We start from the raw sequence: 56,996 nt of genomic DNA, 5'->3' as shown, positions 1-56,996 counted from the left end.
ACGCGTACTGTATGGCGGGTTTCGTCCCATGATGGATCATCAAGAGAATGAATGAGTTGCGGACGATCTTCTTCGGTAACTCTAAAGACAAAATCCCTCAGTCCTGCAGGCTTTGCACCATCACGGAATCCCCAGATTGTCTCCAGTCCTGCTGACCAACGGGTTTTCCCGGTAGCCGAGGATGTTTCATACCATCCCGTTGCCGTACACTCCTCCATATGCCGCAACCGGTCCTGTAGCTCAGAGACAAGGGCCTTTTGTGCGGAAAGATCCATTTGCGCCTTTTTCTCTGCTTCTGTGCTGCGCAATAAGACCTGAAAGAGCTTGGCTCCCTCCTCGTGTACAACCGATATAGAACAGTTTGCTGGCACAACGCGCCCATCACGATTACGCAGATGGATCTCGAAACGGCGCGTACCACCCCACTCAACCTCTTCGTCATGCTCCAGATGTCTCAAGGCATGCAGGAAGCGCTCTGCCCACTCTCCCGAAAGAAGGGAAATGGCTGAACGCCCAACAACTTCCGGCGCACTCCAACCGAAGAGAACCTCGGCACCCCCCTCGTAACGAAGAATCCTGGCCTCAGAGTCCAAGGTCAGAACAGCTTCCGGTATATGTTTAAGAAAATTGTCAATACGGATATGCAAACTATTGATTTTAGAGGATGTATCCTTGATACGCTGTTCAAGAATTGCACGCAGGTCAAGAAGGTGTCGCAGCTCCAGTTTTCGACTGCGACGGCTTCGTCTCATGTCACGCGCCGAAAGAGCACCACACACCAGAGCACTTCCCCCCAGCGACAAAGCCAGAAGCGAGGTATCGCGGCCACCGCTCCATCCGGAAACCAAATCATTGACAAGGGAGAGAATAACGCTGGCTCCACACAGGATAACCAAGGCCGGACGAAGCCTCTCCCCTCCCCGACCCAGACCGACCTCCAGAATACCGATGGCAAAGCCAGCAAGGCAGAAGACACTGACAATGGTGTGCAAGATCAGAAGGTGATTATAGGGAAGGAAAAAAGCAGACAGAAAAATTGCCAACACAAGGGCAAAAACAAAAGGAACGATACGATACAAAACGCGGCTGACCACCTGATCGCGGACCAGAAGAAGAAAAAATGCCGGCGCCATGGGCAATAAAGCCAAAGTAAGCCGATCCATAGCCTCCAAGTGGATAAGCAGATGAGGAAAAAACAGGCTGATGTCAGCGAGGTTGATTCCCTGCACCGCAGCAAGAACTGCAAGACCACCAGCATAATGAGAACGACCATAGCGCCCGGATGGTCCAGCCAGCCACAAGGCGAAGCCGAGGCCAAGGCAAAGTCCGGGCACAACAAGTGAAAACAAGGAAAGATCAACGATATACGGGCGCCCCATTGGTACCCTGAATGCCAAAGCAGGAGCAGAATGCACAAGCAGAAGCCCGCCGATGGAACCACAGATCACAAAAAGCAGACGCCTTTTGCTCATGGATGCTTTCCCTCCCGGACAGGCAGCGTAAAACAGCGGTTACGGCAGGCTACAACAAAGTATAGCTGTGCGCGAGCCTGACTATCGGTACCTATCCCTGCCCCCGGCCACTAATTGCTTCCGGGTCAGCCAGAATACCTCCCCGAAACTGCTTTCGGTCTCAACCCACAAGAAGTCAAGATCGGGATACTCCGCCTCAAGAATCTCCCGTCCGGTACCGAACTCGCACAGGATACCGCCTTTTTCAGTCAGATAGTGCGGGCTTTCACGCAAAATCCGGCGAACAAGATCGAGCCCATCTTCACCGGATGCCAAAGCCACAGAGGGCTCGTGCCGAAATTCTGGCGGCAGGGTCTCCATAGAGGAAGCATCAACATACGGCGGGTTCGTCAGTATTACGTCGTATCTTCGTCCTTTTAAGGGAGAGAAGAGATCGCCTTCAAACAGACGAATACGCTCCTCGAAAGCATAGTCTTTTACATTACGCCGGGCGACAGACAAGGCATCAGGAGACAGATCCACCGCATCAATGTCTGCTTCAGGAAAAACATGGGCAGCAAGAATTGCCAGGCAGCCTGAGCCGGTACACAAATCAAGAACATGGACTGGTTCAGTCGGATCATCAACCAAGGCCAGCCCTTCCCCGGAAAAAATGCCCGAAAACAGGATTTCACCAATGTAGGAGCGCGGAACAATCACACGTTCATCAACATAAAAGGGAAAACCCTGAATATAAGCGCGATTAAGAAGATAGGACGCCGGCTTTCTGGTCTTTACCCGGGCCTCTATCAAACCGGCAAGGCGGGTTCTTTCTGGTGTGGCCAGCCTGGCATCAAGATAAGGTTCAAGCTGGTCAACAGGCAGCCGCAGGGCCTCCAGAACCATAAAAACAGCCTCGTCCCACGCTGAAGTGGTTCCGTGGCCATAGCTGAGGTCTGCAGTATTGAACTGGCTGACAGCATGGCGGATAAAATCACGGACTGTCCTGAAATCAGCAACGGCGGTCACGGTGTCGATGCCAGTCATACGATAAAAACTCCCACAAACCCTGAAAATCCAGACAAGAGCACTCTATCTACCAAGGGCGGCAAAGCGATACAATGCGTCCCCGAGCAGTTTACGTCTCTTGCCATATGACAGAAAACAGGATATGGCACAAAAAGACGTATGCACCCGCTCTGGATCAAGAATGATACTCTCTCCCCTTGTCATGTCCGAAATACCCACTGCCCTGGGTGCATTCTTGGCTTCTCTGGAAGGTACCGGCACGGCACAGGCTGCTGTTGAGCGTATTGGCTTTACCTTGGCGTATGTGGATTCCGGGGACAACATCACACTTTCACAATGCCCCGAACAACGTCAGGAAGCCATTGAGCTTGCCCAGTCCTTTGGAATGTCTGTCTCATCACAACCGCCTGAAGATGGCTTTACATGGGATGGACAGGTCCTGAGCGGAAGCATGGAGCCATCTGTTATCATTCACGATGTTGCCCACTGGCAGGTTTGCGCACCTGAACGCCGCCACATTCCTGACTTTGGACTTGGTGCAGGGCCTGAAACAGGGCTTAAAAAGCAGGCAGATCAGTGGATGAGTGTTCATGGCATACAACGTGAAATGGAAGAAGCCATGGCTTCATTACTCGGCATTCTGTGGGAAGTTGAACTGGGACACCCAGCGATCCTGGCGTTCCTGGAACAGAATTGGCTGGAAGGCGGCGCCTCTCTTCACAATCGCCAGCACTTTCTGAAAGTATTCAACCATCTACAGCATTATGGCTTGCTGGATACGACGGGACGTCCGACCAGGATCGTGCGGACAGCACCGGATACAGAGTTTCTCGACATTTTTATTACTCCAAACGTATCGTAAGCAAAGCAGTTTCAGAACGCTCTGACCGACCAACAGAAACAGAACCACAGCAACCCTTGCGGAAAATGGCATTTTCCAGTCATCGTGTGTAAGCGGTACCTAGACATCATGTCGGGTATTGCTGTTTTGCCAGTTGGGCAGGCGGGGCAAACCATGTCATTCGCAACGGTTTTCGGTGCCATTCTGGGGTTTGGGTTGTTTGTCGGTGCTATTCTGCTCAGCACCGATAACTTCATGCTGTTTATCGATGTTCCCAGTTTGATCATGGTGGTGGGTGGCACATTCTCCGCGACCTTTGTGTCGTATGAGCCACGCTATGTCATACAGTCCATGCTGAGCCTGCAATCCATTCTCTTCACAAACAAGGTGGGGCAAGGCATCTTGACCCACGAGGTTGGACGGATTATCCGCTGGGGCTACATCATTCAGAAGAACGGATTGGCCGGACTGGAATCAGATTCCGGAAAGGTACGAAAATCCGACCGCTTCCTGGGCTTTGGCATTGATCTTGTAGTTGCCGGTTATACAGGGCCAGAACTCCGCGAGATTCTTGCGGCTACGGTTGAAAGTACATTCCAGAGAAATACGGTACAGGCTGATATCCTGCGCAATATGGGCGGTATTGCCCCCGCTTTCGGCATGATCGGAACCTTGGTCGGGTTGATCATCATGCTGGACTCCATGGGGGGTGATCCATCCTCCATCGGTCCGGGTATGGCCGTTGCACTGGTCACAACGCTATACGGTGTCATGTTTGCACGTATGATCTTGTTACCTGCGGCTTCAAAGGTGCAACAACGTGAAGAAATCATACGCTTCCGGAACTACCTTCTTGCAGAGGGGCTTGCCCTTCTGGCAGAACGCAAAAGCCCGCGCTACATTCAGGACAAGATGAACGCCTTCCTGGATCCAGCAGCACACTTCAGCATAGATCGGTCACGCTCCAACGCCTGAGCCAGCACGCCAGAAGGAAGACGACCATCATGATGGGCAATGGCAACAACCAATTTTCCCGTCCCTCACCACCCGCAGACGATGAAAGCTGGATTGCAACTTTTGCCGATATGGCGACCTTGTTGCTGGCTTTCTTTATTCTGCTGGCTGCCATTTCGAAAATCGATGCTGTTGCCTTCGAGCAGGTCAGCGCCGGGATGGCCAAAGGGGTCGGAAAACGGGAAATAAAAACCCCGACCGAGGACCTGAAGCAACAAGTGCAGAAATCTGTCACCTCTCTTAAAATGCAGGATGTTGTTGCCATTTCGACAGACAGTCAGGGCATTGTCATGGAAATGGGATCCGGGTCGTTCTTTGCCCCGGACAGTGCCGAGCTGGATGAGTCTGCACGGGAAATATTAGCCAAAATCGCTGCAACAATTGGCGCAGAACAATTTAAAAGCTTTCAGATTGAAGTTCAGGGGCATACCGATGACAGCCCAACTGAAACCCCTCAGTACCCATCAAACTGGGAACTGTCCGGTGCCCGTGCCGGAACTGTAGTGCGGTATTTCGAGGAAGCCGGGATTCCCCGGGCACGTATGAAAACAGTGGGAATGGCTGATACGGCGCCCAAGGTTGCAAACCGGGGACCCTACGGCGATGTCCTTCCCCAAAACCAAGCCATAAACCGGCGTGTTGTGGTCCGGGTCTATCCACGGTGATGTCCTGATGATCAGGATAAAATAAGTTCCATTGTATCACGCGCAACCAAGGTCCCGCTCCAGAGCCGTTTGGCCCGCTCCTCAATCTGGGACATGATCAGGTCATCGTGGTCTGGGTCATGATGGAAAAGCGCCATATTTCTGGCACCTGCTTTCTGGCACAGGCGCACGCCTTCCTCCCATGTGGAATGGCCCCAACCGACCTTGGCAGGAAACTCCTCATCTGTGTAAGTTGAATCATAGATAACAAGGTCTGCCCCTTCGATCAGAGACAAGATTACGGAATCAGGCTCACCCGGCTTATGCTCCGTATCCGTCACATAACAAATCGACAGGCCATCAGCTTCTACACGGTATCCTACGGCACCATCTGGGTGATTCAAAGGTGCAGTACGCACCAGAACGCTGTCGGAGAATGCCAGTGGATTACCTGCGTCATAATCTACAAACTCGAGACGAGCCTTGAGAGCCGAAAGGGGGACTGGAAACAAGGGGCTTGCCATTTGGGTCGAAAGAACCTGTTTAATCCCCCCATAATCGTGCAAATGGCCTGCATAAATGCGCATGGAGAAATCGGCACGAAACAAAGGTGCAAAAAATGGAAAGCCGCTGATATGGTCCCAGTGCGTATGAGACAACAGCATGTTGGACTGCGAAATACCCCTGCGGAGCATATCATTGCCCAGACCACGCATGCCTGTTCCCGCATCAAGAATCAGGTGTTGATCGTTGGCCGTGATTTCTACACAGCTGGTATTCCCGCCATAGATCACATGAGAGGGGGAAGAGCACGGAATGCTACCCCGAACGCCCCAGAATTTAACGCGCAGGCTCATGACAGACCTGACCTGACAAAAACAGGCATTCCGGGCACGATCCCAAAAGCCGAGGCTATAGATCCGTTGCGTACAGCAAGCTCCACCAACCCGTTAGAATTGATATACCAGAACGGCACCCCGCTTTCCCCCATCCCGAATGTGCGTTGTCTGCGCAACAGATATCCGCCAACCTCTAAAGTATCTTGATTATCTATCTCCCCACCACGCATACCTGTCATGGCATTACCATAATGGTCAATATAAACCACCTTCTGCCATACGGCTTGCCCCATGCCTGCAGAACACCGAATTATGTCATCAGAACCAACAATAGTGGCGACAAGCGGTGCTCTACATGTGGGACCGGGGGTATATCCGCAGGCCAAGGCCGCCGCCGCGGGAGCAAAAATATCCCGGGCATGAAACGTCGCACTTGCCGTTTCAGGAAACCAATCAAGACTCCAAATCTGTGCTTGCGGATCATCGTCAACAATCCGGCTAAGCAACCCATTATCCGGCCCTACGTACCAGAAACCACGTGAAGACATGACCAATGCCTAGCGACTGGTGCCAACTCCAGGATCGACAACACACAGGAAAACTGCCCCCTTTGGAAAAGGGGATTCACAATAAGACGGTATCAAAGCTGCGGCAAGAACCGGTTCAAAAACAGGAAGATCATGAAACAGATCAATGACAGGAACAGACGGCGCCCTTTGAGCCAGAACAGCCTTGACTTGACCAATATAAGGTCCACTCACCCCAAAATCAGTCAATAATACCAGCACAGCCACCCCCATGGCACGCGCGGATCACCATGATCAGGCAAATTCGGGAATACCGAGAAAAGCGCGAACATCCTCCAACTCAGCAAGCACAGACTCAAGCTCCCGCCTTTGCTCACCGGTCAACCCCTGTGAGATAGATACCTCGTCCTGAGAATCAATATCCTGTCCTGATGTAGGTGTCACACGGCATTCAAGGGCATTCTGTTTCGTACATAGCAATTTCTGCACGCCGCGAATTGTATAGCCTTGATCATAAAGACATGAGCGAATATCCACCAGCAAAGCAATGTCTTCAGGACGATAGTAACGCCGTCCACCACCACGCTTCAAAGGCTTGATCTGGGAAAACTGTGTTTCCCAGAAACGCAGAACGTGCTGGGGGACACCAAGATCCTCCGATGCTTCACCAATAGTACGGAATGCATTCTCGGATTTTACGGGTTGTTTTTCTTTTCTAGACTGCACTGTTCTTACATCCTGAACTCGCCTGCACCGACACAGACGCTACAGGCTAAAACACTGGTGTATCCCTACATGACTATACAGATAAGGCACAAAGAAAACATAGCGCCACAAACTCTTTCTGGCGCCAGAACGGAAAAACAAAGAAACAGGGAGCCCGTATTAACGAGCTTTTCCTGCTTTCTTGGCCAAGCCATCATTAATCTGGTCCTTCAGCAACTGCGAAGGCCGGAAAGTCAGAACCCTGCGCGGGAGGATAGGAACTTCCTGCCCGGTCTTGGGATTCCGGCCAATCCTCTGCCCTTTCTGCCGCACAGAAAAGGTGCCGAACGAAGAGATCTTGACAATCTCCCCCTTGGCAAGAGCTTGGGAAATCTCGGCAAGGACCATTTCCAGCAAGTCTGCAGACTCGTTACGGGAAAGTCCCACCTCCTGATAGACAGACTCACTGAGATGGGCCCGTGTAATGGTGCGTTCCGACATGGAGACCTCGCTAAACCAATACCGCACATGACGGTATATGCACCGGGTAACAGCGTCAATATCAAAGACTTGAAGATGTCCAGAACAAGAGACATCCCGCACATATTGTCAACCGCTGGGCTTTACATCCTGACCAGAGCTGAACCCCACGTAAAACCGCCCCCCATAGCCTCCATCAAAACAAGATGACCCGGACGAATACGGCCATCACGCACAGCCACATCCAAGGCCAAGGGAATAGACGCTGCCGATGTATTGGCATGCTGATCAACCGTTACAACGACTTTCTCGGCAGAGACACCAAGCTTACGAGCTGTTGAGTCCAAGATCCGCTGATTAGCCTGATGCGGCACAAGCCAGTCAATAGCTGCAATGTCAAGCTGAACAGAATCCAAAGCTTCCTGCACAACAGAAGACAAATTATTGACGGCATGCCGGAAAACATCTCGCCCCGCCATTCGCAGGGATCCCACTGTTTTTGTAGAAGACGGACCACCATCTACATACAAAAGGTCATGATGCGTTCCATCTGCATGCAGGTGGGTGGTGAGAATGCCACGATCCTTGCAATCCCCCTGTCCTTGCTCAGCTTTCAGGACAACCGCACCTGCACCGTCACCAAATAAAACACAAGTGCCACGATCAGACCAATCCAGAATACGAGAAAAGGTTTCTGCACCAATAACAAGCGCCGTTTTAACCTGACCTGCTTTTATAAAATTATCCGCAACGGCAAGGGCATAAACAAAGCCTGAACATACCGCCTGGACATCAAATGCCGGACCACCGGCACACCCCAAACGGGCCTGAACACGCGTTGCAGTTGAAGGAAAAGTCTTGTCTGGAGTCGCCGTCGCCAGAATAACAAGATCAACGTCAGAACAATGAACGCCGGCAGAATGCAGCGCCCTTTCTGCTGCCGCAAAGGCCAGATCCGACGTCAGCTGATCATCAGCTGCGATATGACGCTGCCGAATACCTGTTCTCTCAACAATCCACTCATCAGATGTATCAACGACTGACGCCATCTCGGCGTTGGTCATAACACGCTCGGGAAGAAATGATCCCGTACCACACACAACAGATCGCCAAACCATCACGTTTCCATAATCTTCCCGGAACTGCTGTCCGGCGTGGCAACAAATGTAGCATCGATGCCTTTATCAACTGCATCCGGGCTTACAGCAGCAATATCAGACTGGACATCCTGACAACCCAGCTTGATCTTGTCATTCAAGTTATCTGACACAAGATCAATCGCTACGCCAATCGCATTGGCAAAGCCAACATGATCTGCACCCCCGTGGCTTTTGACGCAAATACCGTTCAAGCCAAGGAACAAGGCCCCGTTATACCGCCGTGGATCCGTTCTCTTCCGAACATGCGCAAGGGCACCACGCGCAAGCAAATAGCCCAAGCGTGACAACAAACTGGATCGGAAAGCTTCTTTCAGGAAAGATCCATACAGCTTTGCCGTCCCTTCTGCGGTCTTCAGGGCAACATTGCCGGTAAACCCATCAGTCACGACGACATCAACGGTGCCCGCACCAATATCATCACCCTCCACAAAACCTTTGAATGCCATGAAATCACCGGGAAAACCCCTCAAAATAGTGGCAGCTTCACGAAGGCTTTCAGTCCCCTTTTGATCTTCCGAACCAATGTTGAGAAGCCCGACCGAAGGTTGCCTAACGTGAATCAAGGTACGGGCAAAAACACTGCCCATCACAGCAAACTGGACCAAATTACGGGCACAGCATTCTGCATTGGCACCAAGATCCAGCATAACGCTTTCGCCACGGCACGTGGGGATCAAGGTCGCTATTGCCGGACGATCGATGCCAGGCAATGTTCGCAAAATGAGCTTGGCCATTGCCATCAGGGCACCGGTATTGCCGGCAGAGACAACGCCAGCGGCTTCACCGTCTTTTACGGCTTTTATGGCTAACCACATGCTTGAATTGCGACCCTGCCGAACAGCAAGAGACGGCTTGTCTCCACTGGCAACAGCATCGGGCGTATGACGGACAGAGCAAAAAGGACGAATATCGTTAGAAAGAAGAGGATCGATTTTTGCGGAATCGCCAAAAACCAAGAAATGAACATGGGGGTAACGCAGGCGCGCTACCTTAATACCCTCGAGAACCATATGGGGGGCCTGGTCGCCCCCCATAGCATCAAGCGCGAGAATGAGCCGACTGCTCAAAACATCACCTCAAACCCTGGTTTCAGCCCACAGATAAACGGCTCAAGCCGCTTCGGAAGCAACAACCTCGCGGCCATCATAATGACCACAGCTTCCACAGACATGATGAGGACGCCTCATCTCGCCGCAGTTAGAGCATTCATTATGGGCACCCGCAGAGACAGAATCGTGAGAACGACGCATGTTGCGACGGGACTTGGAAGTTTTTTTCTTGGGAACGGCCATTTTTCGCTACTTTCAATCCTGTTCGGGCCTGCATGGAAGCCAGCCTTAATATACAAAAAGCACAAAAACCGCAAGCATCATACCACAGGAAAACGCATCCTTAATCCTTGCGGAGTTTACCAAGGGCCGAGAAAGGACTTTCTCTCTCGGGCTCATTCACGCTGACCCCCGGCGGAACAGCCAACAAGGCTCCCTCGGAGCGAGCAAACGGGTTGATTGACAATCCCAAGTACTCGGCCGAGATCTCCCCCAGATCGACCATCCCATTGACAATTGGTTCGGGTGGATCTTCGCCCTCGGGATCAAAAGCTATTTCGGTAGAGTCTGCCCCATCCGGAGAGAAGGCATAGGAAAGACTGAAACGTTCGGTAAGAGAAGTTGCAAACTTCTGCAGGGAGACGCCACAAACCTGTATAATGTCTGCCGAAAATTCACCTTCAGCCCGTATAACGTCGCCAGAGGCAACGGCCTTGAGATGGATCCTCGCCTCAAACGATGAAAGCGTGACCAGTCCAAACCGGGCGGCCAATGCCTGACATTCCTCTGCCGAGGCAGACAGCACAAACCAGCGCCCCCCGGCAGGCAGGCGCTCAACATTGACTGGTCGCGAAAACTCAGGTTCCACACAAAGCTCTGGTACACTTGCCATCAGGCATCAATCCTTGCTCGTTCATCGGTAGATGGCGTCCACCATACCAGTCTGTTGCCCATAACATCATCAAAAGGCTGCTTGGTCATATGCTCAACGATCTGCAGGACACAGACGGCCATGCTCCTGACCTGTTCTGCTGCGGGGCCTGGCGCTGGAGCCGAACGGTATAGATTCCGCGACAGGGCTGCCTCAAGCGTCTGGATATCGCCAGATTCAACAGGGGGCTCATAAGCCGCAACACGACCATAATAAGCTTTTGCCATCCCTTTGATATGTTTGCCAACGCTCAGATCTCCAACGCCCATTTCGCGTAAATTACGGTCCATATCGCGAAACATGGCATCAAATATTTCTTGGGCAAAGGCAGATGATTCTTGGGTTTTCTCAGCTCTGACCCGATGAATCAACAAAAAAACATAAAGCGCTATCATATCAAAGCGGCCGTCCACTGTATCAGGGACACCGCAACATTCAAAAAAGAACGGGGCACGCGCCTGAGACACAGCGGAAACGTACAGGTCTTCGGCAGCACGGCGCCGACGCCGCTGGGACAGGAAAGCTGAAAACATGGTTACGCTCTCTTTTAAAAGCCGGATCAAAGCAGATGCATCTGGTGTAACGTGGCCGCCCCAAGTGGACAATGCCTGAAATATAAAGCACCGTGCATCAGCAACGGGTAGGCTGGACCTGATCCAGGTTTCAGTCTATGTATGGGGCTTGGCGCAGCAGTGTGCAGCCGACCAATGAACGGATACCCATACCTGACGGATATGCCAATGCCAAGGATCGATCATTCATCACTCTCTGCGTTATTGCGTCGCAGCACAGTCACGGCCTTGGCGCTTGTCCTGCCTGCCGTCACGTTGCTCTCTGCCTGTTCTCCGGATATCAAGGCTCACGGCGCGTTGCCAACAGCTGCCCAGATGGAAGATATACAGGAGGGGCGAAGCTCAAAAGCTGATGTTGCTGCCGCGCTGGGCTCTCCTTCGACCACCTCACTCTTCGATGGAGAGGAAACGTGGTACTACATCGGCTCCAAGCAGGAGCAGTTTGCTTTTTACCCGAACGAGGAGCTGGAGCGCTCGGTTATCGCCATACGCTTCGACCGTTCAGAGACAATCCAGAGCATTCAGCGCAATGGCCTGAAAGATGGTACCGATGTGACCTTGGTCGCCCGCGAGACACCAACTGCAGGGAATAAAATGAACATTTTTGAGCAACTTCTTGGCAACATCGGGAAGTTTAACAAAGATTCTACAAGTACATTTGACGGGAAATCAAATATACCCGGCCAATAACAGACAGATAATCCTGGCATAAAAGAAAAGGAGGGAGACGTCTTATAGTCTCCCTCCTTTTGTGATTTATCCCGCAACAATCGCTAGCAACAGTATCGCAACGATATTGGTAATCTTGATCATGGGATTTATTGCGGGGCCGGCTGTATCCTTGTATGGGTCACCGACAGTATCACCGGTAACTGCAGCCTTGTGAGCATCGGAGCCCTTCCCTCCATGATGCCCCTCTTCGATAAACTTTTTCGCATTATCCCATGCGCCACCACCCGACGTCATGGATATTGCCACAAACAACCCCGTCACAATCGTTCCCAGCAACATAGCCCCCAAAGCTGTAAATGCTGGCACAGGCCCACCTATAGCCCAAACCAGGGCGGTAAGAAGAATCGGCGCCAGAACCGGCAGCAGGGAAGGAAAGATCATTTCGCGGATAGCCGCCTTGGTTAACATGTCAACACATGTTCCATACTCTGGCTTGGATGTACCCGCCATAATACCGGGCATCTCGCGGAATTGGCGTCGCACCTCGACCACAACAGCTCCAGCAGCGCGTCCCACAGCCTGCATACCAAGAGCTGCAAACAGGTACGGCAGAAGACCACCAATAAAAAGCCCCACCACCACATAAGGGTCGTGCAGCACAAAGGCAATCTCCATATCAGGAAAGTAATACTGGAGATCTTCAGTATACGCGGCAAAAAGCACCAAGGCCGCCAAACCAGCAGAGCCAATAGCATAGCCCTTTGTCACGGCTTTCGTTGTATTTCCAACGGCATCCAAGGCATCTGTGACCTTGCGTACATCCGGCGCAAGGTTAGCCATTTCAGCAATACCACCCGCGTTGTCTGTTACCGGGCCATAAGCATCCAGGGCAACAACCATACCCGCCAAAGCCAGCATCGTTGTTGCTGCAATCGCAATACCGTACAACCCAGCTGCGATATAGGAAACGATAATACCAACGCAAATGCACAAGACAGGCAAGGCTGTCGCTTCCATGGAAACAGCCAGCCCTTGGATGACATTGGTACCATGCCCAGTAACAGATGCATCAGCGACAGAATGGACCGGACGGTGATTGGTTCCCGTATAGTACTCTGTAACCCAAACGATAAGACCTGTTACCGCCAGACCCGTCAGGGCACAGATCACGAGAGGCCCGGGTGCGACCCCTGCAAGCCCAACCCCTTGGCCAAAAGTAGCATCATCGAAAAGCCAGAAGGTAATGGCGACAATCAATATACCCGAGAAAACAGCGGAACCGATGAAGCCCTTGTAAAGGGCATTCATGATATTACCGTCCGCCCCCAGTCGCACCAGATAGGTTGCAAGAACTGACCCTATAATGCACACAGCACCAATCAGCAGCGGATAGAGCATCATGAGTGGTGCCAAGCTTTCGGGAAAGAAGATAGCCCCAAGGAGCATGGTTGCGACCATCGTTACAACGTAAGTTTCAAACAAGTCGGCCGCCATACCGGCACAATCCCCGACATTGTCGCCAACATTATCGGCAATCACAGCCGGATTGCGGGGGTCATCTTCGGGAATGCCAGCCTCGACCTTTCCAACCAGATCAGCACCAACATCAGCTCCCTTTGTAAAAATGCCACCACCAAGCCGGGCGAAGATGGAAATCAAGGAAGCGCCAAAGCTAAGCGCAACCAAGGCTTCCAGCACATTGCGCCGGGGAATATCCATCGTATTCAGGAAGAAGTAATAACCGGCAACTCCGATAAGCCCAAGCCCGACGACCAAGAAACCAGTCACAGCTCCCGAGCGGAAAGCCACGGACAAGGCAGCTTTCATGCCACCACTGCGCGCCGCTTCAGCCGTACGAACATTGGCCCTGACAGAAACATTCATACCGATGAAGCCGGCAATACCGGACAGAACCGCACCAATCACAAAGCCAACAGCAACTGCCAGTCCGAGACGCCATCCCAAGAACAAGCATATTACAGCACCAACAATAGCAATAGTTGTATACTGACGCCGAAGATAGGCCGACGCACCTTCTTGAACGGCATCTGCAATGCGCCTCATATCTTCCGTCCCCACCCCGGTGGCAAGAACAGAGCGCGTAACAAGAATGCCGTACAATATGGCAAGAGATCCACAGGCAAAGATAAAGACATAAGAGGCTGTCATCATTTACCCTCCAGTCCGAAGACGACGGGTGAGCGTGACAGAAGCATGTCCAGACCGCAACAATTGGTTGCTACCCAAGGAAAAGTAAAAGGAAAGAACAAAGCCCTCTATTCCATACCTCAAGGACAGAAGTATGGAGTTAGCGATCAAAAACGGAGATCACCATCACCTCGCGCACAGCACCAGGCCCGGCAATACGATCCGTTATTCCCTGAAGGCGCTGTTTGAGGGCACGAACATCCAAAGTAACACGCGCATGAATTTGCTCGGGAACAACAACATAAAGCATCTGCAAATATGCCGCCTGTAATTTGGACATATGCCGGTTCACAACCTCCTCCTGCCCAGGCTCGACATCCAGACGCAGGGTAATAGTAAAATTCTTCTGAACCTCACGATCACGCACAACCGGCACAACAAAGGGCGGAAGATCAACGAAAACAGGATCAACCTGAGGATGCGCCACAGGTGCTGGAGTCTCTGGTTCCTCGACACGCGCCTCCATCGGGGTGATCATCCCGGTAAAATCGGGAATAACGCCGAATCGGACCAAGCCGACAGCTCCAAGAGCAATAATAACAACCAGAGCAACCACCAACAGCATGAGGCGGAGCATCGACCCTGTCCCCATTTTCATATTGCCGAGATGCCTGACGATACCATCAGAAGTGCTTGAAACCAGTTTTTTTAGGTTGCCATGTCCCCCCGGAAATCCCCGCTACATGGCAACCATTGCCTTCTGTAAAACGACCAATAACACTGAGGGGAACCCCACCCACCTCTGATGGAAGATCAAAGGAAGGGTCAACAGCCATAAGAAGCTCATAATCATCACCGCCAGCCATGACAGCCTCATAGAGCGATGAATTGCTCGTCACACAACAGCGTACTGGCCCAGAAAGAGGGACGTCGGCCAACGCAATGTCAGCCCGCAGACCAGAAAGCTGACACATGTGACCAAGATCCTGAACAAGACCGTCCGATATATCCATCGCCGCCCGTATACCGCCAGACAGAGCAGCCGGCACAGAAAGTCTTGGACGGGGTATACGATACCGATCGACAAGAAAATCTTTCCCTGCCTGATCACAAGACAGCCCCACCACCCCCTGAGCTGACATCAAGCCAAGTGCACCATCGCCGATGGTTCCCGTAACCACGACCAGATCTCCCGGCATGGCAAACCCACGACGCAATGCTGTCCCGGAATCAACGGTACCCATGGCGGTAATAGTAAAACTGGCTGGTCCCGGCGTAGCAACAGTATCCCCTCCCAGTAAGGGGATGCCAAAAAAGGCTACATCGTCTGCCAGACCACGGGCAAAGTCCACCAGCCAATGATCAGGAGTCTCCACTGGAAAGGCACAGGTCAGCAGGAAGCCATAGGGATCTGCCCCCATGGCCGCCAAATCAGATAAATTCACCCTAAGCACTTTGCGTGCAATGGAGCCAGAAGGGTCATCAGGCAAGAAATGAACCCCGGACACCAAGGCATCTACCGTGACAACCAACTCTCGCCCGGCTGGTATATCAATGACAGCAGCATCATCCAGAAGGCCATAGGCTCCGGGACAAGAACGGGCCAAAGGCGCAAACAAATCTGCAATAATCTGGAATTCAGACCGTGCCGTCATTATTGCCGTCAGAACGCGGTTTGTGCACGGCGTTCATCTCCTCGGGACGCAACTGGCGAGCCAACTTGTCCATCATGGCATTGACCATCCCAGGTTCAGATCCATCAAAGAATGAGCGTGCAATATCGACATACTCCGAGATACAGGCCCTCGCAGGCATATCCGGACGGTCAGAAAGCTCGTAAATACCGCAGCGCAGTACAGCACGAAGAAGCGGCTGCAAGCGTGCAGGATCCCAGCTGGCTCCCAAAGAACCATCTATAATGGCATCAAGGCGAGTGGCCGATGCATGAACTCCACGAACCAGAACGGCAAAGATCTCCGCATGTAACTCTATCAAGGGCACAACGTCTTCGGTTTCCAGATCCAGATCTTCTTTAATCACTTCACCACCAATGGCACCGGTCATGAAGTCACTAATGACGGCATCCACGGAGGCGGATGTCAGAATCATCTGATAAGTTGCCTGAATAGCTGCCAGACGGGCTGCACTACGACGAAGAGCGGTATCAGAATTCTTGTGTTTTGTCATGTTTGGTACGAGCTCTCAGAGCCCTATTTCCTTTTTTATCTGCATCATGGACAGGCACGCTGCTGCCGCCTGCCCACCTATATTTTTCTGGTCAAACCGGGCGCGCTCCACGGCTTGTTCCCGGGTGCCACAGGTCAGGATACCGTTTCCAACAGCCAAGGAGTATTCAAGGATCAAGTCTTGAATTCCACGCATTGCCTCTCTGCAAACATGCTCATAGTGGTCGGTCTCACCACGTATGGCGCACCCAAGGACAACGTATCCCGCATAGCGTTCCTCTATGGCACGCAGCTCCATAGCACGGATCGCAAAACGAATGACAGCAGGAAGTTCAAGAATACCGGGGGCAATAATTCGCTTGTATCCTATGCCATGCTCGGTCAGTTCCTGAATGGCCCCCTTCACCAAGTGATCTGTAATATCGTCATAGAAACGCGCTTCAACAATCAAAACGCGTGGCGCTGCAGAAACCATGGCTTTAGTCCCCCATATCTTCATCGATTGGCCGCCACCCACTGACGCGAAGGCCGTACCCATCCAGTCCGATAATATTCTTTTCCGAGTTGGACAACAGGATCATATCCTTCACACCCAGGTCCAGAAGGATCTGCGCCCCGACACCATAATCGACAAGCCTGCCACGATCATTGCCGCCCCTTATTCTCTCCCTGAGATGATCGGTCAATGTCGAGCGGTTTGGCTCTCGCAGCAACACAACAACACCACGATCGTAACGGCCAATCATATCCATTGCAGCCTGCAGCTGCCCTGCCTTGCCGCCGTGGACATCACCCAGTACATCATCCAGAACATGCAGAGCATGCATCCGGACAAGCACCGGCCCTGGAAGGGACAGATCACCTTTTGCAAGCACAATATGTTCAGCGTAGTTCAAAGTATTTGTGTAGACAGACATCGTCCAGTCCCCTCCCCACTTCGAGGTAAACGGGCTTTCAAGGACTTTCTCCACCAGCTTTTCTGTACGACGGCGCCAAGCAATAAGATTAGCAATGGTCGAAATCTTCAGCCCGTGCCTCTGGGAAAATGCCACCAGATCCGGCATCCGGGCCATGCTGCCATCATGGTTCATGATCTCGCAGATAACCCCCGCAGGGTTCAATCCAGCCAAACGGGCAATATCCACCGCAGCTTCAGTATGCCCGGCACGAACGAGAACCCCGCCATCACGGGCCATCAAAGGGAAAACATGCCCGGGGGTCGCAAGATCATTCCTGGTCTTCCCGGGATCAATGGCCACTGCAATCGTCCGGGCCCGGTCCGATGCCGAGATACCGGTCGTAACACCTTCGCGCGCTTCAATTGATACGGTAAAAGCTGTTCCCAAACGTGACTGGTTGTGGCTGTCCATCATCGGCAACTGCAACGTATTACAACGGTCAGCCGTCAGGGCCAGGCAAATAAGGCCACGACCGTGCGTTGCCATAAAGTTCACAGCTTCCGGCGTTGCAAACTGCGCCGGAATAACCAGATCACCCTCGTTCTCACGATCCTCATCGTCAACCAAGATAAACATACGCCCATTGCGGGCTTCTTCGATAATCTCTTGGGCGGGAGACAAACACTCAGAAAAATCAGAAGACACAGACAAAGCTCCGGATCTGGGAAACAGTGCGGTCAGGCCAAGCCAGAACCCGTCAATCTGTCAACATAACGCGCAAGAAGATCAATTTCAAAATTATGCCTGGTACCTATACCGGCCCTTCCCAGCGCTGTCACCTTTCTGGTGTGGGGAATGACCGAAACCTCGAAATCTGCATCAGACACAGCATTGACGGTCAGTGAAACCCCATCCACGGTCACGGATCCCTTGACCGCAACAAAGCGAGACAGCTGCGGTTCAAACTGAAAAACTATCCGGACCGCATCATGGTCGGGGAGCAGGCTGGTCACCGTTGCAACTCCATCAACATGGCCCGAAACAATATGCCCCCCGAATTCATCCCCCATACGCATGGCCCTCTCCAGATTGACCGGCGTCCCGGGAGTCCATTCACCCAAAGTCGTGACGGCCAATGTTTCGGGAGACACATCAGCAGCAAACCATCCGTCACCCTTGTCAACAACAGTCAGGCAACAGCCATTACAGGCAATAGAGGCACCAAAAGGAATATCCCCGGTCGGATAGGACGTCGAAAAAAAGAACCGGGTCCCCTGGTTCCTTTCAATATGCTTGACCGCCCCCAAGTCTGTGACAATGCCGGTGAACATTCAGGCTAACTCCTTGCCAACACGTCGGTCCGCAGAAGCATTCTCAGCCTCCAAGACCGTAACAGTATCACTGCCACAGGGATAAGAATATTTGTACAGAAACCTATTTACTCCTGAAAGGCGGGATAGCGCCAATGCACCAACGCCGTCGATACCATCGGCACCAATAACTATTGGGGCATGAAACCAGACAACACGGTCAATCAGACCAGCCTTCAGAAATGAAGCGGCTACAGCCCCCCCACCTTCCAGAAAAACACGTGTAAAACCACGTGATCCCAGCTCGTTGGCAACATGAAAAGGCTCAAGATAATCCAGACAAAGAACCTCAGCCCCACGATGCCGGAGGGAGGCAACACGCATCGAGTCAGAAGATGACGATGTTATAACCAGAACCGGCGCTTCCCGCGATGAAGATAGAAGCTGCGCGTGATCGGGCAACCGCAGGCGCCCATCAAGCACAATGCGCACAACCGGGCGCCGGTCAAAACCAGGAAGACGGCAGCGCAAATCAGGATCATCAGCCAAAACTGTACCTGAACCAACCAAGACCGCATCATGCTCTGCCCGCATACAATGGACAAGATGCCTTGCCTGCTCTCCCGTGATCCAGCGGCTTTCACCGGAAGCTGTCGCTATTTTCCCATCCATACTGGTTGCCAGCTTCAACGTAAAAAGCGGGCGACTACGCTTTATACGAGAGAAGAATCCCTGGTTCAGATCAATTGCGGCATCAGAGAGAAGGCCAGTCAACACCCCTACCCCGCCCATGCGGAGCATATCGAGGCCGCGACCACTCACACGCGGATCCGGATCAGAGGATGCCACAACACACCGGGCAATTCCGGCTTCAATCAGAGCCGTGGCACAAGGAGGAGTCTGTCCAAAGTGACTACAAGGCTCCAAGGTCACGTAAGCTGTAGAACCGCGTGCCCGGTCTCCTGCCTGCAAAAGGGCAACGGTTTCAGCATGAGGCCTGCCGCCGGGTTTCGTCCACCCCCGCCCCACAACAACACCCTGAGGCGAAACAAGAACGCAGCCAACAGCAGGATTGGGCCACGTATTACCCAACCCCCTCCTTGCCAAGCCAAGAGCCAGCTCCATAAAGCCAAGATCGGCGTCAGAGAAATCCCCGTATACGGTGCCTGCATCCACAATCAGTGTTCCGCTGTTGGCTCGGCACCACCAAGGGTTTCAACGAATTCCTCAAAATCACGGGCTTCGCGGAAATCCTTGTAAACAGAAGCGTAACGCACATAGGCGACAGGATCCAATGCTTGAAGAGCTTCCATAACCATTTCACCAATTGTGGCCGAAGGAATCTCCGTATCGCCTGAACTTTCAAGCCGCCGCTGAATGCCATTGACGACACGCTCCAAACGCTCTTCGTCAACACGGCGTTTACGACAAGCAATGTGGATAGACCGGGACAGCTTGTCCCGGTCAAAGGAAACGCGCTGTCCGTTATTCTTGATAACAATCAAATCACGCAGCTGCACTCTCTCGAAGGTCGTAAACCGGGACGAGCATGCCAAACAGAAACGACGACGACGAATGGCTGAATTATCCTCTGTCGGTCGCGAATCTTTAACCTGCGTATCATCATTGCCACAAAACGGACAGCGCATAGTAATCCCCTGCGATACTTCACATTCTCGCCGGAGCTTACAACATTTTATCCCCATGAGGATAGATGGGGAACTGGCGGCACAACGCGCCGACTTCGGCCCGCACAGCCGCTTCGACCACGCCATTGTCCTCTCGGCTGGCAGACAATCCATCCAGGACCCGAATAATCAGACGACCAACAGTCCGGAATTCCTGTTCACCAAAACCGCGTGTAGTTCCAGCTGGCGTACCCAAGCGAATACCGGATGTTACCGTCGGCTTCTCCGGATCAAATGGAATGCCGTTCTTATTACAGGTAATGCCGGCGCGCTCCAGAGAAGCTTCCGTGATATTACCCGTCAAACCCTTGGGACGCAGGTCCACAAGCATCAAATGCGTATCGGTGCCACCCGTTACAATATCAAGCCCTCCCTTGACGAGTTCATCGGCAAGGGCACGGGCATTGGTGACAATCTGGGCCGCATAGTCACGGAACTCCGGACGCAACGCCTCTCCAAAAGCAACGGCCTTGGCTGCAATAATATGCATCAGCGGCCCACCCTGAAGACCAGGGAACACGGCTGTATTGATTTTTTTTGCCAACTCCGGATTGGTGGTCATGATCATACCACCACGCGGGCCTCGCAAGGTCTTGTGCGTTGTGGTCGTGACGATGTCAGCAAACGGTACAGGGCTGGGATGAACACCACCAGCTACCAACCCTGCAAAGTGAGCCATATCCACGAGAAGCAAAGCCCCAACCTTGTCGGCAATAGCCCGGAAACGGGCAAAGTCAATATGACGCGGAATAGCAGAACCACCCGCGATAATTAACTTTGGTTTATGTTCCGTTGCCAAACGGTCCACCTGGTCATAGTCGACGCCAGAGTCTTCGCGCCGCACGCCGTACTGGATGGCATTGAACCACTTGCCGGACTGGGCCGGAGGAGCACCATGAGTAAGATGACCGCCAGCAGCCAAGCTCATACCCAGTATGGTATCGCCAGGCTGAAGAAGGGCCTGGAACACAGCACCGTTTGCCTGGGCTCCGGAATGTGGTTGGACGTTGACAAACTCAACACCAAAAAGATTCTTGGCCCGTTCTATTGCCAAGGATTCCGCAACGTCCACGCACTCACAGCCACCGTAGTACCGTTTCCCTGGATATCCTTCCGCATACTTGTTCGTCAGCACCGATCCTGCGGCCTGCAGCACAGCCCTGGAAACAATATTCTCTGACGCAATCAGCTCTATCTGATCCTGCTGGCGACGCAACTCTGCGGATAATGAAGCCATTACCTCGGGATCGGCCGCAGAGATATCCTGCGTAAAGTAGGCGGGAGAAACGGCGTAGGTCATCAACAAGCATCCTCTGTGACAGGGCATTATGCACCCGGGCCAAAAAAAAACTGATAGAACAGCAGGCGTCAGCTTATCTTCTCAATACGAGCACAATGGCGCCCACCCTCAAATGCGGTACTCATAAATACACTCAAACAATCAATTGCTGTCTCCACGCCGGTTGTGCGCCCCCCCAGCACAATGACATTGGCATCGTTGTGCTGGCGCGCCAACCGTGCGCCAAGGGCATCATGCACAAGTGCAGCGCGAACGTGACGATAACGATTGGCCGCCATGGAAATACCAATACCGGACCCACACAGCAAAATCCCAACATCAGCAGCACCTGCCGCCAAGGATTCCGCCATTTTCCCAGCGTAATCAGGGTAGTCTACAGAATCAGGGCTGTTCGTTCCAAGATCGAGAAGAGCACAGCCCGCCGAAACCAAGTGTCCAACCAAGGCTTTCTTGAGATCAAGCGCTGCATGATCATTGGCAATAGCCACAGATTTTGGCGTCATTTACAGAACTGCCGCAATAAGAAGAACGGATGGTAATCTTATATACACGTTTGTTTACCTGCGCCATTCAAAAGAGGCAGAGACAATACATTCACGGTTTCTTTGAGCGATTCAGGACCCAAAGCAGCCGGCGCAGGGCTGCCTTTTGCATAAAGGTCGTCGGCAAGGCAGCCGGACAAATAACCTTTACTTCCGTATTTGTGGGCACATGTATCGCAGAAACTTGTGCTGAATTCCCAAGAATTCTTATTTCAAACAGCACCTCATCTGATGATGGCGCAGCCATGCATGCCTTCCCCACAACAAGCTCTACACGATACAACCTGCCAAACCGCACGCAAGTGGTGTGGTTTGCTGCACTCATATATTTTGGCATTAGGGACTATTCCAAGCCCACATCGCGACTATACAGCACGTCGAGTGGTTGTCAGCGACTTTGTGTATGGCGTCCCCACGGGGATTCGAACCCCGGTCGCCGCCGTGAAAGGGCGGTGTCCTAGGCCTCTAGACGATGGGGACGCAGGCTCAGGAAGGCGCACGTTGTAATTCTTGTTTCCCAACCCCGTCAAGATCTTTTTCTTCAAAAGAATATACTCTCTCAACAGAACACAAGCTCCCCTTCCTCTGCGGGCCTGAAATAGGCATCGACCTCAGCAGGAGAAATGCTGTCGATATTTTTCGGTACCCAGACAGGGTTCCTGTCCTTGTCAATCAGAGCTGCCCGTACACCTTCAAGGAAATCATGTCCCAACGCCATTCTTGGCGCCAACCTATATTCCAAGGACATCGCCATATCAAAATCCAGCTCTGCACCGCTCTGCATCTGGTTAAACGTAACAAGAAGTGACAGCGGGGATTTCCTGAGCAACTCTTCACGTTGCTGACACGCCCACCGCGTTCCCTCTGCCGCCAGATCCTTAAGGATCATCGCCACGGAGCACCCAGAAAAACACCGCCGTATTTCATCTTGCAAAGCTTGCAATGGCGCCGGCCCCGCGTCTTCAGAAAACTGGTTCAGAACGCCATCTATTGTGTCAAGGACGCGTGATGCATCGCAGCCTTCAAGAGCACAGGCCAACGCATCAAGAAAATCATCCCGACGATTGCTGGGCATGAAATGCGTAGCGGCACCGGTAAATACCGTGTCAGCCGCTGCCATCCTGGCACCTGTCAAAGCCAGATATAAACCGGTACGACCCGGCATACGCGGCAGGAAGAAAGTTCCCCCGACATCGGGAAAGAGGCCAATTCCGGTCTCGGGCATGGCAAAAACAGTACGCTCCGTTGCAATGCGACGCGTTCCATGTACAGACAAACCAACACCGCCCCCCATGGTGATGCCATCCATAAAAGCCAGAAACGGTTTTGGATAAACCTTTATCAAGCGGTTCAGGCGATATTCAGAAGAAAAAAACTGCCGCAGCGCTATGACATCGCCACATCGACCCGCATCAGCCATGGCACGGATATCACCACCGGCACAAAAAGCACGATTCCCTGCCCCCTCGATCAAAACAGCCTTGATTGCATCATCGTGCATCCACGCCTGGAGCTGCTGCGTAAGAAGAATAACCTGCTCCAGAGACAGGGCATTCAACGCCTCCGGCCTGTTCAACAAAACCAGACCCAAGCCATTTCGGGCAGAAAATACAACCTCATCAGAGACTGCATGAATCTCGGAGATACACACCATAACCCCCCCTCGAACCCACAAAGAACACGAACAATCTGAATTCCTGGAGAGCATACACTACAGCAAGACTAACCGCCTCAGGAGTACATAATGCCTATCCCCCAACACCACCGCAGTATACTCATTCACTCAAAGGCACTCCCCCAAGGAATGGGACACATAAAACGTTCACGCTTCTTTATTTCTGATATTGGCGAACATGACTGTCCTGGGCCATTATTGCGGCGCTCACTCTGCATCACCAAAGGTCTCCCCCCGTCATGACTGCTGCCTCTTTGTCCGGATCCTTCCCTCGCCTGCGCATGCGCCGCAACCGTCAACACGAATGGTCCCGGCGCCTGATGGCTGAGAAGAGCGTAACAGTCAATGACCTGATATGGCCTGTTTTTATTGTTGAAGGCAAGGAAAGGCAGGAACCCGTTGCATCAATGCCTGGCGTCTTTCGCTATAGCACCGACTGCTTGGTTGACGTATCACGCGAGGCTTACTCTCTTGGCATTCCAGCACTTGCTCTTTTTCCATGTATTGAAGACCCGTTGAAGAACAGTACGGCAACCGAAGCCCATAATCCCGATAACCTAGTCAACCGCACCATCCGTACACTGAAGGCCGCATGCCCCGAACTAGGGATTATATGCGATGTCGCTTTGGATCCCTATACAGATACAGGGCACGATGGCTTGGTCCATAATGGGCATGTTATCAATGATGAAACTGTTGCTGTCCTGGTACAACAAGCCCTGCAACAGGCTAAATCAGGGGCTGATGCTGTCGCGCCTTCTGACATGATGGATGGCCGGGTGGGCGCTGTGCGCGATGCCTTGGATTCGGCTGGATTCAGCAACGTACAAATCATCGCCTATGCGGCCAAATATGCTTCAGCGTTCTATGGCCCTTTCAGAGATGCAATAGGTTCTGCCCAGTCCCTCAAAAGTGGAAATAAGAAAAGCTACCAGATGGACCCATCCAACAGTGACGAAGCCATGCGGGAGGTTGCCTTGGACATTCAGGAAGGGGCCGACGCCATCATTATAAAACCGGGGATGCCTTATCTTGATATCCTGTCCAAAGTAAAAAATTCTTTCAAGATACCAACTTGGGCCTATCAGGTCAGTGGGGAATACGCCATGCTACAGGCTGCGTCCCAGAACGGGTGGCTGGACCGTGACCGCGCGATGATGGAAAGTTTGCTGTGCTTCAAGAGGGCCGGAGCCGATGCCATCATGACCTACTACGCCCTTGAAGCAGCCAGAAAAATCGTCAAGGCCCGTTAAACTCAGGCACCGACGACTGTATCCAGAACATCTTCTTCCTGACTTGCCGTAGCGCTGCGACTGCTGTCCGTAAGGCGCAAGCCGGCACCACGGGCCTTGTCAGACACATCAAGGGCTGCCCCACCACAGTCCGACGACATACGACGACAATGCCCCTCCAAGAACGCCCCGGGCTCTATAGCCAAGCTTTCATGGGTTACATCACCAACCATGCGCGAGGTCGAAGCCAGAAAAACATTCCGGGCATGGATTTGCCCCATCAGCTGGCCATGCAGACGTACCGTTTCGGCCCTTACATGGCCCGACACCGTCCCGCTGACCCCAATTGTCAACGTTTGGCAGTCGATATCACCTTCAACAGCCCCATCAATTTGCATCTCACCCGTTCCGACAAAATTGCCCGTTACAGACAGATCGCCGGCAACAATAGAAGGTACTGAGGCGGAACCTTTTGAACGGTGATCGCCGCGAGTCTTGCTATCCTTTGAAAACATGTGCACCCGCCCTGATAAACTTCTGGGGATTGCGCGGAACATCGTTGACAAGAACTTCATAGTGCAAATGAGCACCAGTTGAACGACCGCTGTTCCCCAACAGCCCGACAACAACAGACCGGTCAACCCGGTCGCCCTTTTTCACAACGATCTTCGACAAATGGCCGTAACGTGTTTTCAAGCCGTTACCATGCTCGACCTCGACCATGCGACCATAGCGCCCGCGCCAACCGGCAAACGCAACCGTGCCTTGGCCTGTTGCATAAACCGAAGACCTCCAAGGAGCGCGAATATCGAGCCCTTGATGCACAGCCTTGACACCATTGATCGGATCCGAGCGAACACCGAATGGACTACTAAGGCTCCACTTGACTTTGACCGGGAATCCCAGGGGCAAGGTATCGACAAGGCCCTGATACGCATTCCAGCGCTCGACATGCGTGTTCAACGAGACCAGAGAATTCTTCAGCTCCTGAGTATCTGTATCAGCCGGATCGAATGGCACAAATGGACCGCCCTGCCCACTATTGTTACGGGGCAATGACATCAGCTTGTTGATATCAATACCTGTACCCGCCATGGCCTCATGCAGCTCCTCGGCACGATCCCCTGCAATGCCCGAGAACCGACGAAGTAAAGCAACTTGGTTCTCGGCCATTTCGGCCATACGATATTCAAGATCATCAACCCGGCCACGGAGAACTTCACTCTCAGAGACGGCATCGTCTCGTTCACGTTCTGTCTGGCGGAGCTGAATCTCCACATCTTCCAGCGAGAAAACAGAAGATGGCACATGATCTGGCAACGAAGCCAGACTCTGTTCTACAGCACCCAACGCTTCACGGAGCGAGTCATATTCCCGACGGACATCATCCAGCTCCCGTCCCTTCTTGCCTGCTGACTTGGTAGTTTCGCCCGCAAGCTGAACAGCACGGCCATGGCTCCGGTCAAGACCAGCGGCCACATCCATAAGCCTCCGTCTCTGGTCAGCAATTTCGTCGAGCAAGGCATGATGGGCAGCCTTGGAATACTGTATCTCCTGGTGACGCTGTTCCAGCTCGTCACTATAGACGCGCACACCCCACGTCGCGTAAACAGACCACCCCAAAGCAGTGACCGATAGAAGGACAGAGGCCGCTTGGAATGCTGTCGTCAGCCGGAATGAACGCAGCGATCGCCCTTCTTGGCACAAGACAAGGCGCCGCTCGGGAAACACGCGCTCCACCGCCCGCAACAGTTTTGCCTGCTTGTACTTTCTTGGGTCGTAGAGCGACATGGTCTTCCTGAGCAAGATGGGTCTGGCATAGAAACTCTACGCATACTGTCGAAAAAATTCAGCAGATGGTACCTTCACCTCATAACCACCACGAAAAGAACCTTTTCCACATAATGAAAGCTACATTTGGTTGCCGCCATAACGCAAGAAAAACAGTTACATTATCTCTGTCTTTACCTGATACGGCAAAAATATGGACCTGCATCTCTCCATGAAACAAGAGCCCACAACCGAAGAACAGCACCAAGCACGCAAACCTTCCTGCCTTGTCTTGATAATTGCTACGTGGTTTGGCAGCGGCTTGTCACCTGTCATGCCGGGAACAGCGGGATCAATGGCCGCGCTCCCCTTTGCCGCAATCATCATGTGGCCATGCGGACCAGAGATTGGTCGCTGGTTACTGTTTGGCGCGGCATCAGGGCTTTTTCTTGCTGGCTGGTACTACAGCAATATTTATATGCGTGCAGCGTCGCAACATGATCCAAAAGAGGTTGTTGTTGACGAGGTTGTGGGGCAATGGCTTGTCCTGTGCGCTGTACCAGCAACCCCAATCAATTGGCTTCTGTCTTTTATCCTCTTCCGGATTACGGATATTGTGAAACCCTTCCCTATTTCTTACATCGACAAACATGTCAAAGGAGGCTTGGGTGTCATGCTGGATGACATTGCAGCATCTCTATATGCCATCATCGTCGCACTGCTCTGCCTGAACTACGAGATCATCATAAAGTGAAAAGGGTATAATGCATGTTCTCAGATCAAATGATAGCCGAGGCAGAACGTACACTGGATATGTGTCGTGATAAAGATGTACGATTGGTTACGGCTGAATCCTGCACTGGTGGGCTGATTGCAGCGTGTCTCACCGCTATTCCGGGCAGCTCTGATATTCTTGAGGCGGGGTTTGTGGCCTATGCCAATGTAGCAAAAGAAACAATGCTGGGAGTGCCTCCTTCATTGATCAGGATCAAGGGAGCCGTCAGCGAAGATGTTGCCCTGGCAATGGCACGAGGCGCACTCCGGGCTTCATCCGCAGATCTGGCTGTTGCCGTAACGGGTATCGCTGGCCCTGGCGGCGGAAGCCCGGACAAACCTGTCGGGCTGGTCCACATTGCTGTCGCAACAAGCTTGGGGGGCATAGCGCATAGCGCAGACATCATCAAGGGAACACGCCACGAAGTCAGGGAAGAAACAGTTCTTCGCGCACTCAGGCTTATAAGAACAACTATAAGCCAATAGGCTATAGTTTATTAAAATTCATTTCATCAATGGCAGAATGAATAAATCTATTGTGAGGAAAGAAAAAGCCAAGAAAACGTATAAAAACCATGCTACAGCCCTGAGATAGAAAATCTATCGCTGAGAGTTTTCTGATCCATAAAGAATTTCAGCGCGTGCCTCAAACGCGGAAACCATCTTCGCAACAGCCTCACCAAAAAGAAAACCTATGATCTTTTGCAGGAGGGAAGAGCGAAACTCAAAATCGACATAAAAATCGATCCAAGTTCCATGGTCATCTGGATCTTCGACAAAAATCCAATGCGTGTTCATATGCTTGAAGGGTCCTTCCGAATAGGAAACATCTACACGATCGGGAGATGTCAGCTCAACCTTGGACGTGAACCGCTCCTTCACCATCTTGAAGCCAATAACCAAGTCCGCCCAGAACACATCTCCTTCCCGCCTGTTAATTCTGGCAGCAAGGCACCAAGGCAAGAACTCAGGGTACTTCTCGACATCCGCAACCAAGGCAAAAAGCTGCTCTTTTGTATACGGCAGCTTTCTCTTTTCAGCATGTGTCGGCATATCTCAGCAACTGTCTTTCACAGAACGAGGTGACAACGCCGCTGCCCGGAGTTGCTCATCCCTGGCACGCCGCAGGGCATAAAAGTCACGATCTGCATGATACGAAGAGCGCGTGAGCGGAGAAGAAGCAACCAGCAAAAAGCCTTTTGCACGTCCCATACGGGCGTAATCCTCAAACTCGTCCGGGGGAACAAAGCGTTCCACCTTCGCATGGCGGGGTGTCGGCTGAAGATACTGGCCAATGGTCATAAAATCAACATCAGCGGCACGCAGATCATCCATGAGGTTCAGAACCTCCTGTCGATCCTCACCAAGACCAACCATAATGCCTGATTTTGTGAAAATAGACGGATCAAGCTCCTTGACACGGGACAGAAGCTGCAAAGACCCAAAGTAACGCGCACCGGGCCTTATAGCATTATACAGCCGTGGCACTGTTTCAAGGTTGTGGTTGAAAACATCCGGCTTGGCCTCGACAACAACTTCCAAGGCACCCTGCTTGTGACGAAAGTCGGGCGTCAACACTTCAATTGTGGAAAAGGGAGCCGTATCACGAATAGCCCGGATAACCTTGGCAAAATGGGCAGCACCCCCGTCTTCCAGATCATCACGGTCAACCGAGGTAATCACAACATGGTTCAGACCCATGCTTGCAACAGCATCCGCAACATTCTGCGGCTCGTTGGGATCAAGCCGGTTTGGCTTGCCCGTTTTTACATTACAGAAACGGCATGCACGCGTGCAGATTTCGCCCATGATCATCATGGTCGCGTGCTTCTTCTTCCAACACTCCCCTATATTGGGGCACGCTGCTTCCTCACACACCGTAACCAAAGACTTGGATCGCATAAGCGCACGGGTTTCTTCAAACTCCTGTGACGTTGGAGCTTTGACACGAATCCAGTCCGGCTTGCGCAAAGGTGCTGCTTCCTTGTCGTGAAAAGATTCCATTGTGCTCATGCGATCCTCGTTTGTTCACGGATTACCGTGAATACAGCACCAAGCTATCAGAAGTGAATAGCCCGACCCCATGCATCCAGGACAGATTCATGCATCATCTCGGAAAGGGTCGGATGCGGGAATACAGTATGCATCAGATCTGCTTCTGTGGTTTCCAGCGTTTTGGCAATACCAAAGCCTTGGATCATCTCTGTCACCTCGGCCCCGATCATGTGAGCACCCAACAACTCGCCCGTTTTGGCGTCAAACACCGTTTTGACAAGCCCTTCCGGCTCTCCCATGGCGATCGCCTTGCCGTTACCAACAAATGGGAACCGACCAACCTTGACCTCGTGACCGGCTTCTTTTGCCTTGGCTTCGGTAAGGCCCACAGAAGCGACCTGAGGATGGCAATACGTACATCCAGGTATCGTGGAGCGATTGATGGGATGAACATCCTTCACGCCTGCAATCTTCTCGACACACACGATGCCTTCATGGCTGGCCTTGTGCGCAAGCCACGGACCAAAAGTGATATCGCCAATAGCATAAACGCCGGCCTCACCTGTCCGACACCATTCATCAACTTGGACGATGCCACGTTCAACCTTTACAGCCGTCCCCTCCAGCCCAATATTTTCGATATTGGCCTGAATACCGACGGCAAGAATCACGCGGTCCACCACAAGATCCTGGCTCTTGCCATCTTTCTCGACAGTCACAACAGCATTCGTTGCCGAGGTCTTGATGCCCTTTACCGAGGCCTTGGTCATGATCTTCATGCCCTGTTTCTCAAGGGACTTCTGCAGAAGCCCTGATATTTCAGCGTCTTCAGCCGGAACGATTCGGTCCATCACCTCGACAACAGTAACATCAGCACCAAACGCATTAAAGAAACTGGCGAATTCAATGCCTATAGCACCAGACCCAACTACCAGAAGAGACTTGGGCATTGTATCAGGGACCAAGGCATTCTTGTAGGTCCACACAATCTTGCCATCGGGCTCGATGCCCGGCAACGTACGCGCTCTGGCCCCTGTTGCCAGGATAATGTGGGGGGCAAACAAGCTGGCGATAACCTTGCCGTTGTTTTCGACAGAAACCTTGCCTTTTCCGGCAAGGCGGCCGAAACCATCAAAAACTTGGACCTTGTTTTTCTTGAGCAAATGTTTGACGCCAGAGGAAAGCTGGGAAGCAACCCCTCTCGACCGCTTCACAATGGCCTGCAGATCAAACGTAGCCCCTTGCACCGCAAGGCCGTATTCCTTGGCGTGCCGGAAAGTACGATAAACATCAGCAGAGCGCAAAAGTGCTTTGGTAGGGATACAGCCCCAGTTCAGGCAAATACCACCCAGATGTTCACGCTCGACAACAGCTGTTTTAAGGCCCAGCTGGGCGGCCCTGATGGCCGCCACATAACCGCCGGGACCACCCCCGACAACCACAACGTCAAAGGACGTATCGGACATTACATTTCTCCGTTTCGGTCAGATCAGGGCAATCACAGCATAAGCTGGACAGGGTCTTCCAAGAGCGGCTTCAAGGCCGCGAGGAACTGGGCCCCAACTGCTCCATCAACAGACCGGTGATCAACAGAAAGGGTCACGGTCATCATCGTTCGCACGGCAACAGCCCCGTCACGAACAACAACGCGCTCTTCACCCGCGCCAACAGCCAAGATGCAGCTTTGTGGCGGGTTTATAATGGCAGAGAATGACTTGATGCCATACATCCCCAAATTGGAAATGCTGAATCCGCCACCTTGGAATTCTTCAGGGCGCAGCTTGCCATCCCTTGCCTTCTTCGCAAGAGCCTTCATCTCCGTAGAGATTGTTGCCAGCCCCTTACGGTCTGCATTGCGGATAACCGGTGTAATAAGACCGCCCTCTGTCGCCACCGCAACGGAGATATCAATCTCATCAAACCGCAAAATGGCTTCATCCGTCCACATGGCATTGGCAGCCGGCACTTTCTGGAGGGCCAGTGCACATGCCTTGATGACAAAATCATTGACAGACAGCTTGTGCCCCGCATCGGGAACATTGTTAAGCTGTTTGCGCAGGGCCATCAGGGCATCCAGCTCCACATCAACGGTCAGATAGAAATGAGGAACTGTCTGCTTGGCTTCCGACAGACGTCGGGCAATGGTCTTGCGGATCCCGGTATTGGGTTCAGCTGTATAAGCCTGCCATGGCATGGGCTGCAACTGCGGAGACGAAGATGCTTTGGGGGCCGGAGCAACCGGAGCAGAAGAAGCAGGAGCCACGCGCGCTGTCACGCCGGATGCCAAGACTTCCTGAATATCATGGCGCACAATGCGACCACGTGGACCGCTTCCTTTGAGCACGGAAAGGTCCAGCCCGGCTTCTTTTGCCAAACGACGCGCCAAGGGACTAGCGAATACACGCGTAGCCCCACCGGATGCAGAAGCCGACCGAGACACCGAAACCGAAGAGGCCGGAGAAGATGACACAGCGGCAGGAGCTGCAGTCTTTGCTTCAACCTTAGGCGAAGAAGCCGTCATCAGCGCATCAAGAGCGGCATGATCGTCACCTTCTTCCAGCAAAAGAGCGATCGGCTCATTCACCGCAACGCCCTGCGTGCCCGCAGGAATCAAGACACGCGCCAGAATACCCTCGTCGACAGCCTCAAATTCCATGGTTGCCTTGTCCGTTTCGATCTCGGCAATCACATCACCAGCTGAAATTGCATCACCTTCTTTTTTCAGCCACTTGGCCAGCGTGCCTTCCGTCATGGTCGGAGACAGGGCCGGCATCAGAATCTTTTGAGCCATAACAATATTCCCCTCACCGAATCAGGACTTGTAGCAAACAGACTTGGCCACATCGACAATCTGGGCAACATCTGGCAACGCCAGCTTTTCCAGATTTGCCGCATATGGCATCGGCACATCGGCGCCGGTCACACGGCGAACAGGGGCATCCAGCCAGTCAAACGCCAGCTCGGTCACAACAGCCGAAATTTCCGATCCTATGCCTGCGACAGGCCATCCCTCTTCGACAGATACAATTCGATTGGTTTTCTTGACCGATTCCAGGATCGTAGCAACATCAAGAGGACGGATAGACCTCAGATTGATCACTTCCGCCGAAATTCCCTGCGCAGCAAGAACATCGGCAGCTTCCAGCGCGACACCAACCATTCTGGAATAGGCTGTCAGCGTGACGTCTGTACCAACCCGCTCGACTTTGGCCTTCCCGATCGGAATGACGAAATCAGGATCATCGGGAACATCAAAAGACTGCCCGTAAAGAATCTCGTTCTCCAGGAACACAACGGGGTTCGGATCACGAATGGCAGCCTTGAGAAGGCCCTTTGCATCAGCAGCAGACCAAGGCGCTACTACTTTCAATCCCGGCACATGGGCATACCAGGATGCGTAGCATTGGGAGTGCTGGGCACCAACGCGAGCCGCAGCACCGTTAGGACCGCGAAACACAATGGGGCAACCAAGCTGCCCGCCGGCCATGTACAGGGTCTTCGCTGCAGAATTGATGATGTGGTCAATCGCCTGCATGGAGAAGTTGAACGTCATGAACTCGACAATTGGACGCAAGCCTTTGAAAGCTGCACCCGTTGCAAGCCCGGCAAAGCCCATCTCCGTAATCGGCGTATCAATAACCCGGCGGGGACCAAATTCATCCAGAAGCCCCTGGGATACCTTGTATGCACCCTGATACTGGGCAACTTCCTCACCCATCAGAAATACATTGTCATCACGACGCATTTCTTCGGCCATAGCATCGCGCAGGGCCTCACGAACCGTCTGGCGAATAAATCGTCCGGAAGTCTTTTCGCTTGCCATTGGCGGGGAATAAGCCGTGGTTGTCGGCACAGCCGGCTCAAACACTTCGCCATCGCTGGACGAACCAGCCATCTGAACAGGACGGGGCGCAGATGCAGCCTGAGACGGTGAAGAAGCCTCTGCCACACGGGGGGTAATCTGTGGCGCCTGGCTTACCTGAACCGTATCGGCGCTTTCGCCTTCCTCAAGCAAAAGAGCAATCGGTGTATTCACCGCCACACCTTCTGTTCCCTCAGGAATGAGGATCTTGCCCAGAGTTCCCTCGTCAGCAGATTCAAACTCCATGGTTGCCTTGTCCGTTTCGATCTCGGCAATCACATCGCCGGACGCAACAACATCCCCTTCCTTCTTGAGCCACTTTGCCAGCTTTCCCTCTGTCATTGTCGGCGACAGGGCGGGCATCAGAACGGTAATCGACATAATAGAACTTCCTCCGCTCGCTCAGGCGCCAACCAGAATATCGGTATACAATTCCGAAGGATCCGGCTCGGGGCTGCTTTGCGAGAACTCCGCCGCCTCGGTAACGATCTGCTTGACCTCCCGGTCAAGTTCTTTCAGGCCCGCCTCATCAATGGCACCCATTTCAAGAAGCTGAACCTTGAGCAAGTCAATCGGGTCACGCTCGGTGCGCATCTTGGTCACTTCGTCTTTGCTCCGGTATTTTCCCGGATCCGACATGGAGTGACCACGGTAACGATACGTCTTGGCTTCAAGGATATAAGGCCCCTTGCCCGAGCGTGCATGGCCCGCAGCACGCAGGGCAGCATCGCGTACAGCAAGGACATCCATACCATCAACAGCCTCACCCGGTATGCCATAGGCATAACCACGCTGGAACAACTCGGTCGAGGCAGAGGCACGTTCAACACTGGTGCCCATACCATACTTGTTGTTCTCGATGACATAGACTACCGGCAGCTTCCACAAAGCAGCCATATTGAAGCTTTCATATACCTGACCTTGGTTGACAGCCCCATCGCCCATGTAGGCAAAGTTAACGCCATTGTCGCCCTTGTACTGGTGAGCAAAAGCAAGACCTGTCCCGATTGGGATCTGTGCCCCAACGATACCGTGACCGCCGTAAAACCCCTTTTCTTCGGAGAACATATGCATGGAGCCGCCCTTGCCACGGGAATATCCCCCTTCACGGCCGGTCAGCTCTGCCATTACTCCACGCGCATCCATGCCACACGCCAACATATGACCATGATCACGATAACTGGTTACAACCGTATCAACTCCTTCAAGCGCTGCGGCCTGCATGCCAACAACAACGGCCTCTTGGCCGATGTAAAGATGACAGAAACCACCGATCAGACCCATGCCATACAGCTGGCCGGCTTTCTCTTCAAAGCGGCGTATCAAAAGCATGTCGCGATAGTAGGTCTTCAACTGAGCAAGGTCCGGCGCATCGGAGCGCAGTTTACGGCGAGATGTGGATGCCATGATCCCTCCGGATTTGGGGGCAAACGAGACGCGGTCCCGACAAAAAGCACGACGAGCCGTGGCTCTGCACCGGCTGCCGGGAACCTCTGTTTATTTCCGGCAAAGGTATCCAAAGATCACGCAGTTGCAAGCACGAATCTACAACCAACCCTCTGTTTTGCAACGCACAACGAGATTTAAACCATTTACCAGTTAATCATTTGTATAGAATGTATATCGCAACTGATCATCAAGGAATGAAGGAATTTTATATCGCGTTATGATTCTAAAACGAATTTATTGTCCGATAAAAATACCCTTATAATAACAATATGCTAGATAGGCCAGCACAGAAGGGGCCAATCCCTCCCGGAAAATTGTAATAAAGCTCCCCTATCAATTGGCTTCAAGTGCCTATCCGGACATAAAAAAGCCGGGGAGCATCATACTCCCCAGCCAGAAAAGCAGGACTTCAAAGAAAGGACGAATCCTCAGGCGCTGCCCAATTCCTCGGAACGAGGCCTCTCGGAATAAATGACCAAGGGCTTGGCTCTCAACTCAGCAGCTTCTTTGTTGACCACGACCTCCTCAATACCTTCATTGCCCGGAAGATCAAACATCGTATCAAGCAGGATACCTTCCATGATCGAACGCAAGCCACGCGCCCCGGTCTTCCGAGCGATTGCCTTCTGCGCAATCGTGGAAAGAGCATCTTCCTGGAAGGTCAAGTGAGCATTTTCCATCTCAAAAAGCTTCTGGTACTGCTTGACCAATGCATTCTTTGGCTCTGTCAGAATCTGAATCAAAGCAGCCTCGTCCAGATCGTCCAGCGTAGCAATGACCGGCAAACGCCCGACAAACTCTGGTATAAGGCCGTACTTCAGCAAATCTTCTGGCTCAATCTCACGCAACAGCTCGCCGGTTTTTCTTTGCTCGGGATCACGGACATCCGCACCGAAACCAATCGATGTTCCCTTGCCCCTCTGGCTGATAATACGATCCAGACCGGCAAAAGCGCCACCGCAGATAAAGAGTATGTTCGTTGTATCAACCTGCAAAAATTCTTGCTGAGGGTGCTTGCGACCACCTTGGGGAGGTACCGATGCAACAGTACCTTCCATAATCTTCAGCAAGGCTTGCTGAACACCCTCACCGGAAACATCACGGGTTATCGAGGGATTATCAGACTTTCGACTGATCTTGTCGATTTCATCAATATAAACAATGCCCCTCTGCGCACGCTCGACATTATAGTCAGCAGCTTGCAACAGCTTGAGGATAATGTTTTCCACATCCTCCCCAACATATCCGGCTTCCGTCAGCGTCGTGGCATCGGCCATGGTAAAGGGAACATCAAGAATACGAGCCAGCGTCTGAGCCAGAAGGGTCTTGCCACAACCAGTCGGGCCAATCAGCAAAATATTGGACTTGGCAATCTCGATATCATTGCCTTTCCCAACAACTGACAGTCTCTTGTAGTGATTGTGCACAGCGACGGACAGAACGCGTTTCGCATGCGCCTGCCCTATAACATAATCATCCAAAACCTTCATGATGTCACGCGGCGAAGGAACGCCATCACGGGTCTTCACCATGTGAGTTTTATGCTCTTCACGGATAATATCCATGCAAAGCTCAATACACTCATCGCAAATGAAAACGGTTGGACCGGCAATAAGCTTGCGTACTTCGTGCTGGCTTTTCCCGCAGAACGAGCAGTACAAGGTATTTTTTGAATCGCCGCCCGGGGACTTGCTCATTGTATCTCCACTCCATGCGGCAAGAAGCGCCGGATCGGGAAACGACCCTGATCTCACCGCGAAGACTATACTCGGCCAACAGGCCCTTGCTCCAAGCTCTTATGTTAGCCGTTACAGCAAGGCACGCACAATCTCAAAATGCCTGCTACCGGAAAAACCAACGGCTTGGGAACGACCACACCCCTCACCCGGAAAACGGACAAGGAACCCTTATTGTTCCGATATAATATGTATACCGGAACAATAAGGGACACTCAAAACCAATCTGCAACAAACGCCTCAGTCACCAGGTTTTGATCCTGTATCAACAGATTTTGGGCGCTCCTGTACGACCTCATCAATCAGCCCAAATTCCTTGGCTTCCTCCGCTGGCATAAACTTGTCGCGCTCCATCGCCTGCTCAATTTCCTCAATTGGCTTACCGGTATGCTTTGCATACATGGAATTCAGGCGAGAACGAAGACTCAGGATCTCCCTGGCATGAATTTCTATATCAGTGGCCTGCCCCTGAAATCCGCCCGATGGCTGATGGATCATGATCCTTGAATTTGGCAGGGAGAACCGCTTGCCCTTTGCACCAGACGTCAACAACAGTGACCCCATGGAAGCAGCCTGACCGATACACAGCGTGGCTACATCACAGCGGATATACTGCATGGTGTCGTACATGGCCAGACCGGACGTCACCACACCACCAGGTGAGTTGATATAAAAGGCAATATCCTTGGAGGGATTCTCAGACTCAAGAAACAAAAGCTGCGCACAAACCAGACTGGACACAACATCATTGACCGGCCCGGTCAGGAAGATAATGCGTTCTTTCAGCAAACGGGAATAAATATCATAGCTGCGCTCTCCACGGTTGGTCTGCTCGACAACCATCGGCACCAGCGTGTTCATATAAACGTCAAAAGGATCCCGCTCGCGCATCATTCTACTCTTCCTTGCTCATTACACGGAAACACCTGCCGGTGGCCACTGTAGGCTACTGACTGGGCAATGAAAAGTCCTGTTATACGGCAGAGGGCAGCAGACAACCAATTAAAAAGGCGCCCAGTCCAGACAGGGCGCCTTCTCTTGGTATAACAAAAGCAGGGCTACTTACTCAGCAGCAGCGCCAGATTTCTTGGATACCTTCTTTCTTGCAGCTTTCTTTGGGGCCGCAGAAGCTTCTCCGGTCTCCATCAGCCCAGCAGGCGACATTTTCTGGTCCGTGCACGTAACCTTTCCAAGGATAAGGTCAACAACTTTATCCTCATAAATAGGCGCCCTCAACTGATCCAGTGCCTGCTTATTACTCTGGAAGTACTGGAAAACAGCACGCTCCTGACCGGGATAGCGCATGGCCTCACGCATCACGGCATGGTTAAGGTCTTCCTGGGTAACTTGAACCTCGCCACGACGCCCGGTATCGGCCAGCAAAAGCCCCAAGCGCACGCGACGCTCGGCTATTGCGGTATATTCAGCACGCAGATCATTTTCAGACTTGCCCTTGTCTTCCTCTTCCAAGGCATCGTTCTTCATCGCAGCCTCAATTTCGGGCCAGATCCCTGAAAATTCAGCGTCGATCATGCCTTGAGGGACCGGGAAGCTGACCATCTCGGACAGCTTGTCCAGAAGCTCACGCTTCATGCGTCCGCGCACCAAATTGTCATAATCCGACTGGATCTGCTCACGCACAGCGGTACGCAAAGCCGCCATGTCATCGAATCCAGCAGACTTCGCGAACGCATCATCAAGCTCGGGCACCTTGGCTTGCTTGAGAGCCTTCACATTGACCTCAAACGCAGCCTCTTTACCGGCAAGATCCTTGGCATGGTAGGACTCGGGGAAGGTTACGGTCACCGTAACGCTGTCACCGGGCTTGGCACCGACAAGCTGATCCTCAAAGCCGGGGATGAAAGATCCCGATCCAAGCTCCAGGTCATAAGACTCACCCTTGCCGCCGGGGAACTCTTCGCCATCGATACGTCCAACGAAATCAATCTCAAGGATATCGCCAGTTTTAGCCTTACGCGCTTCCTCGACAACCTCATTCACCTTGCGGCTTTGCGCAATACGGGCCAAGGCTTCCTCAACCTCGGCATCCTCGAATTCCACAACAGGCTTGACCAGCTGAACGGCCGCAAAGTCTGTCTCACCGATTTCAGGGAGAGCCTCGAATTCCATGGTGAATTCAAGATCCTTGCCCTCATCGAAGGACACAACCTCAATCTTGGGCTGCGCTGCCGGTGTCAGCTTCTTTTGCTCCAAGGTCGAACGCACACCGCCCTGGACGGCATCTTCCAGAACTTCACCCATGATAGAGGCCGCATAGCGCTTGCGAACAATGGACATCGGCACTTTCCCCGGACGAAAGCCGGCGATAGAAACCCGGGTCGCAACCTCCTTGAGACGGCTTTCAACCTTGTTGCCAATGTCTCCGGCCGGAACGACAATCTTGAAAGCATGCTTCAGACCGTCAGCATTCGTTTGAGTAACCTGCATGGAATATCCCGAAGTTCTTGGGTACCGAACGGACCGCGACAATCTTGGCCCTGCTTCCCCTTATGACAAACCGAAAACCCTTTTTTACCCGGGTCCTGTCCTTGCCCGGATATACAGGCACAGTGACAATCCTCGCGGATAATGTGGTGCGGGCGGAGGGACTTGAACCCCCACGACACAAGGCCACCGGAACCTAAATCCGGCGCGTATACCAATTTCGCCACGCCCGCCAGCGCTGCCACACCTTATCTACAGCCAAGCTCAACTTTGCGGTCAACAAAGCAGTTTTTGCCACTGCCTGCACCACGCAGAACACCGGCTGCCGACCAAGATCGGCTGCACGAAGCCACACACATAGACAATTCAAGATACAAATGGCAACAAAAGAATGCATGAACAGCCGACTCAGTGAGCAAACAGCCTACCCCTTCAGCCACCCTTTAAGGGCTGAAGACAGGGCTGCGGTCCCCCGAGAGCTATAGCCCTCGTGGTTTTTCTCGATATCCTGTAACCGGTAAAGGTAGTTGACCATAAGTCCGGCAGACTGCCTGATACCCCGCCCGGAGCGGTCCCCCATCCAGTTCAGGCGTTCAATGCGGGCACCATTGCTCAGATGGAAATGGGCCACAGGATCAATGGCTACAGGAACATTTCCTTTTTCGGGAAAACGGCGGGCAGAAACCAGATAAATCGTGGCAAGACGCAAAAGAATGGGACGCATAACATCAGCTGTGTCCTTGTCACTTTGCCACAGCTCCGCAGACAAAAGACGACCGAATAATCCCAATGCAGGAGGACGGGCTCCATTTCCCTTGCGACGAACCAAGGCTGTAACAGCCTTGATTTCAGCAGGAAGAAGAAGGTCATCGCCGTCTTTCTCCACCTGCTGCTCTAACCAGACGCGAAAACCGGGAAGAGGCGAAAGCGTGGCAAAAGCCTTGAGGGAAGGAAACTCGGCTGACAGCGTGGATACAACCTTCTTGATCAGGAAATTCCCGAAACTGATACCGGAAAGCCCCTTCTGGGCGTTGGAAATAGAATAGAAGACGGCCGTATCAGCCAAGGCGGGATCCCCCACCGGGGCATTAACATCCAGCAGATCGTGAATATTATCTGCTATCCCATTGAGAAGTGCGACCTGAACAAAGATAAGGGGCTCATCCGGCATCCGGGGATGAAAAAAACCGTACAGTCTACGGTCAGAGTCCAGACGATTTTTCAAATCATCCCAGCTTCTGATTTCATGAACTGCTTCATAAGAAATAATTTTCTCAAGGACTGCTGCTGGGCTGGCGTCCCATGTGATGCGGCGCAATTCCAGAAAACCTATATCAAACCAACCTGTCAGAATTTCCATCAGGTCACGCTCAAGACCATCAAGCTCAGGATGCCCGGAACGAAACTTGAGCAGCTCTGCCCTCATATCAACAAGAAACTTCACACCATCAGGCAATATATTGAATTGCTTCAATAAACTTATCCTGGGTGGCTGCAGAGCCTGATAGACATGAAAGGCAGCCTGCTCACGCTCGGTGTCATCCGCACCTTCAAGTTCTGCAATGGCTCTGTCCACGGCATCACGATCAGGGCTGAACTCTGTTGCCATAAGGGTCAGAAAGCGTCGCCGCCCCAGCTCACTCAAACCAAGATACACATGCCCCAAGGCCGCAGCACGGGTACGAGCTGAAACATCCCCACCACGCGCATCCAGACACGCCTGCATCTGCTCGCGCAGGTGCAAAAGCTGCTCATCCGGTAGATCCGGATCGAGATGAGCCAGCGCTCCCCCTCCTTGGGGAGCAACAAATTCCCGCCACAGGGTACCCAAACGATCCAGCAAACCAGGAACCTGATGCCGCGCCATTATCCATCTCCTCCGGGGCAGACCCCGGGTACATCGGGTCACGTCAATTGTGCAAGAATATGCGGAAAGGCCAAAGAAATATCCTCTGCTACCATTCCCTTTCCAAGATGACGCCCTGCCTCGGCATGCAGCCATACCCCGGCACATGCAGCGGAAAATCCGTCCATACCACCGGCAAGGTTGGCTGCGATAATACCGGCAAGAACATCACCACTTCCAGCCGTCGCCAACCATGGAACCGCATGCGTTGTGACCGCAGCCATACCGTCAGGGGCTGCAATAATGGTGTCGGCTCCCTTCAGCACCATGAAGACTCCCAAATCCCTGGCAGCCTGACGCGCTTTCACCAGACGGGGTAAAGTCCCCATTTCTGGAAATAAACGCCCGAATTCGCCTTCATGAGGCGTCATGACAATGGGCGCAGCAGCCGTACGCACAATTGCGCGTAGCTCATCGACTCGTCCCGCGAAAGTATCGATGGCATCCGCATCGAGAACAATGGCCAGTCGCCGAGATACAATGTCTCTGATCATCTCTGGCAATAACGGAACACGACCCAGTCCGGGTCCAATAACAACGGCATTGGCACAGATATTCTGCGGTAAGGTCAGAAACCCATCGTTATCATCTTGAGGAACAACGATAAGTCCTGGATCAAGGGCACACAGGAAAGCAGTATCCCGTGGGGCCACAACTGTGACAAGGCCCGCCCCTGCCCGACGGGCAGCCATAGCGGCCAAACGGGCGGCCCCACTCATGTGCACACCCGAAAAGACAATTACGTGACCACGGGAGTATTTGTGGTCTCTCCAGTTCAGGACAGGCAAAGACCACAGACGAGGATCATTGACAAAGGTTCGGGGCGAAACACGCTCCAGTACCAAGGCTGGTATACCAATATCAGCGACCGTCAAGCGACCAATGTAATCCCTGCCCGGGTACAGCACATGCCCAGGCTTGGGGCGGAAGAATGCAACGGTTGCCACGCAAACAGGCGCAGGGCCATCAAGAGAGCCATCGTGCCCATTGATACCAGACGGAATATCCACCGCCAGACAGGGAATCGAATCCTTGTTGATTTTAGCGACAACAGCCGCAGCATCCCCATCCAGAGGACGATCCAGACCTGCCCCGAACAAGGCATCCACAACCATGGCAGCCCCGTCCACACTATGCGAGGACAATTGCTCCACAGGCCCTTTCCAGCGCTGTGCATTGATTGCGGCATCACCCTTCAAGGCATCGGACTTGCAGGACAAGGCCACACGGACAGGCCAGCCACGCCGCGTCAGCATGCGGGCCGCTACAAAGCCATCGCCGCCATTGTTGCCAGGACCACACAGCACCACAACTCGCTTTTTCCGGCCACACAGGCGAACAACCTCGCGGGCAACCGAAAAACCAGCAGCTTCCATCAGATACAAAGATGAAACCCCGGCTTCCACGGCCAGACGATCGGCTTCTCTCATCTCCATGGGATTCAGCAGGGCTGCTTCCAATTGGCTGGAAGAAGCGGAAAACGACACCACAGAGCGCTTCTCTGCTTCATCCATGTCCGATCCCCCCTTTTCTTCCGCCCACTACCTTTCTATAAAGCCGGGAGAAGGGTCACGGCTACAGGAGAGTTTTCCGTGAAGGTCCTCGTTCTGGGTGCCGGCGTGGTTGGAACCTGTACAGCCTGGTGGCTTTCACAGGATGGGCACGAAGTGCATGTACTGGACCGACAGCCCGCCGTTGCGCGGGAAACCAGCTTTGCCAACGGCGGACAGGTTTCGGTCAGCCATGCAACCCCGTGGGCTTCCTTCCATACCCTGCGCAAGGCGGTCGGATGGCTGGGGAACAAGGATGCTCCGTTGGTCATGCCCTTGCTGCGCTATGATCCCGCCCTGTGGCGATGGATCCTGCGTTTTCTCGCCAACTGCCCCAGACAAGCCGTTGAAAACAATACACGCAAAACCGTGCATCTTGCCCTTTACAGTCGAGAGACTCTCAGGCAGATGCGCGAAAATCTTTCGCTTGAATACTCTTGCCTTTCCAAGGGGATATTGCATATTTTTCGTAATCAACGTGAATATGATTTCCAGTGTCGATCTGCGGAAGTCATGACATCGGCAGGTTTGCCACAGCATGTTGTCAACAGACATAACCTGACAGACATTGAGCCTGCCCTGACCGCCAAAGCCCATGAACTGGTCGGCGGGATCTACAGCCCGGATGATGAAAGTGGCGATGCCCGCACCTTCACAGAATCCTTGGCCGCTATTGCGCAGCAAAACGGTGCAACCTTTCATACCGGAGTTCAGATTAATCACCTCTTGTATGACGGCCCAGCCATTTCTGGTGTTTCAACAAACATGGGAACCTACAAGGCCGATGCCTTTGTCATTGCCCTCGGCAGCTATAGCCCAAAGCTGCTGGCTCCCTTGGGAATTCACCTGCCTGTGTACCCGGCCAAGGGTTATTCCATCACAGTGCCATTGGCCGATCATGCACCGGGTGCGCCCTCTGTTTCGGTGACCGATGATGAAAACAAAATGGTTTTCTCACGCTTGGGGAATCGGTTGCGCGCGGCAGGGACAGCCCAAATGACCGGATGGGATACCAAGCTGGACCAGAAACGGGCCGATGTCATTCGCAAACACGCGATGTCCCTGTTTCCAGATGCAGGAAACTATGCAGCCAGCGAGATCTGGTGCGGCCTACGCCCGAAAACGCCGGACTCCGTGCCGTACATATGCCAGACACCCTACCGTGGCCTCTTTCTCAACACGGGCCACGGCACGCTGGGCTGGACCATGTCTGCTGGATCAGGACGCCTGATGGCAGATCTTGTATCCGGACGAACACCAGACATTGATCCCACCGGCTACGGGCTGGAAAAGCGTGTATACTAGACGGCATCCCCTATCCGGCTGTAATCACCACGGAAATAGAGAAGCGGCAGCTTTGCGTCATCGCTTTCAAGATGTTCGACCTGACCAATAACAATCTTATGGTCTCCGCCATCAACAACCTGAACAACCTTACACTCCAAGCACGCCACACATCCCTCTATAAGAGGAATGCCCGTTACACCGCGACGCTGCGAAATACCTTGCCACTTGTCACCGCTGCGGCGGGCAAAAGCAACCGAAACAGCTTTTTGGTCCTGTGAGAGAATATTCACGCCAAAGTGACCGTCCAGAAACGCGTCAAGGCAAGATGTCTTTTTGTCCAAGCAGAATAATACAAGAGGGGGCGACAACGACAGCGAACTAAAGGCGCTGATCGTGACGCCAGTGGCAACACCATCCTTCCCCAGGGTGGTCATGACTGTCACACCGGTCGGGAAGCATCCAAGAGTCTTACGAAAGCTATGATCGTCAGGCAGCATAAACCCTCACCTGTCTGGCCTGTTTCAGGCGGTACACACCAGTGTGCCCCAGTACTACGAAATTGTATAACCTACAAACAAGGATTTTCCCGCATGACATGACCGGACATGGCACAATCATGACAGAATTGCCAACAGGGGCAGCAAATTCCCGACCTGTGTTGCAGTTTCTGTCCCGGTTGGCTAAAACCAGAGGGTCTGGTTCCTTTGGTCAGGAAGCGGCCGCACGGAATCCGCATGGGACAGAGGGCACATGCTCGTAATCATAGGCACGGTTATCGTTATTGCCTGCGTCATCGGTGGTTATGCCATGGGTGGTGGCCACTTGGACGTTCTTTGGCAACCGCTGGAGTTCCTGATTATTTTCGGGGCGGCCGGTGGCAGCATGGTAATCGGAAGCCCGACAAGCGTGCTGAAGGGAATCGGGCACGCCATGGGTCCTATGATGAAGGGGCCACGCCACCATAAGGACAGCTATCTTGAAGTGCTGAGTATGCTCTACTCGGTATTTCGTCTTGCCAAGACCAAAGGCGATCTGGCACTTGAAAGCCACGTGGAACGACCGGAAGAAAGCCCGTTGTTCCAGAAATTTCCCAACTTTTCCGCCGATCATCATACACTGGTGTTTCTATGTGATTATCTACGTCTCCTGACACTGGGCACGAACAATGCCCACGAGGTAGAGACCATCATCACAGAGGAAATAGAGGCCCACCACCACGAGCATCACTTGGTCGTAAAGGCCGTGGGCGACATGGCCGATGGTATGCCTGCATTGGGCATCGTCGCCGCCGTGCTTGGCGTCATCCATACCATGGGATCGATTACAGAACCGCCAGAAGTTCTTGGGCACCTGATTGGCGCTGCCCTGGTCGGAACGTTCTCTGGAGTTCTGCTGTCCTATGGCTTTTTCGCTCCGTTCTCGCGGGCAATTGATGCCGCGTACACATCAGAGACGGAATATCTGAACTGCATCAAGGCGGGCCTCCTCGCACACATGCAGGGCTATGCTCCACAGGTTTCCATCGAATTTGCCCGGAAAATTGTCCCCCCTCATGTACGTCCAACGTTCCAGGAACTGGAAGAAACGGTCACCAACCTTTCGCACGACTGATGTAAAACCAGGGAAATCCGGTCCGGAATGAAAGGCAGCGCGGGATAAATGGCCGAGGAAGAAGGCAAAAATGCAATAATCATCAAGCGGATCAAGAAGGGTGGTCACGCGGCCCATGGTGGTGCCTGGAAAGTGGCCTACGCCGACTTTGTGACCGCGATGATGGCCTTCTTTCTTCTTCTGTGGCTCCTTAATTCTGTAACGGAAGAACAGCTGCAAGGGATTTCAAACTACTTTGCACCCACGGCTGTTTCGCAAAGCCCAAGCGGAGCAGGTGGTATGCTCGGTGGCTTGGTTGTTGGCGAAGGGGCATCCCAGTCCAATTCAGCTCCACCTGCGACTAATATCAACCTTCCCCCTTCTACAGTCGGCTCTGGCGGACAGGATTTTACCGATCCACAGGAAGGGCGTTCTGAAAAAGATCAGGACAGCTCTGCAGAGCAGAAACAACAACAAAGCAAGGAAGAAGATGCCCGCAGACAACGCGAGCAACTACAGCTTGACACCATCTCACGCGAAATCAGGCAAGCCCTGAATGCGTTGCCACAAATGAAGGCTCTGCAAGACAGCCTGATCATTGACAACACTCCCGAGGGGTTGCGCATCCAACTAATTGACCAGGACAGGCTTCCTATGTTCCCGGCCGGGTCCAGTGCCCTGTATGAGCATACCCAGAAACTGCTCCTTCTGGTCAGCCGCGTTGTCAAACTGATGCCACAGAAGATTGCAGTCTCCGGCCATGCCGACTCGGGGGGCTTCACAGACCCGTCCGGCTATGGAAGCTGGGAGCTCTCAGCCGACAGGGCCTTGGCGGCCCGGCGTGTCCTGTTACAGGGTGGCGTGCCAGATGACCGGTTTGCCCGGATCGCAGGCGTTGGCCCCAATGATCCCTTGGAACCATCCAATCCGGATAGCCCGCGCAACCGGCGGATCAGCATTGTTCTCCTCCGTGATGATTCTGCTATCCCAGCCGACAGCGGCAATCCGGGTTCACCGGGCAGCGGCCCCCTGCCCAGTATCCTCGATACCCGATGAAACAAGGGGATGCCCCTTTTCTGGGGGGACTCCTGGTCCGGAAGGCTGTGTTTACAGGGAACACGCTTCACCATCATAGTGGCGGCAGGACAACATCGGTAATGAACGATGGAAAACTCTCCGGTACGGCGACCGCACTTCTTTTTCACAACCGCCCCCATGCCGTGCCCCTATATGGAAGGACGGATGGAGCGGAAGATTGTGACCGAGCTTGCCGGACCGGATGCCGGGGCTTTGCACGATACGCTGTCACGATCCGGCTTTCGCCGGAGCCACTCCATCGCCTATGCCCCCGCATGCCCCAGTTGCGCGGCCTGCACACCGGTGCGGGTTGTGGTCCGTAACTTTGCAAAAAACCGCAGCTTTCGTCGCACCTGGAACAGCAATGCAGATCTTTATGGGCGGATGGTGCCACCAAGAGCAACAGCCGAACAATACCGGCTTTTCAGCGCCTACCAAGCGTGCCGTCACAGCGGCAGTGATATGGCCTTGATGAGCTTCTACGACTACAGAGCCATGGTTGAAGACAGTCCGATCGAAACGCACTTGGTTGAGTTCCGTGATCACCAAGGAAAGCTGACAGCGGTCTGCCTTATGGACAAGATGGACGACGGCGTTTCCGGGGTTTACAGCTTCTTCGACACCTCCAGGAGCCGGAGGGGACTTGGTACCTTCATCATCCTGTGGATGATCGAGACGGCCCGGACCCTTGAACTGCCCTATGTCTATCTGGGTTACTGGATCGCAGAAAGCCCGAAAATGAGCTACAAGAAACGGTTCACCCCGCTCGAAGTTTTTACGGGGAATGGATGGCATCTTCTGGATGAGAAAACGGGGGCACCGCGTCCGCCCGTTCTCCAGCCTTTCTCGCCCTAAAAACGATTGCTGCGGGGGAAGCCTGTCGGAGGCAGCTTGCCCTGCCCGGCACGCGCCCCCCGCCACGGCACCAAGTTCATCTCGGTGCGAATACGCTCCCCGGAACGGAATGTCAAACCATCCTCGGCACTGAAAACCTTGACGTCCGAGGTTCCACCATCCTTGTATTTCTGGAGAATAACACCCCGCCCCTTTGCCATCAGGGGAACCTCCTCTATCGAGAAGACCAATAGCTTCCTGTTCTGCCCGATGATTGCAACCGTATCGCCATCCGCCGGCATGCAGAATGCGGCTATTTCGCCTTCTCCCGGGACAAGAATCTGCTTACCGGCACGAGTCTGGGCAACAACATCATCTTCCGCAACACGGAAACCACGCCCACCGGAAGAAGCCAGAAGAAGCTCTCTCCCCGCCTCGTGAACCATAAGAGCGGCCACTTCTGCATCATTGGGCAGATCAACCATCAACCGCAGCGGTTCGCCGAAACCACGTCCCCGTGGTATCCGATCGGCTGCCAGGGTATAAAACCGCCCCGTGGTGGCAAAGATCAGAATTTTGTCTGTTGTGTAGGCATGCAGGGCAATCCAGAGCTGATCACCCTCCTTGAACCGGGTCTCCGTTACATCTTCCGCATGGCCCTTCAGGGCACGGATCCAACCTTTCTCCGACAACAGAAGTGTAACAGGCTCCCTCTCAATCACCGCCTCAATCGGAACAACCACAGCAGACGGTGGCCCTGCAATCTCTGTCTTTCTGGTTCCAAGGCGGGTCTTCTGACCAAATTTTTTTTTCGTCTCTGTCAGCTGCCGTGAAATTTCAGCCCACCGTAGGGAAGGATCAGCCAGCAATGCTTCCAGGCCGGCTTTTTCTGAAGACAGACGGTCATACTCGCTGCGGATTTCAACTTCCTCAAGCCGCCGCAAGGACCGCAGCCGCATATTCAGAATGGCTTCAGCCTGCATATCCGACAGACCAAAAGCCTTCATCAAAGCTGCTTTTGCCTCATCTTCCTCACGAATGATACGGATGACTTCATCCAGGTTAAGATAGGCAATCAGATAGCCTGCCAAGATCTCCAGCCTGTGGTCAATCTTCCCCAGGCGGTAGCGCGACCTCCGCTCCAGCACTTCGATCCGGTGTTCCAGAAAAGCCTCAAGAACATCCTTCAAGGGCATCACGCGGGGCGTTCCATCCGCAGACAGAACATTCATGTTAAGGCTGAAACGTATTTCCAGATCTGTCTGTCGGAACAGGTGCTCCATCAACAGTTCCGGGTCAACCGTCCGGTTACGAGGCTCCAGAACAACGCGCACGTCCTCGGCAGACTCATCGCGGATATCAGCCAGAAGGGGCAGCTTTTTTGCGTTCAGAAGCTCCGCTATCTTCTCGATCACCCTTGATTTCTGGACCTGATAGGGAATCTCGGTGACGATAATCTGGAACAAGCCGTGCGAGAGTTTCTCTATCTCCCAGCGGGCGCGCAAACGGAACGTTCCGCGCCCGGTTGCATAAGCTTCGCGCACAGAGTCCGGACTGTCTACCAGAACACCACCAGTGGGGAAATCAGGTCCCTTGATGCAGGTCAGCAATCCATCCACGGACAGATCCGGCTTCTTGATCAGCGCCAAAAGAGCATCACACAACTCCCCGATATTATGAGGGGGAATATTGGTTGCCATACCGACGGCAATGCCAGAAGACCCATTGGCCAAGACATTGGGGAAGGCTGCCGGCATGACTACCGGCTCTGACTCCTCCCCATCATAGGTCTCGCGGAAATCGACAGCATCTTCGTCCAGCCCATCCATCAAGGCCGTTGCCACCTCTGTCAGACGGGATTCGGTATAACGCATGGCCGCAGCGCCATCGCCGTCGATGTTACCAAAGTTGCCTTGTCCCTCCACCAATGGGTACCGGGCAGCAAACTCCTGGGCCAGACGCACCAAGGCATCATAAACGGCACCATCACCGTGAGGATGGTATTTACCGATGACATCCCCGACCACGCGGGCACACTTCTTGAAACCACCGGCGGGATCCAGTTTGAGAAGCCGCATGGCGTACAACAAGCGGCGATGGACCGGCTTCAATCCATCCCGCACATCGGGAAGTGAACGGGACACAATGGTCGAAAGAGCATAAGCGAGATAGCGCTCCGACAGTGCTTCGGCCAATGGCTGGTGACGTATGATCTCGGCAGATTTTGACGCGCTCATGCAAAAAACCCCGAAGGAAAAGCAGCTACAGATGGCAGGACAGCAAAGGCCGCACTATACCTTGCCATCCCCCCTGCAGGTCAAGGCCGGGACAAGAAGCGCTGTGCAAGGCGCTGGCGAACAGACGGTAGACACGCGCGGGAAGGAACAAGGAGATGCTTCTCCAAGAAATATCCTGTCAGGTTTAATCCCTGAAGCAGGTCTGATGGATCGGCATCTTCGTCCGGATCGACCAGAAACGACGGCAAGGCCAGAAGGCGATCACGATAAGGCTCCCCGGCCAACGCACTGACAGCACGGCCTGTTTTGGGAGAAACATAAATCAGATTGCTGGTAGAACCCGTCGCAGCACAACAGGACAAATCTAGTCCATACCCCAAGCCAGCCAGAACCTTGACTTCCCACCGCACGTAAACATCTATGCGCCTGCATTCCCGCAGGGCTGCAAGAAGAGCCAACAGCGCTGCCCAGATATCGGGATACGGTTGTCTTTCAGGCACGACCGTATCCAGAACAGCACAGGCCGATGCCAAAGCTTCCAAGGCGATTGGCTGATCAAAAAAATGCGGGGCTATGCTTTCAAGAAGCTCGACCTCGAATATTCCCAGCTGCTCCCCCAGACGCGCCTTCCAGGACAGCTGCACAATATTGCTTGGCTGGAGACCCCCCACCCCCCCTTTCCGGACCAGACGGGATGACATGACAAGACCATTCCACCGCCCATGCATAGCCGTCAGGACAGAAAGGCGAACGCGCCCCTCACCAACAGGATGGATAGACAGAACGACCCCGATATCCTGCCACGCCACAGCCATGTCAACATCCTCTGCTATGCGCCTTAGACGTTATAGTCCAGCCCCCAGGCATTGTAACGCGACGGATCTTCAGCCCACTGTTCGCGTACAGTCACATGCAGGAAAAGATGTATCCGACGTTCCAGAAGGGACTCCAGTTCCTTGCGGGCACTGGCACCGATTGAACGGATCTTGCTCCCCCCCTTACCAAGAACAATCATGCGCTGGCTGTCACGCATCACATAAATTGTCTGATCAATACGCACAGAGCCATCCGGACGCTCATCCCAGCGTTCTGTCTCCACTGTAATGCTGTAGGGCAACTCCTCGTGCAGATTCAGGAAGACCTTCTCCCGCGTCAATTCGGCAGCCAAAAGGCGTTGCGGCACATCCGACACCTCATCTTCGGGGAACATCCATGGTCCCTCAGGGGCAGATTCCACCAAACAGGCCAGAAGATCGGCGATGCCATCACCTGATTTTGCCGAAATCATGAAAACGCGCTCAAAAATCCCCTCGTTGAACAGGCTTTCGGTTAACGCCAGAAGCTTTGAACGCTCAACAAGATCGATTTTGTTGAGAACCAGAATAACGCCTGTGCTTGATGCAGACTTCAACGTGTCGATGATCACACGGGTATCATCATCAATGCCCCGCGCGGCATCAATGGTCAGCATCAGGCGATCCGCATCAGCCGCACCACCCCATGCAGCCGCAACCATGGCACGCTCCAACCGACGCTTGGCTGTACGAAAAATACCCGGTGTATCAATGAATACAATCTGGGCATTTCCCGACATGGCAACCCCGCGAACCCGCGTGCGCGTTGTCTGGACCTTCGGGGATACAATGCTGACTTTGGTACCAACAAACGCATTGACCAACGTTGACTTGCCTGCATTGGGCGCCCCGAGAACAGCCACAAAAGCACAGCGGGTCGGCTCAGAAACTGTCATTAACCTAATTTCTCCAGAAGAATACGGGCCGCCATTTGCGCGGCAATCCGCTTGGATGGGCCGGATGCCACTGCAGGCGGCACACCTTGCACCATGACCCGGATTGTAAATAAGGGATTATGATCCGGTCCATCAGCGGCAACGGTTTCATAAACCGGAAGAGGAAGGCCCCTCTTCTGCGCCCATTCCTGAAGGCCTGTCTTGGGGTCCTTGGGCGGCTCTGTCACCTTGTCCATCAGCGGTATCCAGAAACGCCGGATAAAACCAGAAGCCGCATCCAGCCCGCCATCCAGATAGATCGCCCCGATAACGGCCTCACAGGCATCTGCAAGAAGAGCGGGATTAGTTCTTCCTCCCAAATCCTCATCACCCTTGGCAAGGATCAGAAAGTCCCCAAGATTGAGCGCTGACGCCACATCGGCCAAGGCTTCCCGGCGGACAAGGGCAGCATGGCGGCGCGCCAGAGCCCCCTCGTTCTCAACAGGAAAACGATGATACAGCATGTCCGCAACGACCAGCCCAAGAACGCGGTCTCCAAGAAACTCCAGGCGTTCATTGGTTCCGGCATTATGGCCCCTGGAAAGACCCCGGCTGCGATGGGTCATCGCAAGTTCAAGTAAACCCTCATCGCGAAACGCATAGTCCAGCGCCACAGCCAGACCGATAAACAGACTACACAAAGCAGATTCCTGTAACTATTACGACACGTTGTCACCAGAAGATGATGCCCTGAGATCACGGAAGAGACGCCCCCAGCGGGTCGCTACAGGCCACTTCCAGAATTCCCAGAAACGGGCGGTCCCATTTGTTGAAAAGAAGAGCATTTCGGCTCGTCCAACCAAATTCTCGGAAGGAACGAAACCGACATCTGCACGACTATCCGCCGAACGGTCACGGTTATCGCCCATCATGAAGTAATGCCCTTCGGGCACAACATATTCCGGGGTATCATCATACCTAGCCGCATCACTGGCCTCCAGTATCGGATAATGCGTTCCGTTAGGCAAGCTCTCGATGTACCGTGCTGATCGCATAACATGACCGTCTGTATCAATATAAACGTAGTCTTCCACCCTCTCACGCATCATCATCGTACCGTTTATATAAAGACGCCCCCCACGCATCTGAATGCGGTCACCTGGTAACCCAATGACACGCTTGATATAATCAACGGAGACATCACGGGGGTACTTGAATACAGCAATATCGCCACGCTTTGGCTCTGAGAACAACACACGACCGGAAAATAAAGGGGGCGCCAGCGGCATCGAAAACTGACTGTATCCATAAGAATATTTTGAAACAAAAAGGTAATCCCCAACCAGAAGATTGGGAATCATGGATCCTGAAGGGATATTGAAGGGCTCGAAGGCAACCGTTCTTACAAGGAGAGCAACAAAGACAGCGGCGGCAACTGTTCTGACAGTCTCTCCCGTCCCCCCAGCTTTTCTGTGCGGCATCAGACTATAACTTCCTTTTGGATGAAAGGACAAAGGCGCAGAGCAGACAGGCTGTCTCTGGCCGAGGAGTGAAACCGGCCAAGGGTTATCCTGTCAAGCCAAGATATTAACGGGGAAAACTTGGCTCTGCCATTGCGGTTTCAAGCAACACAAAAGCCGATGCATAGGGATACTCGTCTGCCATGCTGAGATAAACGCGAACTATCCTGCCTTCCGGCGTAATATTCTGAAGGTAACAGGCAGCCCCGTCATGGAGCACCATACCGGGCACACCTTGCTCCGAAATAATGACCTCCAAGGAACGAAATAAAACCCCATATCGCCCAACCCCTGTCCCCAAAGCCTTTGCAAGAGCCTCTTTTGCAGCAAAACGCTTTGCCAAGGTACCGGAATAAACAGCAGGATCCGCACTGCGCTGCGCCGCAAGCGCCTGCTCGGCTGGGGTGAAAATACGGTCAAGGAAACGGGAGCCATAACGCAAAACAGCTCTTTCTATCCTGCGAATATCTACCATGTCATGACCAATACCGATAATCATGACGAGGCCCTGCGCGCTGTCTCCATACAATCCCGCATACGCTTTACAGCTGCTTCAAGTCCGGTAAAGATGGCTTCCCCAATCAGGAAATGACCGATATTCAGCTCGGACACCGTAGGAATAGCGGCGATCGGACCAACGGTCCCGTAACTCAGACCATGACCGGCATGACACTCAAGCCCCAAGGCATCTGCGCAAAGCGCCGCCTTTTTTATAAGCTGCAATTCATGCTCTCGTTCTTCACCATTCGCCTCACAATAGCGGCCCGTATGCAGCTCAACAACACGTGCGCCAACACTCCGGGCAGCTTGTATCTGTTCAACATCAGGTGCAACAAACAAGGATACCCGGATACCCGCCGCTGAAAGTTCTGCAACACAGGGGAGCAAGGTGTCAAACAGGGCCACAACATCAAGCCCACCCTCTGTTGTTCTTTCCTCACGCCGCTCTGGCACAAGGCAGCATGCGGCAGGCTGACAGCGCAGCGCTATGTCAACCATTTCGGGCACGGCTGCGATTTCAAGATTGAGAGGAAGGGCAATTTGCTCCTTCAGACGAAAAATATCGTCGTCACGAATATGACGCCGGTCCTCCCGCAAATGGGCTGTAATACCATCAGCACCCACACGTGCTACAGCATGTGCCGCAGCGACAGGATCCGGATGCATACCACCGCGCGCATTACGCAACGTGGCAACGTGATCGATATTCACACCAAGACGAAGAATGGACACAGGCTTATCTCAAGGTATACAATAGGCGAACATTGATGGTGCTGTTCATCACACACCATAGACAGGAAAGCAAGACAAAGAAAATACGTAAGCATACATATTGTTAAAAAAGAATTCAGACACAGCAATGACACAAGCTGTGACCTGATCGCAACACTCACAAGAAATACAATACTATTATCAGTGAAGTGCTTGCATAGAACGCACTAAACACTATCATGGTGCTCTATTTTCTGCCTTGGCATTTTGGGAGGACCGTGGAATGCGCGTTATTCATGCGCTTGTAGCAGCTGGCATCGCCGCAGCTTTACCTTCTGCTTCGCAGGCACAATGGTATGTCGGCGCTGATGCCGGAATGGGCTTCAACCAGAAAGCTGACGTTGAAAAGAACGGCACCAACCTGGAAACAAGCTATAAGTGGGGTCCTGCCGTACTTGGGCATGTAGGATATTCCTTCGGCCACCTCAAGCTGGAGGGCGAGCTGGGGTGGCGGCGCAATAGCGTCAAGGATGTACTCCACACCAATGGTAGCGGCCATACCAGCGCCTATAGCACCATGATCAACGGCGTTGTCGACTTTGTACCGGAAGGCAAGTTCCATCCCTTCGTCGGGGTCGGGATCGGGGCTGCCAAGATTGATACCAGCATGGTTCGCTCCGGAGGCACCGACCGCTACAAGGGCGATAGCTGGAAGTTTGCCTACCAGGCATTCGGGGGCGCAGCCTACGATGTCAGCCATAACTGGGCCATCAGTGCACAGTATCGCTACTTCGGCACCATGGACTACGAAGTCAAGACTCCCGCAGGCGCAAAATTGGATGCCGAGTATAACAATCACGCGGTGCTCGTTGGCCTGAGCTATAGTTTTGGCAAGGCATCTGCCATGCCACCGGCACCAACAGCAGCCGATCCCGCTGCCATGCACAAGAACTACATTGTTTTCTTTGACTTCAACAAGTCAGAGCTGACAAAAGAAGCGACAGCCATCCTCAATCAGGCCGCTGCCGCCATCAAGAAGGGCCACATGGCACGCGTATCCGTAACAGGCCACACGGATCTTTCCGGCAGTGCGGACTATAACATGAAACTGTCCAAGCGCCGCGCGGAAGCCGTGAAGCATTATCTGGTTCGTCAGGGTCTCAAGTCTTCGGAAATTTCCGTCGTGGCAAAGGGTGAGTCCAATCCCTTGGTGCCCACGGCCGATGGTGTTCGCGAGCCGCAGAACCGTCGGGCAGAGATTGTCATTCCTTAAATACGGCTTGTTTATGCATAGCAAGGCCCCGTTTTTCGGGGCCTTCGCTTTTGTCAAAATGCATTCCAATACTTGAAAAAAGCACATGAATGTGCACTATCTAGGTACACGGTCTATTTGCTGACACTCGTGGAAAGAGGTATGAGCGCGCGTCTTCTTCAGAGATCCATCCTTGCCTTGACCCTGCTTGCATTTGTATGCCTTGCGCAACAAGCCCTTGCTGCTTGGAGCTGCGTACCCTACGCACGATCAATATCTGATATTCATCTACAGGGCGACGCGTGGCGATGGTGGGATGCCTCAGTCGGTGTTTATCAGCGGGGCAAGAAACCTACCGTCGGATCCGTTCTGGTGTTTAAAAGAAGTCCCATCATGCGGCGTGGGCATGTTGCTGTTGTGCGCTCTGTTGAAGGAACACGGAAGATCCTTGTTGATCATGCCAACTGGAGCCGTAGCGGCCGTATCGAGACGCAGGTTGCCGTTGTTGACATTTCACCCGGTAATGACTGGAGCCAGACAAGAGTCTGGCACTCGCCATCAAGGACTTTGGGCTCCACAATCTACCAAACCGCAGGCTTTATCTATCCAGAACATGCCAGCAGCGCGTCGCTGGACAAAAAGCCTGGAAACGCACATCCCCTTTGATCTTCGACAAGATGCAGAGCTATGGAGCACCAACAAGACGGTCCCGTCACGGTCCATGTCGATAGTGAGCCTGAAGACAGAAAAGTCGAACAGCTGCGTGCAAACCTGAGGTCATTCAATCAAGCCTGTATTGGCCCATATGATGCACATCACCTTTTGGTGACAGCAAAGTCTCTGAACGGGGAAATGATCGGCGGCATCCATGGGTATATACAATTTAGCTGGCTGCACGTCCACTTGCTCTGGGTTGCCCCTGCATGGCGCAGGCAGGGCATAGGGTCGCGCCTGTTGTCTGGTATCGAGAAAAAAGCCCAGTCTATGGGAATATCAAGATCCAGGTTGTCAACGGCTGATTTTCAGGATGGACTACACCTCTACACAAAGCATGGGTATACAATATTCGCCACCCTACCCTTCTCTTCTACCGGCGGAGAGGATCAGCACATAGAATACCTGATGCAGAAACAATTCTCATGACAGAGCAAAAAACCTAATTGCCACCGAGAGAAGCATCCAGCTCGTCAATACGGGTTAGAGCCAAGTCATTCAAGCACGTCAGACGCATCAAATCGTCGGCTTTCCCGGTTTCAGGATCCAGCGCATTCCAAGCGCACTCGGCCTCGCGGTATCGATTCCAAGCTGACTGGGCATTCTGCAAGGCCTCGTGAATCGAGGCCGGCACGGTACGCATAACGCGCCGCATCATCCCATCCAAGGCAGACTCCGTCCGCTTGAGCTCATCCTTGGCGCACGAAACAAGTTCTGCCTCCAACTCTGTCGTCTCACAGTTAACAGCCGACTTCGCAGCTGCACATGGCACCGCAACAGCCAAGCAGACAAGAAGACATGCAACCGACCAAGCTGGGAAAGTCATCCCTGATCCACCTGCCACATAACGGGTTCCTGCCATGATAGCGACATCAAGCTCACACGCTCAAGTAGATTGCACAATGATTACACAGAAAAACACCGGTTACACCGCCATTTCATCTCGCTCATCGGCCATGGCAATCACAGGAGGTTCTTGGGCACCTACCACAGGCGGAATTTGGTTACCCACACTCTTCTTTTCAATCCACCGCATAATAACAGCCGACAAGAACGGAATGGCCTGAACAGCAACGGTTGCTGCAAAAACATCCTGCTCCATAATATCAAGCGGATTCATGATAAAAAGAACAGATGCCGCAACAAGCAGAGAGCACCCAAGA

61 protein-coding genes, 2 tRNA genes and 1 pseudogene (2 of these 64 running past the window's edge) are annotated in these 56,996 nt (G+C 53.1%); 14 read left to right on the top strand and 50 right to left on the bottom strand.

The window, feature by feature from the left end; genetic code table 11:
- Positions 1-1,472, bottom strand: partial view of a response regulator gene (locus tag HEQ61_RS01385; RefSeq protein WP_168018864.1) — the 5' portion only. The gene continues 1,039 nt to the left of window position 1, outside the view; only the first 1,472 of its 2,511 coding nucleotides appear in the window; it begins with the start codon at positions 1,470-1,472; the stop codon falls past the left edge of the window.
- Positions 1,473-1,553: 81 nt separating this feature from the next.
- The gene (gene prmB, locus HEQ61_RS01380) at positions 1,554-2,498 is read right to left on the bottom strand and encodes a 50S ribosomal protein L3 N(5)-glutamine methyltransferase (RefSeq protein WP_209315578.1); all 945 of its coding nucleotides are present in this window, start codon (positions 2,496-2,498) and stop codon (positions 1,554-1,556) included.
- A 163-nt stretch (positions 2,499-2,661) separates the two neighbouring features.
- On the opposite strand from prmB, the gene HEQ61_RS01375 reads away from it, so the two are divergent.
- The 3 genes from HEQ61_RS01375 (at position 2,662) to HEQ61_RS01365 (ending at position 5,000) form a co-directional block, all read left to right on the top strand.
- Positions 2,662-3,342 (top strand): hypothetical protein, encoded by a 681-nt coding sequence (locus HEQ61_RS01375; protein ID WP_245183042.1) that lies wholly within the window; start codon positions 2,662-2,664, stop codon positions 3,340-3,342.
- A 153-nt stretch (positions 3,343-3,495) separates the two neighbouring features.
- The gene (locus HEQ61_RS01370; RefSeq protein ID WP_066135509.1) at positions 3,496-4,296 is read left to right on the top strand and encodes a motility protein A; all 801 of its coding nucleotides are present in this window, start codon (positions 3,496-3,498) and stop codon (positions 4,294-4,296) included.
- A 29-nt stretch (positions 4,297-4,325) separates the two neighbouring features.
- On the top strand, positions 4,326-5,000 hold the full coding sequence (locus HEQ61_RS01365; protein ID WP_168018862.1) for a flagellar motor protein MotB: 675 nt from the start codon (positions 4,326-4,328) through the stop codon (positions 4,998-5,000).
- An 11-nt stretch (positions 5,001-5,011) separates the two neighbouring features.
- Here HEQ61_RS01365 and HEQ61_RS01360 read toward each other — a convergent pair whose 3' ends face one another.
- From HEQ61_RS01360 to HEQ61_RS01320, 10 genes and pseudogenes are all read right to left on the bottom strand, one after another.
- On the bottom strand, positions 5,012-5,836 hold the full coding sequence (locus tag HEQ61_RS01360) for an MBL fold metallo-hydrolase (protein ID WP_066135505.1): 825 nt from the start codon (positions 5,834-5,836) through the stop codon (positions 5,012-5,014).
- Positions 5,833-6,111, bottom strand: a complete 279-nt coding sequence (locus HEQ61_RS11455; protein ID WP_322099170.1) for an SAM hydroxide adenosyltransferase — start codon at positions 6,109-6,111, stop codon at positions 5,833-5,835. Before HEQ61_RS11455 ends, HEQ61_RS01360 begins: the two co-directional genes overlap by 4 nt.
- Positions 6,112-6,201: 90 nt before the next feature.
- Positions 6,202-6,618: pseudogene (locus tag HEQ61_RS11450) on the bottom strand (SAM hydrolase/SAM-dependent halogenase family protein); the annotation flags it as partial.
- Between the two features lie 21 nt (positions 6,619-6,639).
- Positions 6,640-7,071, bottom strand: a complete 432-nt coding sequence (locus tag HEQ61_RS01350) for a MerR family transcriptional regulator (protein WP_168018861.1) — start codon at positions 7,069-7,071, stop codon at positions 6,640-6,642.
- A 159-nt stretch (positions 7,072-7,230) separates the two neighbouring features.
- Positions 7,231-7,551: an integration host factor subunit alpha gene (locus HEQ61_RS01345; RefSeq protein ID WP_066135498.1), complete on the bottom strand. Its 321-nt coding sequence runs from the start codon at positions 7,549-7,551 to the stop codon at positions 7,231-7,233.
- Between the two features lie 122 nt (positions 7,552-7,673).
- Positions 7,674-8,648 carry a beta-ketoacyl-ACP synthase III gene (locus HEQ61_RS01340; protein WP_168018860.1) on the bottom strand — a complete coding sequence of 325 codons (975 nt, stop codon included), beginning with the start codon at positions 8,646-8,648 and terminating at the stop codon, positions 7,674-7,676.
- A complete protein-coding gene (gene plsX, locus HEQ61_RS01335) occupies positions 8,648-9,757 on the bottom strand; it encodes a phosphate acyltransferase PlsX (RefSeq protein ID WP_168018859.1) in 1,110 nt (369 codons plus the stop codon). Before plsX ends, HEQ61_RS01340 begins: the two co-directional genes overlap by 1 nt.
- A 42-nt stretch (positions 9,758-9,799) precedes the next feature.
- Entirely contained in the window at positions 9,800-9,982 is a 183-nt protein-coding gene (gene rpmF / locus HEQ61_RS01330) for a 50S ribosomal protein L32 (protein WP_082811943.1), read from the bottom strand.
- A 100-nt stretch (positions 9,983-10,082) separates the two neighbouring features.
- On the bottom strand, positions 10,083-10,631 hold the full coding sequence (locus HEQ61_RS01325; protein WP_168018858.1) for a YceD family protein: 549 nt from the start codon (positions 10,629-10,631) through the stop codon (positions 10,083-10,085).
- Positions 10,631-11,203, bottom strand: a complete 573-nt coding sequence (locus HEQ61_RS01320) for a ubiquinol-cytochrome C chaperone family protein (RefSeq protein WP_168018857.1) — start codon at positions 11,201-11,203, stop codon at positions 10,631-10,633. Before HEQ61_RS01320 ends, HEQ61_RS01325 begins: the two co-directional genes overlap by 1 nt.
- A gap of 207 nt (positions 11,204-11,410) precedes the next feature.
- Between HEQ61_RS01320 and HEQ61_RS01315 the strand changes: the two genes are divergently transcribed.
- Complete coding sequence (locus HEQ61_RS01315) at positions 11,411-11,932, top strand: outer membrane protein assembly factor BamE (RefSeq protein ID WP_168018856.1); 522 nt, start codon at positions 11,411-11,413, stop codon at positions 11,930-11,932.
- Positions 11,933-11,998: 66 nt separating this feature from the next.
- Here HEQ61_RS01315 and HEQ61_RS01310 read toward each other — a convergent pair whose 3' ends face one another.
- From HEQ61_RS01310 to HEQ61_RS01250, 14 genes are all read right to left on the bottom strand, one after another.
- Positions 11,999-14,083: a sodium-translocating pyrophosphatase gene (locus tag HEQ61_RS01310; protein WP_168019233.1), complete on the bottom strand. Its 2,085-nt coding sequence runs from the start codon at positions 14,081-14,083 to the stop codon at positions 11,999-12,001.
- Between the two features lie 139 nt (positions 14,084-14,222).
- Positions 14,223-14,699, bottom strand: coding sequence for a hypothetical protein (locus HEQ61_RS01305; protein ID WP_168018855.1), 477 nt, complete (start codon positions 14,697-14,699; stop codon positions 14,223-14,225).
- A gap of 46 nt (positions 14,700-14,745) precedes the next feature.
- Complete coding sequence (gene thiL / locus HEQ61_RS01300; protein WP_168018854.1) at positions 14,746-15,717, bottom strand: thiamine-phosphate kinase; 972 nt, start codon at positions 15,715-15,717, stop codon at positions 14,746-14,748.
- Positions 15,701-16,249: a transcription antitermination factor NusB gene (gene nusB, locus HEQ61_RS01295; protein WP_168018852.1), complete on the bottom strand. Its 549-nt coding sequence runs from the start codon at positions 16,247-16,249 to the stop codon at positions 15,701-15,703. The genes thiL and nusB overlap by 17 nt, the downstream gene beginning before the upstream one ends.
- A 15-nt stretch (positions 16,250-16,264) precedes the next feature.
- A complete protein-coding gene (gene ribH / locus HEQ61_RS01290) occupies positions 16,265-16,723 on the bottom strand; it encodes a 6,7-dimethyl-8-ribityllumazine synthase (protein ID WP_168018850.1) in 459 nt (152 codons plus the stop codon).
- Between the two features lie 4 nt (positions 16,724-16,727).
- On the bottom strand, positions 16,728-17,852 hold the full coding sequence (ribB, locus tag HEQ61_RS01285; RefSeq protein WP_168018848.1) for a 3,4-dihydroxy-2-butanone-4-phosphate synthase: 1,125 nt from the start codon (positions 17,850-17,852) through the stop codon (positions 16,728-16,730).
- Positions 17,853-17,884: 32 nt separating this feature from the next.
- Entirely contained in the window at positions 17,885-18,478 is a 594-nt protein-coding gene (locus tag HEQ61_RS01280; RefSeq protein WP_168018846.1) for a riboflavin synthase, read from the bottom strand.
- Positions 18,479-19,633: a bifunctional diaminohydroxyphosphoribosylaminopyrimidine deaminase/5-amino-6-(5-phosphoribosylamino)uracil reductase RibD gene (gene ribD, locus HEQ61_RS01275; RefSeq protein ID WP_322099161.1), complete on the bottom strand. Its 1,155-nt coding sequence runs from the start codon at positions 19,631-19,633 to the stop codon at positions 18,479-18,481.
- A gap of 2 nt (positions 19,634-19,635) precedes the next feature.
- Complete coding sequence (nrdR, locus tag HEQ61_RS01270; RefSeq protein ID WP_168018845.1) at positions 19,636-20,106, bottom strand: transcriptional regulator NrdR; 471 nt, start codon at positions 20,104-20,106, stop codon at positions 19,636-19,638.
- A gap of 37 nt (positions 20,107-20,143) precedes the next feature.
- Positions 20,144-21,445 (bottom strand): serine hydroxymethyltransferase, encoded by a 1,302-nt coding sequence (gene glyA / locus HEQ61_RS01265; protein WP_168018844.1) that lies wholly within the window; start codon positions 21,443-21,445, stop codon positions 20,144-20,146.
- Positions 21,446-21,513: 68 nt separating this feature from the next.
- Positions 21,514-21,948 (bottom strand): ribose 5-phosphate isomerase B, encoded by a 435-nt coding sequence (rpiB, locus tag HEQ61_RS01260; protein WP_168018843.1) that lies wholly within the window; start codon positions 21,946-21,948, stop codon positions 21,514-21,516.
- A 91-nt stretch (positions 21,949-22,039) separates the two neighbouring features.
- Entirely contained in the window at positions 22,040-22,234 is a 195-nt protein-coding gene (locus tag HEQ61_RS11570) for a DUF6898 family protein (RefSeq protein WP_415877242.1), read from the bottom strand.
- 157 nt (positions 22,235-22,391) lie between these two features.
- Positions 22,392-22,467, bottom strand: a tRNA-Glu gene (locus tag HEQ61_RS01255).
- A 79-nt stretch (positions 22,468-22,546) separates the two neighbouring features.
- A complete protein-coding gene (locus HEQ61_RS01250) occupies positions 22,547-23,641 on the bottom strand; it encodes an enoyl-CoA hydratase/isomerase family protein (RefSeq protein ID WP_168018842.1) in 1,095 nt (364 codons plus the stop codon).
- A gap of 260 nt (positions 23,642-23,901) precedes the next feature.
- Between HEQ61_RS01250 and hemB the strand changes: the two genes are divergently transcribed.
- Positions 23,902-24,915, top strand: a complete 1,014-nt coding sequence (hemB, locus tag HEQ61_RS01245; protein ID WP_245183040.1) for a porphobilinogen synthase — start codon at positions 23,902-23,904, stop codon at positions 24,913-24,915.
- A gap of 2 nt (positions 24,916-24,917) precedes the next feature.
- Here the strand turns inward: hemB and HEQ61_RS01240 are convergent, their stop codons facing one another.
- On the bottom strand, positions 24,918-25,409 hold the full coding sequence (locus HEQ61_RS01240) for a bactofilin family protein (RefSeq protein ID WP_168018841.1): 492 nt from the start codon (positions 25,407-25,409) through the stop codon (positions 24,918-24,920).
- Positions 25,393-26,685 (bottom strand): peptidoglycan DD-metalloendopeptidase family protein, encoded by a 1,293-nt coding sequence (locus tag HEQ61_RS11150; protein ID WP_168018840.1) that lies wholly within the window; start codon positions 26,683-26,685, stop codon positions 25,393-25,395. The genes HEQ61_RS01240 and HEQ61_RS11150 overlap by 17 nt, the downstream gene beginning before the upstream one ends.
- Positions 26,686-26,896: 211 nt before the next feature.
- Here HEQ61_RS11150 and HEQ61_RS01230 point away from each other — a divergent pair, with 211 nt between their 5' ends.
- Complete coding sequence (locus tag HEQ61_RS01230) at positions 26,897-27,418, top strand: phosphatidylglycerophosphatase A (protein ID WP_168018838.1); 522 nt, start codon at positions 26,897-26,899, stop codon at positions 27,416-27,418.
- Positions 27,419-27,432: 14 nt separating this feature from the next.
- Positions 27,433-27,924, top strand: a complete 492-nt coding sequence (locus HEQ61_RS01225; protein ID WP_066135465.1) for a CinA family protein — start codon at positions 27,433-27,435, stop codon at positions 27,922-27,924.
- A 114-nt stretch (positions 27,925-28,038) separates the two neighbouring features.
- Here the strand turns inward: HEQ61_RS01225 and HEQ61_RS01220 are convergent, their stop codons facing one another.
- The 12 genes from HEQ61_RS01220 to HEQ61_RS01165 all read right to left on the bottom strand — a co-directional run bounded on the left by HEQ61_RS01220 (position 28,039) and on the right by HEQ61_RS01165 (position 42,345).
- Complete coding sequence (locus tag HEQ61_RS01220) at positions 28,039-28,491, bottom strand: type II toxin-antitoxin system RatA family toxin (RefSeq protein WP_168018836.1); 453 nt, start codon at positions 28,489-28,491, stop codon at positions 28,039-28,041.
- Between the two features lie 3 nt (positions 28,492-28,494).
- Complete coding sequence (gene lipA / locus HEQ61_RS01215; RefSeq protein ID WP_168018834.1) at positions 28,495-29,451, bottom strand: lipoyl synthase; 957 nt, start codon at positions 29,449-29,451, stop codon at positions 28,495-28,497.
- 47 nt (positions 29,452-29,498) lie between these two features.
- Positions 29,499-30,899, bottom strand: coding sequence for a dihydrolipoyl dehydrogenase (lpdA, locus tag HEQ61_RS01210; RefSeq protein WP_168018832.1), 1,401 nt, complete (start codon positions 30,897-30,899; stop codon positions 29,499-29,501).
- A gap of 32 nt (positions 30,900-30,931) precedes the next feature.
- Complete coding sequence (locus HEQ61_RS01205; RefSeq protein ID WP_168018830.1) at positions 30,932-32,224, bottom strand: pyruvate dehydrogenase complex dihydrolipoamide acetyltransferase; 1,293 nt, start codon at positions 32,222-32,224, stop codon at positions 30,932-30,934.
- 21 nt (positions 32,225-32,245) lie between these two features.
- A complete protein-coding gene (locus HEQ61_RS01200; protein WP_168018828.1) occupies positions 32,246-33,676 on the bottom strand; it encodes a pyruvate dehydrogenase complex E1 component subunit beta in 1,431 nt (476 codons plus the stop codon).
- A 21-nt stretch (positions 33,677-33,697) separates the two neighbouring features.
- Entirely contained in the window at positions 33,698-34,702 is a 1,005-nt protein-coding gene (gene pdhA, locus HEQ61_RS01195; protein WP_168018826.1) for a pyruvate dehydrogenase (acetyl-transferring) E1 component subunit alpha, read from the bottom strand.
- A 470-nt stretch (positions 34,703-35,172) separates the two neighbouring features.
- Positions 35,173-36,441, bottom strand: a complete 1,269-nt coding sequence (clpX, locus tag HEQ61_RS01190; RefSeq protein WP_168018824.1) for an ATP-dependent Clp protease ATP-binding subunit ClpX — start codon at positions 36,439-36,441, stop codon at positions 35,173-35,175.
- Between the two features lie 279 nt (positions 36,442-36,720).
- Positions 36,721-37,371 (bottom strand): ATP-dependent Clp endopeptidase proteolytic subunit ClpP, encoded by a 651-nt coding sequence (clpP, locus tag HEQ61_RS01185; RefSeq protein WP_168019227.1) that lies wholly within the window; start codon positions 37,369-37,371, stop codon positions 36,721-36,723.
- A gap of 171 nt (positions 37,372-37,542) precedes the next feature.
- Complete coding sequence (gene tig / locus HEQ61_RS01180) at positions 37,543-38,928, bottom strand: trigger factor (protein ID WP_168018822.1); 1,386 nt, start codon at positions 38,926-38,928, stop codon at positions 37,543-37,545.
- 144 nt (positions 38,929-39,072) lie between these two features.
- A tRNA-Leu gene (locus tag HEQ61_RS01175) sits at positions 39,073-39,158 on the bottom strand.
- Positions 39,159-39,349: 191 nt separating this feature from the next.
- Entirely contained in the window at positions 39,350-40,792 is a 1,443-nt protein-coding gene (locus tag HEQ61_RS01170; RefSeq protein WP_168018820.1) for a malonyl-CoA decarboxylase, read from the bottom strand.
- A 38-nt stretch (positions 40,793-40,830) separates the two neighbouring features.
- Positions 40,831-42,345 (bottom strand): NAD(P)H-hydrate dehydratase, encoded by a 1,515-nt coding sequence (locus HEQ61_RS01165; RefSeq protein ID WP_168018819.1) that lies wholly within the window; start codon positions 42,343-42,345, stop codon positions 40,831-40,833.
- Between HEQ61_RS01165 and HEQ61_RS01160 the strand changes: the two genes are divergently transcribed.
- On the top strand, positions 42,292-43,686 hold the full coding sequence (locus HEQ61_RS01160) for a D-amino acid dehydrogenase (RefSeq protein WP_209315577.1): 1,395 nt from the start codon (positions 42,292-42,294) through the stop codon (positions 43,684-43,686). The genes HEQ61_RS01165 and HEQ61_RS01160 overlap by 54 nt on opposite strands.
- Here the strand turns inward: HEQ61_RS01160 and HEQ61_RS01155 are convergent.
- Positions 43,683-44,165 carry a flavin reductase family protein gene (locus tag HEQ61_RS01155; protein ID WP_168018817.1) on the bottom strand — a complete coding sequence of 161 codons (483 nt, stop codon included), beginning with the start codon at positions 44,163-44,165 and terminating at the stop codon, positions 43,683-43,685. The genes HEQ61_RS01160 and HEQ61_RS01155 overlap by 4 nt on opposite strands.
- A 253-nt stretch (positions 44,166-44,418) precedes the next feature.
- Between HEQ61_RS01155 and motA the strand changes: the two genes are divergently transcribed.
- The 3 genes from motA to HEQ61_RS01140 all read left to right on the top strand — a co-directional run bounded on the left by motA (position 44,419) and on the right by HEQ61_RS01140 (position 47,190).
- On the top strand, positions 44,419-45,279 hold the full coding sequence (motA, locus tag HEQ61_RS01150) for a flagellar motor stator protein MotA (RefSeq protein WP_066135441.1): 861 nt from the start codon (positions 44,419-44,421) through the stop codon (positions 45,277-45,279).
- 48 nt (positions 45,280-45,327) lie between these two features.
- Positions 45,328-46,314 (top strand): flagellar motor protein MotB, encoded by a 987-nt coding sequence (locus HEQ61_RS01145; RefSeq protein ID WP_168018815.1) that lies wholly within the window; start codon positions 45,328-45,330, stop codon positions 46,312-46,314.
- Between the two features lie 108 nt (positions 46,315-46,422).
- Positions 46,423-47,190, top strand: a complete 768-nt coding sequence (locus HEQ61_RS01140; RefSeq protein ID WP_168018813.1) for an arginyltransferase — start codon at positions 46,423-46,425, stop codon at positions 47,188-47,190.
- Here the strand turns inward: HEQ61_RS01140 and parC are convergent.
- From parC to HEQ61_RS01105, 7 genes are all read right to left on the bottom strand, one after another.
- Positions 47,187-49,406, bottom strand: coding sequence for a DNA topoisomerase IV subunit A (gene parC / locus HEQ61_RS01135; protein ID WP_168018811.1), 2,220 nt, complete (start codon positions 49,404-49,406; stop codon positions 47,187-47,189). The two genes, HEQ61_RS01140 and parC, sit on opposite strands and share 4 nt — an antisense overlap.
- 80 nt (positions 49,407-49,486) lie before the next feature.
- Entirely contained in the window at positions 49,487-50,221 is a 735-nt protein-coding gene (gene recO, locus HEQ61_RS01130) for a DNA repair protein RecO (RefSeq protein ID WP_168018809.1), read from the bottom strand.
- A 23-nt stretch (positions 50,222-50,244) separates the two neighbouring features.
- Positions 50,245-51,156 (bottom strand): GTPase Era, encoded by a 912-nt coding sequence (era, locus tag HEQ61_RS01125; RefSeq protein ID WP_168018807.1) that lies wholly within the window; start codon positions 51,154-51,156, stop codon positions 50,245-50,247.
- Entirely contained in the window at positions 51,156-51,836 is a 681-nt protein-coding gene (gene rnc / locus HEQ61_RS01120; protein WP_245183039.1) for a ribonuclease III, read from the bottom strand. The genes era and rnc overlap by 1 nt, the downstream gene beginning before the upstream one ends.
- An 18-nt stretch (positions 51,837-51,854) precedes the next feature.
- Complete coding sequence (gene lepB, locus HEQ61_RS01115) at positions 51,855-52,616, bottom strand: signal peptidase I (RefSeq protein ID WP_168018805.1); 762 nt, start codon at positions 52,614-52,616, stop codon at positions 51,855-51,857.
- Between the two features lie 106 nt (positions 52,617-52,722).
- Positions 52,723-53,154: a holo-ACP synthase gene (acpS, locus tag HEQ61_RS01110; RefSeq protein WP_168018803.1), complete on the bottom strand. Its 432-nt coding sequence runs from the start codon at positions 53,152-53,154 to the stop codon at positions 52,723-52,725.
- The gene (locus HEQ61_RS01105) at positions 53,151-53,888 is read right to left on the bottom strand and encodes a pyridoxine 5'-phosphate synthase (RefSeq protein ID WP_168018801.1); all 738 of its coding nucleotides are present in this window, start codon (positions 53,886-53,888) and stop codon (positions 53,151-53,153) included. The genes acpS and HEQ61_RS01105 overlap by 4 nt, the downstream gene beginning before the upstream one ends.
- 262 nt (positions 53,889-54,150) lie before the next feature.
- Here HEQ61_RS01105 and HEQ61_RS01100 point away from each other — a divergent pair, with 262 nt between their 5' ends.
- From HEQ61_RS01100 to HEQ61_RS01090, 3 genes are all read left to right on the top strand, one after another.
- Complete coding sequence (locus HEQ61_RS01100) at positions 54,151-55,140, top strand: OmpA family protein (protein ID WP_168018799.1); 990 nt, start codon at positions 54,151-54,153, stop codon at positions 55,138-55,140.
- Between the two features lie 141 nt (positions 55,141-55,281).
- The gene (locus HEQ61_RS01095; RefSeq protein WP_066135421.1) at positions 55,282-55,785 is read left to right on the top strand and encodes a CHAP domain-containing protein; all 504 of its coding nucleotides are present in this window, start codon (positions 55,282-55,284) and stop codon (positions 55,783-55,785) included.
- A 21-nt stretch (positions 55,786-55,806) separates the two neighbouring features.
- Positions 55,807-56,262, top strand: a complete 456-nt coding sequence (locus HEQ61_RS01090) for a GNAT family N-acetyltransferase (protein WP_066135419.1) — start codon at positions 55,807-55,809, stop codon at positions 56,260-56,262.
- Between the two features lie 13 nt (positions 56,263-56,275).
- Here HEQ61_RS01090 and HEQ61_RS01085 read toward each other — a convergent pair whose 3' ends face one another.
- Both HEQ61_RS01085 and HEQ61_RS11445 read right to left on the bottom strand, forming a co-directional pair.
- On the bottom strand, positions 56,276-56,659 hold the full coding sequence (locus HEQ61_RS01085) for a lysozyme inhibitor LprI family protein (protein WP_168018797.1): 384 nt from the start codon (positions 56,657-56,659) through the stop codon (positions 56,276-56,278).
- Between the two features lie 99 nt (positions 56,660-56,758).
- Positions 56,759-56,996, bottom strand: the end of a protein-coding gene (locus HEQ61_RS11445) for a glycosyltransferase family 2 protein (RefSeq protein WP_168018795.1). It continues 2,426 nt past the right edge of the window; 238 of the gene's 2,664 nt are visible here — the last part of the coding sequence; its start codon lies beyond the right edge, outside the window — the gene reads right to left on this strand; the stop codon is at positions 56,759-56,761.

This window comes from Haematospirillum sp. H4485, from assembly GCF_012102745.1.
In the GTDB taxonomy this organism is placed as follows: Bacteria; Pseudomonadota; Alphaproteobacteria; order Rhodospirillales; family Rhodospirillaceae; genus Haematospirillum.
The sequence above is the reverse complement of the archived record's forward strand: the minus strand, read 5'-3'. Positions and strand labels throughout refer to the sequence as shown.

Coding starts and splice junctions, on each gene's coding strand:
- prmB (WP_209315578.1), bottom strand. CDS start 2,498: ATGACTGGCATCGACACCGTGACCGCCGTTGCTGATTTCAGGACAGTC.
- HEQ61_RS01375 (WP_245183042.1), top strand. CDS start 2,662: ATGATACTCTCTCCCCTTGTCATGTCCGAAATACCCACTGCCCTGGGT.
- HEQ61_RS01370 (WP_066135509.1), top strand. CDS start 3,496: ATGTCATTCGCAACGGTTTTCGGTGCCATTCTGGGGTTTGGGTTGTTT.
- HEQ61_RS01365 (WP_168018862.1), top strand. CDS start 4,326: ATGATGGGCAATGGCAACAACCAATTTTCCCGTCCCTCACCACCCGCA.
- HEQ61_RS01360 (WP_066135505.1), bottom strand. CDS start 5,836: ATGAGCCTGCGCGTTAAATTCTGGGGCGTTCGGGGTAGCATTCCGTGC.
- HEQ61_RS11455 (WP_322099170.1), bottom strand. CDS start 6,111: ATGGGGCAAGCCGTATGGCAGAAGGTGGTTTATATTGACCATTATGGT.
- HEQ61_RS01345 (WP_066135498.1), bottom strand. CDS start 7,551: ATGTCGGAACGCACCATTACACGGGCCCATCTCAGTGAGTCTGTCTAT.
- HEQ61_RS01340 (WP_168018860.1), bottom strand. CDS start 8,648: ATGGTTTGGCGATCTGTTGTGTGTGGTACGGGATCATTTCTTCCCGAG.
- rpmF (WP_082811943.1), bottom strand. CDS start 9,982: ATGGCCGTTCCCAAGAAAAAAACTTCCAAGTCCCGTCGCAACATGCGT.
- HEQ61_RS01325 (WP_168018858.1), bottom strand. CDS start 10,631: ATGGCAAGTGTACCAGAGCTTTGTGTGGAACCTGAGTTTTCGCGACCA.
- HEQ61_RS01320 (WP_168018857.1), bottom strand. CDS start 11,203: ATGTTTTCAGCTTTCCTGTCCCAGCGGCGTCGGCGCCGTGCTGCCGAA.
- HEQ61_RS01315 (WP_168018856.1), top strand. CDS start 11,411: ATGCCAAGGATCGATCATTCATCACTCTCTGCGTTATTGCGTCGCAGC.
- HEQ61_RS01310 (WP_168019233.1), bottom strand. CDS start 14,083: ATGACAGCCTCTTATGTCTTTATCTTTGCCTGTGGATCTCTTGCCATA.
- HEQ61_RS01305 (WP_168018855.1), bottom strand. CDS start 14,699: ATGCTCCGCCTCATGCTGTTGGTGGTTGCTCTGGTTGTTATTATTGCT.
- thiL (WP_168018854.1), bottom strand. CDS start 15,717: ATGACGGCACGGTCTGAATTCCAGATTATTGCAGATTTGTTTGCGCCT.
- nusB (WP_168018852.1), bottom strand. CDS start 16,249: ATGACAAAACACAAGAATTCTGATACCGCTCTTCGTCGTAGTGCAGCC.
- ribH (WP_168018850.1), bottom strand. CDS start 16,723: ATGGTTTCTGCAGCGCCACGCGTTTTGATTGTTGAAGCGCGTTTCTAT.
- HEQ61_RS01280 (WP_168018846.1), bottom strand. CDS start 18,478: ATGTTCACCGGCATTGTCACAGACTTGGGGGCGGTCAAGCATATTGAA.
- nrdR (WP_168018845.1), bottom strand. CDS start 20,106: ATGCGCTGTCCGTTTTGTGGCAATGATGATACGCAGGTTAAAGATTCG.
- glyA (WP_168018844.1), bottom strand. CDS start 21,445: ATGACCTACGCCGTTTCTCCCGCCTACTTTACGCAGGATATCTCTGCG.
- rpiB (WP_168018843.1), bottom strand. CDS start 21,948: ATGACGCCAAAATCTGTGGCTATTGCCAATGATCATGCAGCGCTTGAT.
- HEQ61_RS11570 (WP_415877242.1), bottom strand. CDS start 22,234: ATGGCTGCGCCATCATCAGATGAGGTGCTGTTTGAAATAAGAATTCTT.
- HEQ61_RS01250 (WP_168018842.1), bottom strand. CDS start 23,641: ATGGTGTGTATCTCCGAGATTCATGCAGTCTCTGATGAGGTTGTATTT.
- hemB (WP_245183040.1), top strand. CDS start 23,902: ATGACTGCTGCCTCTTTGTCCGGATCCTTCCCTCGCCTGCGCATGCGC.
- HEQ61_RS01240 (WP_168018841.1), bottom strand. CDS start 25,409: ATGTTTTCAAAGGATAGCAAGACTCGCGGCGATCACCGTTCAAAAGGT.
- HEQ61_RS11150 (WP_168018840.1), bottom strand. CDS start 26,685: ATGTCGCTCTACGACCCAAGAAAGTACAAGCAGGCAAAACTGTTGCGG.
- HEQ61_RS01230 (WP_168018838.1), top strand. CDS start 26,897: ATGAAACAAGAGCCCACAACCGAAGAACAGCACCAAGCACGCAAACCT.
- HEQ61_RS01225 (WP_066135465.1), top strand. CDS start 27,433: ATGTTCTCAGATCAAATGATAGCCGAGGCAGAACGTACACTGGATATG.
- HEQ61_RS01220 (WP_168018836.1), bottom strand. CDS start 28,491: ATGCCGACACATGCTGAAAAGAGAAAGCTGCCGTATACAAAAGAGCAG.
- lipA (WP_168018834.1), bottom strand. CDS start 29,451: ATGAGCACAATGGAATCTTTTCACGACAAGGAAGCAGCACCTTTGCGC.
- lpdA (WP_168018832.1), bottom strand. CDS start 30,899: ATGTCCGATACGTCCTTTGACGTTGTGGTTGTCGGGGGTGGTCCCGGC.
- HEQ61_RS01205 (WP_168018830.1), bottom strand. CDS start 32,224: ATGGCTCAAAAGATTCTGATGCCGGCCCTGTCTCCGACCATGACGGAA.
- HEQ61_RS01200 (WP_168018828.1), bottom strand. CDS start 33,676: ATGTCGATTACCGTTCTGATGCCCGCCCTGTCGCCGACAATGACAGAG.
- pdhA (WP_168018826.1), bottom strand. CDS start 34,702: ATGGCATCCACATCTCGCCGTAAACTGCGCTCCGATGCGCCGGACCTT.
- clpX (WP_168018824.1), bottom strand. CDS start 36,441: ATGAGCAAGTCCCCGGGCGGCGATTCAAAAAATACCTTGTACTGCTCG.
- clpP (WP_168019227.1), bottom strand. CDS start 37,371: ATGCGCGAGCGGGATCCTTTTGACGTTTATATGAACACGCTGGTGCCG.
- tig (WP_168018822.1), bottom strand. CDS start 38,928: ATGCAGGTTACTCAAACGAATGCTGACGGTCTGAAGCATGCTTTCAAG.
- HEQ61_RS01170 (WP_168018820.1), bottom strand. CDS start 40,792: ATGGCGCGGCATCAGGTTCCTGGTTTGCTGGATCGTTTGGGTACCCTG.
- HEQ61_RS01165 (WP_168018819.1), bottom strand. CDS start 42,345: ATGGATGAAGCAGAGAAGCGCTCTGTGGTGTCGTTTTCCGCTTCTTCC.
- HEQ61_RS01155 (WP_168018817.1), bottom strand. CDS start 44,165: ATGCTGCCTGACGATCATAGCTTTCGTAAGACTCTTGGATGCTTCCCG.
- motA (WP_066135441.1), top strand. CDS start 44,419: ATGCTCGTAATCATAGGCACGGTTATCGTTATTGCCTGCGTCATCGGT.
- HEQ61_RS01145 (WP_168018815.1), top strand. CDS start 45,328: ATGGCCGAGGAAGAAGGCAAAAATGCAATAATCATCAAGCGGATCAAG.
- HEQ61_RS01140 (WP_168018813.1), top strand. CDS start 46,423: ATGGAAAACTCTCCGGTACGGCGACCGCACTTCTTTTTCACAACCGCC.
- parC (WP_168018811.1), bottom strand. CDS start 49,406: ATGAGCGCGTCAAAATCTGCCGAGATCATACGTCACCAGCCATTGGCC.
- recO (WP_168018809.1), bottom strand. CDS start 50,221: ATGGCTGTGGCGTGGCAGGATATCGGGGTCGTTCTGTCTATCCATCCT.
- era (WP_168018807.1), bottom strand. CDS start 51,156: ATGACAGTTTCTGAGCCGACCCGCTGTGCTTTTGTGGCTGTTCTCGGG.
- lepB (WP_168018805.1), bottom strand. CDS start 52,616: ATGCCGCACAGAAAAGCTGGGGGGACGGGAGAGACTGTCAGAACAGTT.
- acpS (WP_168018803.1), bottom strand. CDS start 53,154: ATGATTATCGGTATTGGTCATGACATGGTAGATATTCGCAGGATAGAA.
- HEQ61_RS01100 (WP_168018799.1), top strand. CDS start 54,151: ATGCGCGTTATTCATGCGCTTGTAGCAGCTGGCATCGCCGCAGCTTTA.
- HEQ61_RS01095 (WP_066135421.1), top strand. CDS start 55,282: ATGAGCGCGCGTCTTCTTCAGAGATCCATCCTTGCCTTGACCCTGCTT.
- HEQ61_RS01090 (WP_066135419.1), top strand. CDS start 55,807: ATGGAGCACCAACAAGACGGTCCCGTCACGGTCCATGTCGATAGTGAG.
- HEQ61_RS01085 (WP_168018797.1), bottom strand. CDS start 56,659: ATGACTTTCCCAGCTTGGTCGGTTGCATGTCTTCTTGTCTGCTTGGCT.